Annotated in this window: 54 protein-coding genes and 1 riboswitch (1 of these 55 cut by a window edge); of the genes, 27 read left to right on the top strand and 27 right to left on the bottom strand. The window is 73.1% G+C overall.

What is annotated here, in order from left to right:
* Window positions 1-258: 258 nt before the first annotated feature.
* The 3 genes from AB0469_RS11845 to AB0469_RS11855 form a co-directional block, all read right to left on the bottom strand.
* Window positions 259-504 carry a chaplin gene (locus AB0469_RS11845; protein ID WP_042817771.1) on the bottom strand — a complete coding sequence of 82 codons (246 nt, stop codon included), beginning with the start codon at window positions 502-504 and terminating at the stop codon, window positions 259-261.
* Between the two features lie 149 nt (window positions 505-653).
* Window positions 654-1,307, bottom strand: a complete 654-nt coding sequence (locus tag AB0469_RS11850) for a response regulator transcription factor (RefSeq protein ID WP_366451187.1) — start codon at window positions 1,305-1,307, stop codon at window positions 654-656.
* The gene (locus AB0469_RS11855) at window positions 1,300-2,457 is read right to left on the bottom strand and encodes a GAF domain-containing sensor histidine kinase (protein WP_366451188.1); all 1,158 of its coding nucleotides are present in this window, start codon (window positions 2,455-2,457) and stop codon (window positions 1,300-1,302) included. The genes AB0469_RS11850 and AB0469_RS11855 overlap by 8 nt, the downstream gene beginning before the upstream one ends.
* A 474-nt stretch (window positions 2,458-2,931) precedes the next feature.
* Between AB0469_RS11855 and AB0469_RS11860 the strand changes: the two genes are divergently transcribed.
* Window positions 2,932-3,573 (top strand): transglycosylase SLT domain-containing protein, encoded by a 642-nt coding sequence (locus AB0469_RS11860; protein WP_366451189.1) that lies wholly within the window; start codon window positions 2,932-2,934, stop codon window positions 3,571-3,573.
* A gap of 116 nt (window positions 3,574-3,689) precedes the next feature.
* Here the strand turns inward: AB0469_RS11860 and AB0469_RS11865 are convergent, their stop codons facing one another.
* On the bottom strand, window positions 3,690-6,251 hold the full coding sequence (locus tag AB0469_RS11865; protein ID WP_366451190.1) for an FHA domain-containing protein: 2,562 nt from the start codon (window positions 6,249-6,251) through the stop codon (window positions 3,690-3,692).
* 383 nt (window positions 6,252-6,634) lie between these two features.
* On the opposite strand from AB0469_RS11865, the gene serB reads away from it, so the two are divergent.
* From serB to AB0469_RS11890, 5 genes are all read left to right on the top strand, one after another.
* Window positions 6,635-7,834 (top strand): phosphoserine phosphatase SerB, encoded by a 1,200-nt coding sequence (serB, locus tag AB0469_RS11870; RefSeq protein WP_366451191.1) that lies wholly within the window; start codon window positions 6,635-6,637, stop codon window positions 7,832-7,834.
* A gap of 219 nt (window positions 7,835-8,053) precedes the next feature.
* Window positions 8,054-8,869, top strand: a complete 816-nt coding sequence (locus AB0469_RS11875; RefSeq protein ID WP_366451192.1) for an SDR family oxidoreductase — start codon at window positions 8,054-8,056, stop codon at window positions 8,867-8,869.
* Window positions 8,869-10,170: an aminotransferase class I/II-fold pyridoxal phosphate-dependent enzyme gene (locus AB0469_RS11880; protein WP_366451193.1), complete on the top strand. Its 1,302-nt coding sequence runs from the start codon at window positions 8,869-8,871 to the stop codon at window positions 10,168-10,170. The genes AB0469_RS11875 and AB0469_RS11880 overlap by 1 nt, the downstream gene beginning before the upstream one ends.
* Window positions 10,167-11,114, top strand: coding sequence for a diiron oxygenase (locus tag AB0469_RS11885; RefSeq protein ID WP_366451194.1), 948 nt, complete (start codon window positions 10,167-10,169; stop codon window positions 11,112-11,114). The genes AB0469_RS11880 and AB0469_RS11885 overlap by 4 nt, the downstream gene beginning before the upstream one ends.
* On the top strand, window positions 11,107-11,928 hold the full coding sequence (locus tag AB0469_RS11890; RefSeq protein WP_366451195.1) for a tryptophan 2,3-dioxygenase family protein: 822 nt from the start codon (window positions 11,107-11,109) through the stop codon (window positions 11,926-11,928). The genes AB0469_RS11885 and AB0469_RS11890 overlap by 8 nt, the downstream gene beginning before the upstream one ends.
* A gap of 50 nt (window positions 11,929-11,978) precedes the next feature.
* Here AB0469_RS11890 and AB0469_RS11895 read toward each other — a convergent pair whose 3' ends face one another.
* From AB0469_RS11895 to AB0469_RS11910, 4 genes are all read right to left on the bottom strand, one after another.
* Complete coding sequence (locus tag AB0469_RS11895; protein WP_366451196.1) at window positions 11,979-12,500, bottom strand: histidine phosphatase family protein; 522 nt, start codon at window positions 12,498-12,500, stop codon at window positions 11,979-11,981.
* Between the two features lie 116 nt (window positions 12,501-12,616).
* The gene (locus AB0469_RS11900) at window positions 12,617-12,844 is read right to left on the bottom strand and encodes a hypothetical protein (protein ID WP_366451197.1); all 228 of its coding nucleotides are present in this window, start codon (window positions 12,842-12,844) and stop codon (window positions 12,617-12,619) included.
* Between the two features lie 169 nt (window positions 12,845-13,013).
* The gene (locus AB0469_RS11905; RefSeq protein ID WP_344154728.1) at window positions 13,014-13,133 is read right to left on the bottom strand and encodes an SGM_5486 family transporter-associated protein; all 120 of its coding nucleotides are present in this window, start codon (window positions 13,131-13,133) and stop codon (window positions 13,014-13,016) included.
* Between the two features lie 5 nt (window positions 13,134-13,138).
* A complete protein-coding gene (locus AB0469_RS11910) occupies window positions 13,139-14,428 on the bottom strand; it encodes an MFS transporter (protein ID WP_366451198.1) in 1,290 nt (429 codons plus the stop codon).
* A 101-nt stretch (window positions 14,429-14,529) separates the two neighbouring features.
* Between AB0469_RS11910 and AB0469_RS11915 the strand changes: the two genes are divergently transcribed.
* A complete protein-coding gene (locus AB0469_RS11915) occupies window positions 14,530-15,213 on the top strand; it encodes a FadR/GntR family transcriptional regulator (RefSeq protein WP_366451199.1) in 684 nt (227 codons plus the stop codon).
* A gap of 26 nt (window positions 15,214-15,239) precedes the next feature.
* Here AB0469_RS11915 and AB0469_RS11920 read toward each other — a convergent pair whose 3' ends face one another.
* From AB0469_RS11920 to fabG, 3 genes are all read right to left on the bottom strand, one after another.
* Complete coding sequence (locus AB0469_RS11920; protein ID WP_366451411.1) at window positions 15,240-15,533, bottom strand: hypothetical protein; 294 nt, start codon at window positions 15,531-15,533, stop codon at window positions 15,240-15,242.
* A gap of 360 nt (window positions 15,534-15,893) precedes the next feature.
* Window positions 15,894-16,664, bottom strand: a complete 771-nt coding sequence (fabI, locus tag AB0469_RS11925; RefSeq protein WP_366451200.1) for an enoyl-ACP reductase FabI — start codon at window positions 16,662-16,664, stop codon at window positions 15,894-15,896.
* Between the two features lie 5 nt (window positions 16,665-16,669).
* A complete protein-coding gene (gene fabG, locus AB0469_RS11930) occupies window positions 16,670-17,389 on the bottom strand; it encodes a 3-oxoacyl-[acyl-carrier-protein] reductase (RefSeq protein WP_366451201.1) in 720 nt (239 codons plus the stop codon).
* Window positions 17,390-17,574: 185 nt separating this feature from the next.
* Between fabG and AB0469_RS11935 the strand changes: the two genes are divergently transcribed.
* The 3 genes from AB0469_RS11935 to tyrS are packed head-to-tail and all read left to right on the top strand — an operon-like array spanning window position 17,575 to window position 21,804.
* Window positions 17,575-19,098 carry a TldD/PmbA family protein gene (locus tag AB0469_RS11935; protein WP_366451412.1) on the top strand — a complete coding sequence of 508 codons (1,524 nt, stop codon included), beginning with the start codon at window positions 17,575-17,577 and terminating at the stop codon, window positions 19,096-19,098.
* On the top strand, window positions 19,095-20,483 hold the full coding sequence (locus AB0469_RS11940; protein ID WP_366451202.1) for a metallopeptidase TldD-related protein: 1,389 nt from the start codon (window positions 19,095-19,097) through the stop codon (window positions 20,481-20,483). Before AB0469_RS11935 ends, AB0469_RS11940 begins: the two co-directional genes overlap by 4 nt.
* Before the next feature lie 52 nt (window positions 20,484-20,535).
* Window positions 20,536-21,804, top strand: a complete 1,269-nt coding sequence (gene tyrS / locus AB0469_RS11945; protein ID WP_366451203.1) for a tyrosine--tRNA ligase — start codon at window positions 20,536-20,538, stop codon at window positions 21,802-21,804.
* A gap of 86 nt (window positions 21,805-21,890) precedes the next feature.
* Here tyrS and AB0469_RS11950 read toward each other — a convergent pair whose 3' ends face one another.
* Window positions 21,891-22,169 (bottom strand): GlsB/YeaQ/YmgE family stress response membrane protein, encoded by a 279-nt coding sequence (locus AB0469_RS11950; protein ID WP_366451204.1) that lies wholly within the window; start codon window positions 22,167-22,169, stop codon window positions 21,891-21,893.
* A 137-nt stretch (window positions 22,170-22,306) separates the two neighbouring features.
* On the opposite strand from AB0469_RS11950, the gene AB0469_RS11955 reads away from it, so the two are divergent.
* Together AB0469_RS11955 and AB0469_RS11960 are read left to right on the top strand one after the other, a co-directional pair.
* Entirely contained in the window at window positions 22,307-22,639 is a 333-nt protein-coding gene (locus AB0469_RS11955) for a DUF3099 domain-containing protein (RefSeq protein WP_366451205.1), read from the top strand.
* 155 nt (window positions 22,640-22,794) lie between these two features.
* Window positions 22,795-23,043 carry a hypothetical protein gene (locus AB0469_RS11960; RefSeq protein ID WP_366451207.1) on the top strand — a complete coding sequence of 83 codons (249 nt, stop codon included), beginning with the start codon at window positions 22,795-22,797 and terminating at the stop codon, window positions 23,041-23,043.
* 53 nt (window positions 23,044-23,096) lie between these two features.
* Here the strand turns inward: AB0469_RS11960 and moaA are convergent, their stop codons facing one another.
* The 3 genes from moaA to AB0469_RS11975 all read right to left on the bottom strand — a co-directional run bounded on the left by moaA (window position 23,097) and on the right by AB0469_RS11975 (window position 26,225).
* Entirely contained in the window at window positions 23,097-24,086 is a 990-nt protein-coding gene (gene moaA / locus AB0469_RS11965) for a GTP 3',8-cyclase MoaA (protein WP_366451208.1), read from the bottom strand.
* 151 nt (window positions 24,087-24,237) lie between these two features.
* A complete protein-coding gene (locus AB0469_RS11970) occupies window positions 24,238-25,863 on the bottom strand; it encodes a cation acetate symporter (protein WP_366451209.1) in 1,626 nt (541 codons plus the stop codon).
* Window positions 25,860-26,225 carry a DUF485 domain-containing protein gene (locus AB0469_RS11975; protein WP_366451210.1) on the bottom strand — a complete coding sequence of 122 codons (366 nt, stop codon included), beginning with the start codon at window positions 26,223-26,225 and terminating at the stop codon, window positions 25,860-25,862. The genes AB0469_RS11970 and AB0469_RS11975 overlap by 4 nt, the downstream gene beginning before the upstream one ends.
* Window positions 26,226-26,494: 269 nt before the next feature.
* Between AB0469_RS11975 and AB0469_RS11980 the strand changes: the two genes are divergently transcribed.
* Entirely contained in the window at window positions 26,495-28,042 is a 1,548-nt protein-coding gene (locus AB0469_RS11980) for a S8 family serine peptidase (RefSeq protein WP_366451211.1), read from the top strand.
* 70 nt (window positions 28,043-28,112) lie between these two features.
* On the opposite strand, the gene AB0469_RS11985 is transcribed toward AB0469_RS11980, so the two are convergent.
* The 7 genes from AB0469_RS11985 to AB0469_RS12015 all read right to left on the bottom strand — a co-directional run bounded on the left by AB0469_RS11985 (window position 28,113) and on the right by AB0469_RS12015 (window position 35,165).
* Window positions 28,113-29,156, bottom strand: a complete 1,044-nt coding sequence (locus AB0469_RS11985) for a zinc-dependent alcohol dehydrogenase family protein (protein ID WP_366451212.1) — start codon at window positions 29,154-29,156, stop codon at window positions 28,113-28,115.
* Window positions 29,157-29,180: 24 nt separating this feature from the next.
* On the bottom strand, window positions 29,181-29,894 hold the full coding sequence (locus AB0469_RS11990) for a lysoplasmalogenase (RefSeq protein WP_366451213.1): 714 nt from the start codon (window positions 29,892-29,894) through the stop codon (window positions 29,181-29,183).
* On the bottom strand, window positions 29,891-30,766 hold the full coding sequence (locus tag AB0469_RS11995; protein WP_366451214.1) for a sterol desaturase family protein: 876 nt from the start codon (window positions 30,764-30,766) through the stop codon (window positions 29,891-29,893). The genes AB0469_RS11990 and AB0469_RS11995 overlap by 4 nt, the downstream gene beginning before the upstream one ends.
* Before the next feature lie 200 nt (window positions 30,767-30,966).
* Window positions 30,967-32,187, bottom strand: a complete 1,221-nt coding sequence (locus AB0469_RS12000) for an amidohydrolase family protein (protein ID WP_366451215.1) — start codon at window positions 32,185-32,187, stop codon at window positions 30,967-30,969.
* Entirely contained in the window at window positions 32,184-33,470 is a 1,287-nt protein-coding gene (locus AB0469_RS12005) for an amidohydrolase family protein (protein ID WP_366451216.1), read from the bottom strand. The genes AB0469_RS12000 and AB0469_RS12005 overlap by 4 nt, the downstream gene beginning before the upstream one ends.
* A gap of 11 nt (window positions 33,471-33,481) precedes the next feature.
* Window positions 33,482-34,366, bottom strand: coding sequence for an SDR family NAD(P)-dependent oxidoreductase (locus AB0469_RS12010; protein ID WP_366451217.1), 885 nt, complete (start codon window positions 34,364-34,366; stop codon window positions 33,482-33,484).
* 1 nt (window position 34,367) lies between these two features.
* Window positions 34,368-35,165 carry an acetoacetate decarboxylase family protein gene (locus AB0469_RS12015; RefSeq protein WP_366451218.1) on the bottom strand — a complete coding sequence of 266 codons (798 nt, stop codon included), beginning with the start codon at window positions 35,163-35,165 and terminating at the stop codon, window positions 34,368-34,370.
* A gap of 150 nt (window positions 35,166-35,315) precedes the next feature.
* Here AB0469_RS12015 and AB0469_RS12020 point away from each other — a divergent pair, with 150 nt between their 5' ends.
* The 5 genes from AB0469_RS12020 (at window position 35,316) to AB0469_RS12040 (ending at window position 38,988) form a co-directional block, all read left to right on the top strand.
* Window positions 35,316-35,954 (top strand): helix-turn-helix domain-containing protein, encoded by a 639-nt coding sequence (locus AB0469_RS12020; protein ID WP_366451219.1) that lies wholly within the window; start codon window positions 35,316-35,318, stop codon window positions 35,952-35,954.
* A gap of 92 nt (window positions 35,955-36,046) precedes the next feature.
* A complete protein-coding gene (locus AB0469_RS12025; RefSeq protein WP_366451220.1) occupies window positions 36,047-37,024 on the top strand; it encodes a DEDDh family exonuclease in 978 nt (325 codons plus the stop codon).
* A gap of 89 nt (window positions 37,025-37,113) precedes the next feature.
* On the top strand, window positions 37,114-37,347 hold the full coding sequence (locus tag AB0469_RS12030; protein ID WP_125595359.1) for a hypothetical protein: 234 nt from the start codon (window positions 37,114-37,116) through the stop codon (window positions 37,345-37,347).
* An 81-nt stretch (window positions 37,348-37,428) separates the two neighbouring features.
* Complete coding sequence (locus tag AB0469_RS12035) at window positions 37,429-38,223, top strand: SURF1 family protein (protein WP_366451221.1); 795 nt, start codon at window positions 37,429-37,431, stop codon at window positions 38,221-38,223.
* A 9-nt stretch (window positions 38,224-38,232) separates the two neighbouring features.
* Window positions 38,233-38,988 carry an SDR family oxidoreductase gene (locus tag AB0469_RS12040; RefSeq protein WP_366451222.1) on the top strand — a complete coding sequence of 252 codons (756 nt, stop codon included), beginning with the start codon at window positions 38,233-38,235 and terminating at the stop codon, window positions 38,986-38,988.
* A 57-nt stretch (window positions 38,989-39,045) separates the two neighbouring features.
* Here AB0469_RS12040 and AB0469_RS12045 read toward each other — a convergent pair whose 3' ends face one another.
* From AB0469_RS12045 to AB0469_RS12055, 3 genes are all read right to left on the bottom strand, one after another.
* Complete coding sequence (locus tag AB0469_RS12045) at window positions 39,046-39,825, bottom strand: enoyl-CoA hydratase/isomerase family protein (RefSeq protein ID WP_042818142.1); 780 nt, start codon at window positions 39,823-39,825, stop codon at window positions 39,046-39,048.
* A gap of 197 nt (window positions 39,826-40,022) precedes the next feature.
* Window positions 40,023-40,244 (bottom strand): helix-turn-helix domain-containing protein, encoded by a 222-nt coding sequence (locus AB0469_RS12050; RefSeq protein WP_007263382.1) that lies wholly within the window; start codon window positions 40,242-40,244, stop codon window positions 40,023-40,025.
* A 353-nt stretch (window positions 40,245-40,597) separates the two neighbouring features.
* Window positions 40,598-42,196, bottom strand: coding sequence for an ABC-F family ATP-binding cassette domain-containing protein (locus AB0469_RS12055; RefSeq protein WP_366451223.1), 1,599 nt, complete (start codon window positions 42,194-42,196; stop codon window positions 40,598-40,600).
* Window positions 42,197-42,416: 220 nt separating this feature from the next.
* Here AB0469_RS12055 and AB0469_RS12060 point away from each other — a divergent pair, with 220 nt between their 5' ends.
* Entirely contained in the window at window positions 42,417-43,307 is an 891-nt protein-coding gene (locus AB0469_RS12060) for a neutral zinc metallopeptidase (RefSeq protein WP_366451224.1), read from the top strand.
* Between the two features lie 69 nt (window positions 43,308-43,376).
* A complete protein-coding gene (locus AB0469_RS12065) occupies window positions 43,377-43,772 on the top strand; it encodes a VOC family protein (protein WP_042818149.1) in 396 nt (131 codons plus the stop codon).
* 191 nt (window positions 43,773-43,963) lie between these two features.
* On the opposite strand, the gene AB0469_RS12070 is transcribed toward AB0469_RS12065, so the two are convergent.
* Both AB0469_RS12070 and AB0469_RS12075 read right to left on the bottom strand, forming a co-directional pair.
* Window positions 43,964-45,286, bottom strand: coding sequence for a hypothetical protein (locus tag AB0469_RS12070; RefSeq protein ID WP_366451413.1), 1,323 nt, complete (start codon window positions 45,284-45,286; stop codon window positions 43,964-43,966).
* A 299-nt stretch (window positions 45,287-45,585) separates the two neighbouring features.
* A complete protein-coding gene (locus AB0469_RS12075; protein ID WP_366451225.1) occupies window positions 45,586-46,716 on the bottom strand; it encodes a hypothetical protein in 1,131 nt (376 codons plus the stop codon).
* Window positions 46,717-47,083: 367 nt separating this feature from the next.
* Between AB0469_RS12075 and AB0469_RS12080 the strand changes: the two genes are divergently transcribed.
* From AB0469_RS12080 to AB0469_RS12110, 7 genes are all read left to right on the top strand, one after another.
* Window positions 47,084-48,352 (top strand): inorganic phosphate transporter, encoded by a 1,269-nt coding sequence (locus AB0469_RS12080; RefSeq protein WP_366451226.1) that lies wholly within the window; start codon window positions 47,084-47,086, stop codon window positions 48,350-48,352.
* Window positions 48,353-48,380: 28 nt separating this feature from the next.
* Window positions 48,381-48,602 (top strand): hypothetical protein, encoded by a 222-nt coding sequence (locus AB0469_RS12085; RefSeq protein WP_079425611.1) that lies wholly within the window; start codon window positions 48,381-48,383, stop codon window positions 48,600-48,602.
* 179 nt (window positions 48,603-48,781) lie between these two features.
* A riboswitch (cobalamin riboswitch) is annotated at window positions 48,782-48,869 on the top strand.
* 58 nt (window positions 48,870-48,927) lie between these two features.
* Window positions 48,928-49,899, top strand: coding sequence for a cobalamin biosynthesis protein (locus AB0469_RS12090; RefSeq protein WP_366451227.1), 972 nt, complete (start codon window positions 48,928-48,930; stop codon window positions 49,897-49,899).
* On the top strand, window positions 49,896-51,416 hold the full coding sequence (locus AB0469_RS12095; RefSeq protein ID WP_366451228.1) for a cobyric acid synthase: 1,521 nt from the start codon (window positions 49,896-49,898) through the stop codon (window positions 51,414-51,416). The genes AB0469_RS12090 and AB0469_RS12095 overlap by 4 nt, the downstream gene beginning before the upstream one ends.
* A 295-nt stretch (window positions 51,417-51,711) precedes the next feature.
* Window positions 51,712-53,796, top strand: a complete 2,085-nt coding sequence (locus tag AB0469_RS12100; protein WP_366451229.1) for a putative cobaltochelatase — start codon at window positions 51,712-51,714, stop codon at window positions 53,794-53,796.
* Entirely contained in the window at window positions 53,796-54,395 is a 600-nt protein-coding gene (gene cobO, locus AB0469_RS12105; RefSeq protein WP_366451230.1) for a cob(I)yrinic acid a,c-diamide adenosyltransferase, read from the top strand. The genes AB0469_RS12100 and cobO overlap by 1 nt, the downstream gene beginning before the upstream one ends.
* Window positions 54,389-55,282 carry the 5' portion of a cobyrinate a,c-diamide synthase gene (locus AB0469_RS12110; RefSeq protein WP_366451231.1) on the top strand. Its footprint extends 567 nt past the window's final position, so the window shows 894 of its 1,461 coding nt (coding positions 1-894); it begins with the start codon at window positions 54,389-54,391; its stop codon lies off the right edge, out of view. Before cobO ends, AB0469_RS12110 begins: the two co-directional genes overlap by 7 nt.

Raw genomic sequence — 55,282 nt, forward strand, 5'->3', positions numbered from 1 at the left:
GGGCACCGGTGGCGGCATACGACCCCCCGGTGGAGAAGCGCGAGCCGTAGTGCCGGAGCCCCGGGCACCGGTGGCGGCATACGACCCCCCGGTGGAGAAGCGCGAGCCGTAGTGCCGGAGCCCCGGGCACCGGTGGCGGCATACGACCCCCCGGTGGAGGAGGGCGAGCGGTGGGCCGTCCCTTCCGGGCGTCCGGTACGGCCGCGGCCCCGCTTCCCGGGGAGAGGGGGGAGGCGGGGCCGCAGGTCGGGGGTGGGGTCAGCTGTTGACGCCCGTGTTGCCGAAGGCACCGTTGAGCAGGCCGATGACGTTGGCGGTGTTGCCGACCACGTTCACGGGGACGTGCACGGGGACCTGGACCAGGTTCCCGGAGACCACGCCGGGCGAGTTCAGGGCCTCGCCCTCCGCGGACGCACCGCCGTGCGCCGAGGAGACACCGGCGCCGACGGCGACGAGCCCGCCCGCGATCATGGTGACGGCTGCGGCCTTCTTGTAGTTCTTCACTTCTCGTCCTCCAGTACGTCTGCCGCGACCAGCCGCCGCGGCACGCCATGGAGAACGCTCCCCCCGCCGGCCGGATACGCCATGTGGGCTACATACACCCGACCGTATGAATCTCGGTTAAGCCCATGACCTGCCCGGGGTGCACCCGCTCAGCGGGTGATCCCGTGCCTGACCGCCCACAACGCGGCCTGCGTGCGGTCGGAGAGGTCCAGCTTCATCAGGATGTTCGAGACGTGCGTCTTGACGGTCTTCTCGGACAGGACCAGGGCCCGGGCGATCTCGCGGTTGGAACGGCCGTCGGCGATCAGGCCCAGCACCTCGCGTTCGCGGTCGGTCAGGGAGCCCGGGCGGGCGGCCGGGGCACCCTGGTCGTCCTGGGCCGCGAGCAGGGCCTCGGCGACCTCCGGCTGGAGGAGGACGTGCCCGGCGTGGACGGAGCGGATGGCGCCCGCCAGGGCGTCGGGGTCGATGTCCTTGTAGAGGTATCCGGCGGCCCCGGCCCGCAGGGCGGGGACCACGGTCCGCTGTTCCGTGAAGCTGGTGACGATGAGGACCCGGGCGGGGTTGCCGAGGTCGCGCAGGCGGCGCAGGGCCTCGATCCCGTCGGTGCCCGGCATGGTGACGTCCATCAGGATGACGTCGGGCCGCAGCTCCTCGGCGCGGGCGGTGCCCTCCGCCCCGTCGGCGGCCTCGCCCACGACCTCGATGTCCTCCTGTACCTCCAGGAAGGTGCGCAGGCCGCGCCGGACCACCTGGTGGTCGTCGACGAGCAGGACGCGGATGCGGCCGGGGGTGTCAGCCACCGGGGACCTCCATCTCGATCGTGGTGCCCGCTCCGGGCTCGGAGCGGACCTCCAGCCGGCCGCCGGCGCCGGCCGCCCGGTCCCGCATGGAGACCAGTCCCAGGTGGCGCCCGGCCTTGCGGACGGTGGGAGGGGAGAAGCCCCGGCCCCAGTCCCGTACGCGCAGGACGGCCCCGCCGTCGGGGGCCCGGGAGAGGGTGACCTCGACGCGGTCCGCCCCGGAGTGGCGCAGGGCGTTGTGGAGGGCTTCCTGGGCGACGCGCAGCAGTGCCTCCTCCTGGGACGCGGGCAGGGCCCGTACGCCGTCGCAGGTGAACGTGACGCGGGCGGTGTGGGCGCGGTCCAGGACGCGGACGTGGTTGCGCAGGGTCGCGACGAGCCCGTCCTCGTCGAGGGCGGCCGGGCGCAGCTCGGTCACGGCGGCGCGCAGCTCGTCGGCGGCCTCGGCGGCGAGGGCGGCTACCTGCTGGAGCTCGCCCTTGGCGCGGGCCGGGTCGCGGTCGACGAGGGCGGCGGCGGCCTGGGCGGTCAGGCGCAGGGAGAACAGCTTCTGGCTGACGGCGTCGTGCAGCTCGTGGGCGAGGCGGGAGCGCTCCTCGGCGATGGTGAGCTCGCGGCTGCGCTCGTAGAGGCGGGCGTTGGTGAGGGCGATGGCGGCGTGCTGGGCGAGGAGGGAGAGGAGTTCCTCGTCCTCGTCGGTGAAGCCCGGCTCCCGGCCGGGCCCTCCGCCGGGGGTCTTCCTCTTGTTGGCGAGGAAGAGGGCGCCGAGGGTCTCCTCGCCGTCGCGGACGGGCAGGCCGAGGAAGTCGGACATGTCCGGGTGGGCGGCGGGCCAGCCCTCGAAGCGGGGGTCCAGGCGGACGTCGGCCAGGCGCTGGGGGGCGTCCTGGTGGAGCATCGCGGCGAGGATGCCGTGCTGGCGGGGCAGGGGGCCGATGCGGCGCCACTGCTCCTCGGTGATGCCGTCGACGACGAACTGGGCGAAGCCGCCGTGGTCGTCGGGGACGCCCAGGGCCGCGTACTCGGCGTCGAGCAGCTCGCGGGCCGAGACGACGATCGTGCGCAGGACGTCCTGGACCTCCAGCCGGCGGCTCATGGCGAGCAGGGCGGTGCTGACGGCCGCGAGCCCGGTGCAGGGTCCGTTGTGCATGGGGTTCACCGTACCGGCGGCACTGACCTGCGGGATCGGGCTCCGGTCGTAGGCCTTGGGGCCGGGTCGCGTACGGCCCGGGGAGGGGTCCGGGCGCGGTGTGTCTGCCCTGGGGAGGAGGCGGGGGCGCCGCCGGGTCCTCCTGGAGGCGGACACCGGTCACACACGGCATTGCTGCTGCAACTCTCGGTGAGACCGTCACAGGTTCGATGTGAGGCCCGGCATAGGACGCACATCACTTACGAAGCCGCGTAGTGGAGACCTAAAGGCCGCGTCAGTGCTGTGCGGACTGGCCTCCGGGCCGAAAGTCCCGAGACCGCGCCGGGCCCTGATCCACTACCGGGGATCGTACGTCACACCTTTGCCACAGGATTTTGCCGCCGCTAAGAATGGCTGCCGTCGCAAGGCGCCGAGGGATCCCGGATCCGCCCGGCGCCTTCCTGCGGCCCCCGCTATTCGAAGAGGTTGCCCCGCATGTCTGCTTCCAGCACTCCCGGTCACAGTCGTCTGACGAAGGCGTACAAGCTGTCGATCGCCGGTGTCGCCACCCTCGGTGCCGCCGCGCTCGCCTTCTCCGTGGTCCCGGCCGGCAACGGCGCCCAGGAGACGCAGCAGACGGTGGCCGTCGCCCCGGTGGCGTGGACCCAGTCGATCCAGCAGAACCTCGGCGCCCAGCACGCCGTAGCGGACCAGAAGGCCAAGGACGCGGCGAAGGCCCAGGCCGCGGCGCAGGCGAAGAAGGACCGCGAGGCCAAGGAGGCGGCCAGCCGCTCCGCCGCCCGTACCCCGGTCTTCGCGAACAACCTCGACGGCTGGATCAAGGAAGCCCTCTTCATCATGAAGCGCGAGGGCATTCCCGGCACCTACGCCGGCATCCACCGCAACATCATGCGCGAGTCCAGCGGCAACCCCCGCGCGATCAACCTGTGGGACATCAACGCGAAGAACGGCATCCCCTCGAAGGGCCTGCTCCAGGTCATCCAGCCGACCTTCAACACGTACCACGTCAAGGGCACCAAGTTCGACCTGTACGACCCGGTCGCGAACATCGTCGCCGCGTGCAACTACGCCGCCGACCGCTACGGCTCGATGGACAACGTGAACAGCGCCTACTAGGCCCTGCGCACCCCCGCACCCCCCATGCGCCTCAGGGCGGCCCCCGGACGTTCCGGGTGCCGCCCTGAGGCGTCTCGTCGTGCCGGGCCGCGCGGGTCCGCGGCCGCGTGCGGCGGCTACTTGCGCATGACCTCGGGCTCGTGGCGGCGCAGCAGGCGCGCCACGGCGAAGCCGCAGATCACGGCCTGCAGGACCAGGACGATGACGTCCACGAACCACTGGCCGGTGGTGTGGTCCCACAGCGGGTCGGTGTTGGTGGGGTTCTGCGGGTCCCACGGCGCCATGAGCCTGCCCAGGTCCAGGGTGGTGCCGGCGGCGCCGACGGCCCAGCGGGAGGGCATCAGCCAGGCGAACTGCTCCAGGCCGACCTTGTCGTAGAGCTGGAACAGGATGCCGGTGAAGACGACCTGGACGATCGCGAACATCACGAGCAGCGGCATGGTCTTCTCGGCGGTCTTCACCAGCGAGGAGATCACCAGGCCGAACATCATCGCGGTGATGCCGAGCGCGGTGACCGAGACGCAGAGCTCGACGGCCGGGTTCATGAACAGGCCCTCGGCCGGCAGCTTGCGCGGGGTGAAGGCGATGGCGCAGATGATCGCGCCCTGGATGACCGTGATCACACTGAGGACGATCACCTTCGACATGAGGTACGCCGACCGGGACAGGCCGGTCGCGCGCTCCCGCTCGTAGATGACGCGTTCCTTGATCAGCTCACGGACCGAGTTGGCCGCGCCCGAGAAGCACATGCCGACCGCGAGGATCAGGGTGATCGTGCCCGCGTCGCCGTTGAAGCGGGACGGCGGGGTCGGCGGGGCCAGGCCGAACTTCGCGGGGATGACCGTGGACACGATGCCCAGGACCGCGGGCAGCAGCACCATCAGGGCGAGGAAGCCCTTGTCGGAGGCGATCACCGAGACGTAGCGGCGGATCAGCGTCCACAGCTGCGAGCCCCAGGCCTGCGGCTTCGGCGGGATCATCTGCGCCTGCGGCATCGCGACCTGCTGCGGGGCGACCGCGTCGAGCTCGGCGGCGTACATCTGGTAGTGCCGCGAGCCCTTCCAGCGGCCGGCCCAGTCGTAGTCGCGGTAGTTCTCGAAGGCGGAGAACACGTCGGCCCAGGTGGTGTAGCCGAAGAAGTTCAGCGCCTCGTCCGGCGGGCCGAAGTAGGCGACGGACCCGCCCGGGGCCATGACCAGCAGCTTGTCGCAGAGGGCCAGCTCGGCGACGGAGTGGGTGACGACGAGGACCGTGCGGCCGCCGTCGGCGAGCCTGCGCAGCAGCTGCATGACGTCGCGGTCCATGCCCGGGTCGAGGCCGGAGGTCGGCTCGTCCAGGAAGATCAGCGACGGCTTGGTCAGCAGCTCCAGGGCCACGGACACGCGCTTGCGCTGGCCGCCCGAGAGCGAGGTGATCTTCTTGTCCTTGTGGATGTCGAGCTTGAGCTCGCGCAGGACCTCGTCGATGCGGGCGGCGCGCTCGGCCTCGGCGGTGTCGCCCGGGAAGCGGAGCTTGGCCGCGTACTTCAGGGCGGTCGAGACCTTCAGCTCCTTGTGCAGGATGTCGTCCTGCGGGACCAGGCCGATGCGCTGGCGGAGCTCCGCGAACTGCTTGTACAGGTTGCGGTTGTCGTAGAGGACCTCGCCCTGGTCGGCGGGCCGGTAGCCGGTCAGCGCCTTCAGGAGCGTGGACTTGCCGGAGCCGGAGGGGCCGATGACGCCGATCAGCGACTTCTCCGGGACGCCGAAGGTGACGTCCTTGAGGATCTGCTTGCCGCCGTCGACCGTGACCGTGAGGTGGCGGGCCGAGAAGGAGACGTCACCGGTGTCGACGAACTCCTCGAGGCGGTCGCCGACGATCCGGAAGGTCGAGTGGCCGACACCGACGATGTCGGTGGGGCCGAGCAGCGCGCTGCCGGACTTCTGCAGGGGCTGGCCGTTGACGTAGGTGCCGTTGTGGCTGCCGAGGTCGTGGATCTCGAAGCGGCCGTTGGTGGAGCGGAACTCCGCGTGGTGGCGCGAGACCTGGAGGTCGGAGACGACGAGCTCGTTCTCCAGGGCACGGCCGATGCGCATGACGCGGCCGACGGCGATCTGGTGGAACGTCGTCGGGCTGCGGTGGTCGCTGCTGTAGCCGGGTGCCGCGGACTGCTGCGGCACGCCGCCCTGCTGCTGCGGCACGAACGGCTGCTGCGGCTGGTGCTGCTGCGGCTGCGGGGCCTGGTGCTGCTGGTGCTGCTGCGGCTGGTGGTGCTGCGGCTGCTGCGGGTGGGCCTGCTGCTGGTCCCAGGCGGGCTGCTGCGGCTGCTGCTGGGCCGGCGGCTGGAACGCCGGGGCCTGGTTGTGCGCGGCCGGGGCCTGGTAGGCCGGCTGCTGCTGGGCCGCCATGCCGGCGCTCGGATTCAGCCGCGGGCCGTCCGTCGCGTTGCCCAGGTGGACCGGCGTACCGGGCACGAGCTCCGTCTGCTGGACCCGCGCGCCGTGCACGTAGGTGCCGTTGGTGCTGCCGTGGTCCTCGATGGCCCAAACCCGGCCGTTCCAGCTGATGGTGGCGTGCCGCCAGGACACGCGGGCGTCATCGATCACCACGTCTCCCTGGGGATCGCGCCCCAGCGAGTACGACCTGGACGGATCGAGCGTCCAGGTCCTTCCGTTCAATTCCAGTACGAGTTCCGGCACTCCAGCCCCACTTAAGGTCCCCCGAGAATCCCCCTGGCGTCCAGGGAGAACGACGTCAGGGAGTCTAGGGATGGCGAACATCCGGGGGAACTATTTCAGGCCTGCGGCCACATGTGGAATCCGGGCCTTCCACAGGCCTCCGCGCATGCCCGTTGACGGGGTCGAAAGGCACCCGGAGAGTGCGATACAGGACTTCTCGCCGCACTCGGCCCGGTGACGGGTGTCGCCGCACGCACCGCACGTGCCGCACGCGCCGCCGGCCCCGGCGGGGCGCCGTATCCGGACGCGCCCGCGGACGCGGGGCGGCGGGAGGACGAGCGGGGCGTTCAAAAGGTGGGACGGAGAGCCGGGGCGGGGGGCCGGGCAGATACGGTGAGAACACCATGAGCGCTTCGCAGACCTCCGACGTCCCCACCCTCCTCGTCAAGATCTTCGGCAAGGACCGTCCCGGGATCACCGCCGGGCTAATGGACACCCTCGCCGCCTACTCCGTCGACGTCGTCGACATCGAGCAGGTCGTCACCCGTGGCCGCATCGTCCTGTGCGTCCTCGTCACCAAGCCCGCCGCCGGCTCCGAGGGCGAGCTGCGGGCCACCGTCCACAGCTGGGCCGAGTCGCTGAAGCTGTCGGCCGAGATCATCTCCGGTACCGGTGACAACCGCCCGCGCGGTGTCGGCCGGTCCCACGTCACCGTGCTCGGGAACCCGCTGACCGCGGAGTCCACGGCCACCATCGCCGCCCGGATCACCGCGACCGGCGGCAACATCGACCGTATCTTCCGGCTCGCCAAGTACCCGGTGACGGCGGTCGAGTTCGCCGTCTCGGGCGCCGAGACGGAGCCGCTGCGCACCGCCCTGGCGACCACCGCCGCCCAGATCGGCGTCGACGTGGCCGTGGTCTCGGCGGGGCTGCACCGCCGGGCGCAGCGGCTGGTGGTCATGGACGTGGACTCGACCCTGATCCAGGACGAGGTCATCGAGCTGTTCGCCGCGCACGCCGGCTGCGAGGCCGAGGTCGCCGAGGTGACCGAGCGGGCCATGCGCGGGGAGCTGGACTTCGAGCAGTCCCTGCACGCCCGGGTGGCGCTGCTGGCGGGGCTGGACGAGTCCGTCGTGGAGAAGGTCCGCGCCGAGGTGCGGCTGACCCCCGGCGCCCGGACCCTGGTACGGACTCTGAAGACCCTCGGCTACCAGGTCGGCGTGGTCTCGGGCGGGTTCACCCAGGTCACCGACGACCTGCGCGAGCAGCTGGGACTGGACTTCGCGCAGGCCAACACCCTGGAGATCGTCGACGGGAAGCTGACCGGCAAGGTCACCGGGGAGATCGTGGACCGGGCCGGCAAGGCCCGGCTGCTGCGCCGCTTCGCCTCGGAGGCCGGGGTGCCGCTGGCCCAGACGGTGGCGATCGGTGACGGCGCCAACGACCTGGACATGCTGAACGCGGCCGGTCTGGGCGTGGCCTTCAACGCGAAGCCGGTGGTCCGCGAGGCGGCCCACACCGCCGTGAACGTGCCGTTCCTGGACGCCGTGCTCTATCTGCTCGGCATCACCCGTGAGGAAGTGGAAGCGGCCGACCTGGCCTGAGCGGCCCCCCGTCCCCCCGCGCCCGGCCGGATCCCTCCGGCCGGGCGTTCGTCATGTCCGGCGGTCGCCGGCCGCGAGGGCCGTCCGCGCGAGGCGGAGTCGAGGCGGCGTTGATCCGGACTTGCTCCGTGTGTACTGCACTTGGGTCCCAAGCGCCGAACGCTCCACCGGTCCGCGACAGCGGTGGCCCGATCGGCTCCTTTGTTCAAGGGGACGTTGATGACTCGAAGTGTGCTCATCACCGGAGGCTCGGGCGGCATCGGCCGGGCCTGCGTGGAGAGATTCGCGCGGGAGGAGGACTGGACGGTCTGGTTCACCTACCGCAACGGCCGGGCGCGGGCCGAGGAACTGGTGCAGGAGCTGGCCCTCACCGGGCGCGCCAAGGTGGAGGCCTTCCCCTTCGCCCAGGGCGAGTGGGAGGACCACGAGCTGCTGCTCGACCGGCTGCCGGGCCCGGTGGACGTGCTGGTGAACAACGCCGCGGTGGGTTCGAGGACGATCGAGCACTACACCGGGGGCCCCGGGCACGCGAAGGCGTCGGCCTTCTTCCAGATCAACGCGGTGGGTCCGCTGTGGCTCATCGAGCAGCTGCTGCCCGGGATGCTGGAGCGGGGCTTCGGGAAGATCGTCAACGTGTCCAGCGTCGGCGGGGGGATCTTCCAGTTCCCCGGCTTCCACCCGGCCGACGGGATGAGCAAGGCGGCCCTGACCTATCTGACCCGCCACCTCGCCGCCGATCTGGCGCACTCGCCGGTGGACGTGTTCGCCCTCTGCCCGGGCGCCGTCGACACCGCCATGTTCCGGGCGAGCACCCTGGACGCGCTGTCGGCCGCGGAGCGGGCCGCCCTCTCCGCGCGGCTGCCCAAGGGCCGCATGATCACCTCCGAGGAGATCGCGGAGCAGGTGCGCTGGCTGGCGGGCGAGCACTCCACGCCGCTGCACGGCGCCGTCATCGACGCCTCGATGGGCCTCGGCGTGCACCCCGGCCTGCTCACCGGCACCGGCACCGGCGTGGACAGCGGGAGGGCGGCCTGATGGGATCCCGCCCCCTCTCCCGGCAGGCCGCCCGGCTCCTCTCCGACACCCCGGCCATCGCCGAGGCCCACTTCCGGGCGGAGGCCGAGCCGTACGACGGCCTCACCCGCCCCGACGGCTACCTGAACCTGGGCACCGCCGAGAACCGGCTGCTGTGGGACCTGCTCGAAGGCCGGCTGACCGAGCTCCCCGCGATGGACGAGTCCGTGGCCCGCTACGCCCCGCTGCACGGCACCGCCCTGCTGCGCGAGCGCGTCGCCGGCCTGCTCTCGGCGACCGTGGGCACGCCACTGGACCCCGAGGACCTGGTGGTGATCAGCGGCGCCACCGGGGCGCTGGACGCGATCGCCTCCGCCCTGTGCGACCCGGGCGAGGCCATCGTGGTGCCCGCCCCCTACTACGGGGCCTTCGACACCGATCTGGGCGGCCGCTCCGGCGCCCGGATCCTGCCCGCGCCGCTCGACCCCGCCGACGGGTTCCGGCTGACCGCCGCCGCGGTGGACCGGGCGCTGCGCGGGGCCCGGGAGCAGGGGATCACCGTGCGCGCCGTGGCGCTGTCCTCCCCCTCCAACCCGATCGGGGAGGTGCACGGGCCCGAGGTGCTGGCCGGTCTGCTGCGGGTGGTCCGCGAGCACGACGTGGACCTGGTCTCGGACGAGATCTACGCCCACGCCGTGTTCGGCGGGCAGCCCTTCACCAGTGCCGCCGACCCGGCCGTCAACCCGGACTGGGCCGACCGCACCCACGTGGTGTGGGGCTTCGCGAAGGACTTCGGGCTGCCCGGCCTGAAGACCGGGGTCCTGCACACCCGGGACGCCGGGGTGCGGGCGGCCGCCCGGGCGCTGGCGTACTTCGCGCCGGTCTCCACCGCCACCCAGCACACCCTGGCGGAGCTGCTGGCCGACCCGGAGTGGGTCTCCTCCTTCCTCGCGGCGGGCCGGCTCCGGCTGGGCTCCTCGTACGGGCACCTCACCGGGCTGCTGGACGCGTACGGGATCCCGTACGCCCCCGCGGGCGCCGGCTTCTCCGTCTGGCTGGACCTCGGGCACTGGCTGCCCGGCACCGGCTTCGCCGCGGAGGAGCTGCTGTGGCGGGAGCTCTTCGGGAAGGCGAAGGTCAGCATCCTGCCGGGCGGTGCCTTCCGCTCGCCCGAGCCGGGCTGGTTCCGGCTGTGCCACACCGTCCCGGCCCCGCTGGTCGCCGAGGCGGTCCGGCGGATCGCCGCCCACCTGGGCCTGACGGCGCAGGCGGGCCCGCACGACACCCCCTCCCCCGCCCCACGGAACGGAAACCGCCCATGAGCACGGCACCGGGTCCCCTCGACCGCTGGTACGAGAGCGCCGGGGTGCGCGGCGGAGTACGGCGGGTGTTCCACGCCGAGGCGGAACAGGGCCGGGTCTTCTTCCCCGACGCCCTGGTGCCGCACCTGGCGCACCCGGAGGTGAAGGCGCTGGCCCCGGAGCGGGTCCGCGAGGTCTCGGTCAGGCACCTGTACCAGTTCCTGCACTCGACGACCCACTTGGAGACCCGGGTGGTCAACGGGGCGGCCGAGCCCGTCGCCAACGGCATCTCGGGGCTGCACTTCCCGACCGCGCTGCGGATGGACGCCTTCAAGGTGTACTGCGACGAGGGCTACCACGCCCTGTACAGCCTGGACCTCGCCGACCAGGTGGCCGCCGTCACCGGCATCGCCGTCCCCGAGGTGGACTACGGAGGCTTCGTCACGGCGCTCCAGGACACCGGGCGGCGGCTGCTGCCCGAGGACCCGGTGCTGGCCGGGCAGCTCCAGGCGGTGGTGTTCGAGACGCTGATCACGGCCGTCCTCAACGAGGTGCCGCAGGACCCGACCGTGGTGAGCACGGTGCGGGAGCTGATGCGCGACCACGCCAAGGACGAGGGCCGCCACCACCGGTTCTTCTCCGCGTTCTTCCTGGAGCTGTGGGCCCGGCTCGACGGGCGGCGCCGCGTGCTGGCGGCCCGCGCCCTGCCCGCGATGATCCGCGCCGCGCTGGACTGGGACCTGGAGCCGGTGCGGGTGTCGCTGCGCCTGGCCGGTCTGGACGAGGAGCGCGTCGGGGCCGTCCTCGCGGACAGCTACGGCGGCAGCGCGGGCGTGGACCGCATCCAGACGATCTCCCGTTCCACCCTGCGGCTGTGCGCCCAGGTCGACGCCTTCGACCTGCCCGGCGTCACGGACGCGTTCGCCGCCCACGGACTGCGCGCCCCGGAGGACTCCGATGCCTGAGACCGCGACCGTCACCTACTCGAACTACCTCCGCCTGCCGGAGCTGCTGGCGCTCCAGGTGCCGCTGGCCGACGGAGTGGACGACGAGCTGTTGTTCATCACGGTCCACCAGGTGCAGGAACTGTGGTTCGGGCAGCTGCTGCGCGACCTGGCGGACGCCCGCGACCGGATGCTGGAGGGCGATCCGCGGGCCGCCCGGGCCCGGCTGGGGCGCAGCGTGTCCGTGACCCGGGCGCTGATCGCCGCGCTCCATCCGCTGCGGGCGATGCCGCCGCGCGAGTTCCACGCCTTCCGGGGCGTGCTGGGCAGCAGCAGCGGTCAGCAGTCGGCGCAGTACGTGGAGGTCGCGGGGCTGTGCGGGGCCGACTGGGTGCGCGGGGAGTACGGGCGGCGGGCCATCGCGGGGCTGGCTCCCGAGGAGCGGGAGCGGCTGCACGCCCGGCTGGCGGAGCCCACCCTGTGGGAGGCGTTCGTGGCGCTGCTGGCCAAGGCCGGGTTCGCGGTCGGGACGCGCGAGGAGCGCTGGGAGGCGTACGCGCGGCTGGGGGCGGGGCCGCTGGACGGCGACCCGGCGGAGTTCGCCGAGCTGGCCGAGCTGGCGGAGGCGCTGGTCGACCACGACGAGGTGTGGACGGAGTGGCGGGCCTGCCACGCGCTGCTGGTGGAGCGGCAGATAGGCGGGCGGCCGGGGACGGGCGGCAGCAGCGGGACGGCCCATCTGCGGGCGTCGGTGTACCGGCGGTTCTACCCGGAGCTGTGGGAGGCCCGGGACGCGGGCTTCGCGGAGCTGCCGGCCCGTTGCCCGATGGGCTGAGGACGTGCGCGGGCCCGGGGGGTGCGCCCCCCGGGCCGGGGCCGCGCCGCTCAGTGCTCCTTGGGGGTCCAGTAGTCCAGCAGGGTGCCCGCTCCGGGCTCGACGGACTTCCAGGGGCCGGTGAAGGAGACCACGGCCAGGGCTGCGGTCGGGAAGCCCGTGCGGTTCATCCGGGTCTGGGTGTCGCCCTCCGCGCGCCCGGAGAGGATCTCGGCCAGGGCGTGCATGCCGGGATTGTGGCCGATGACGAGGAGGTCGGCGACCTCGTCGGGGGTCTCGTTCAGCAGGGCGATGAGCTCGCCCGGGGAAGCGTCGTAGACCCGTTCCTCGTAGACGGTCCGGGGCCGGTACGGGAGTTCCTGGACGGCGAGCTTCCAGGTCTCCCGGGTGCGGACGGCGGTGGAGCAGAGGGCCAGGTCGAAGGTGATGCCGGTCTCGGCCAGCTTCCGGCCGGCCGCCGGTGCGTCCCTGCGGCCGCGGTCCGCCAGCGGGCGGTCGTGGTCGGCCACCTGGGGCCAGTCGGCCTTGGCGTGCCGGAGGAGGGCGATCCTGCGGGGTGTGTCGGCGCTCATGGGCCCAGCTTCGCACGAAACGGGCCACGGGGCGCAGGGTGTTGAGGGGGCCGTCCCCCGCTCGGGAGGGCGTGCTCCGGCGCGCGCGGATCGTCCGACGGCGCGCGCCGCGCGGGTCAGACGACGGCGCGGAGCAGCTGCTGGGTGACCTGGACCAGTCCGGAGGGCTGGCCGGTCGCCGCCTGGGCCTGGCCGGAGCCGGCGAGCAGCAGCAGGAGCAGGCCGAAGGCGAGGGCGGGCAGGGCCAGGGTCCACCAGTGCAGCCGGGCGCTGGTGTGGACGTACGCGCCGTGGCGGCGGCGGGACCGGGCGGGGAGGGACGGGGTGTGCGTGGTGGCCGGCATGGCCGCCTCCGGGTTCTTCGGCTGGGGACTGTCTCGCTGCTTCGAATCTATGGATCCGGTGCGGCGGTTCCCATCCGGGGCACACCCCAGCCGACCCTGATCCCGACCCCCTAGGGGATGGTGGGGTCAACCCCACCACCGGGGGCGGGCCGGGCCGGCGGGCGGTGCGTCAGGGGGAGGCGAGGGTGGCGATGACGGCCACGATCACGGTCACGAGGGCCATGGCTCCCAGCACGAGGCCGAGCTTCTTGTGGCTGTCCTGGGGGTTGGGTTCGAGTACGGGCGACATGGCGCTCAGTCTCGCATGCCGCATTCGTCCTCGATCGTGCGGTCCCGGCCGGCGAGGACGCCGAGGGCGATCTGCGGGACGAGGAGGCCGGCCATGAGGGCGAGGGGCAGGTCCCAGCCGCCGCTGTGCTGGTAGAGGGTGCCGATGACCAGCGGGCCGGGGATGGAGATCAGGTAGCCGGTGCTCTGGGCGAAGGCGGAGAGCCTGACGACGCCGGCCGGGGACTTGGCGCGCAGTCCGATCATCGTGATCACGAGGGGGAAGGCGCAGTTGGAGACGCCGAGCAGGAGGGCCCAGGCCCAGGCCCCGCCGGCGGGGGCGAGGTAGAGGCCGAGGTAGCCGGCGAGGCCGAAGAGGCCGAGGACGGCGGCGATGGGGCCCTGGTGGCGCATCCGTGCGGCGAGGCCGGGGATGACGAAGGCCAGGGGAACGCCCATGACCATGGTGACGGCGAGGAGCACGCCCGCCGTGGAGGCGGAGACCCCGGCGTCGCGGAAGATCTGCGGGAGCCAGCCCATGGTGACGTAGGCGCCGGTGGCCTGGAGGCCGAAGTAGCAGGCGAGCACCCAGGCGGTGCGGCTGCGCACGACCGAGGGGCCTGCGTCCTCGCGCGCCGCCGCGGCGGGCGCGGCTGCCTTCTCGCGGCGGCCGGCGGCGGCGACGGGCAGCCAGGGCAGTACGGCGGCGACGGCGAGGGCGGCCCAGACCAGCAGGCCGGTGCGCCAGCTGCCGCCGAGGGCGGAGGTCAGCGGGACGGTGGCGGCGGCCGCGAGGGAGGTGCCGGCGGCCAGGGCCATGGAGTAGAGGCCGGTCATGGTGCCGACGCGGTCCGGGAACCAGCGCTTGACGATGACCGGGAGCAGCACGTTGGTCAGGGCTATGCCGGCCAGGGACAGGGCGCTGGCCGCGAGGAAGGCGGCGGCGCTGTCCGCGAAGGGGCGGATCACCAGACCCGCGGCGACGGCGGCCATGCCGGCGCAGACCACGGCGGCCGGGCCGAAACGCCGGGAGAGCCGCGGCGCGGTGACGCCGAAGACGGCGAAGCAGAGCGCGGGGACCGAGGTGATCAGTCCGGCGACGGCGCCGCTCATGTGGAGGCCGGTGCGGGCCTCCTCGAAGAGGGCGCCGAGGCTGGTGATGGCGGGCCGCAGGTTGAGGGCGGCCAGCACGATGCCGACGACGAGCACGGGGCCGAGCCACCTCGGGTCGGCGGCGGCCGGGGCGGTGGCGGGGCGGCCCTGGGAGCCGCTCGGGGCCGCCGGGCGGCTCAGGGTCTGGAGGTCTTCGTCGCGCATCCCGCCATCATAGAATCATGGGATGATTGGTTGTCCAGTGTGCTGTCACACTTGAGCCCGTTCCGCCTCCCGTCCGGCAGTCCTCGAAAGGCCCCGACCGCATGCCGCTGACCTCGCCCCGGCGTTCCGCGCTCGTCGACCAGGTGATCGCCCAGCTCAGGAACCAGATCACCTCCGGCGAGTGGCCGGTCGGGAGCCGGATCCCCACCGAGCCCGAGCTGGTGGAGCTGCTGGGCGTCGCCCGCAACACCGTGCGGGAGGCCGTCCGGGCCCTGGCGCACAACGGGCTCCTGGACATCCGCCAGGGGTCGGGTACGTACGTGCTCGCCACGAGCGAGCTGGCCGGGGTGATGCACCGGCGCTTCGCGGGGGCCGACCCCCGGCACGTCGCGGAGCTGCGCTCGACGCTGGAGTCCTCGGCGGCCCGGCTGGCGGCGGAGCGGCGCACGGAGCGGGACCTCGTCCAGCTGGAATCACTCCTGGCGCGGCGCGAGGAGGCCTGGGCGAGCGGGGACGCGGAGCTGTTCGTGAGCACGGACGTCGCGCTGCACATGGCCGTGGTGACGGCCTCCCACAACGAGGTGCTGATCGGCCTCTACGCGGACCTGGGCGACCTGGTGGCGGAGTGGCTGCGCGCGGACGTGGGCACCGAGCTGCACCCGGCCGACCACCTGGACCACGCCCGCCTGATCGCGGCGATCCGGCGGGGGGACGGGGACACGGCGGCCTCGGAGGCGGCGGGCTACCCGTTCGCCTGCCGCGGCAAGAGCACCCGCCAGGCCTGATCCGAAAGACACGGCCCAGCCGCTCCTCAGGGGCGCTGGTGGCTGACCCAGGCCGTGCGGACCTCTTTCCAGCAGCGGCCGGTCAGCCGGGTGCGGCCGGCCGGGTCCAGGGGCACGAGCGCGCTGTCCCCGTCGATGTCCCACCAGCGCTCGCACTCCACGTGGAGCCGGAGCAGGTCGGTCTCGGGGTAGCCGTTGTGGCAGTACGCGATCACCTGTGAGCCGTCGATCTCGGTGTCGCAGTCGGAGCCGTAGAGCTCGCGCGCGGCGGGCTGCTCGGGCCGTACGGGTGGTTCGGCGGGGATCTCGGCGAGGTCCACGGCGGCCGGGGCCGCCGCCTCGGGCCCGGGGGCGGGCCCCGGTCCGCCGGGCTGCGCGAGGGCTCCCGGGATCAGGAGTCCGGTCAGGGCCACCGAGGTGACCAGCAGCGATACCGCTCGGCTCGGCCTCGCGCGCACTCCCGCACCTCCTCCCCGAACCCGCCGGGAAGATCCCGGCCAGGTCAGTTTGCAGGTATGCGTCCCGGTTTTCGACTTGGAAAGATCCGGTCGGACGGCGAACGTCCGATCGAGGACGCCCGCCCGGCCCGTGCCGCGGAACGGCGCAAACGGCGGTGGCCGCGCCTCCCTCCGGGGAGGCGCGGCCACCGCCGTACGGACGCGGGGGTCCGGCCCGGAAGGTCAGGCGCCCATCGCGTGCAGGCCGCCGTCCACGTGGACGATCTCGCCCGTGGTCTTCGGGAACCAGTCCGACAGCAGGGCCACGACGCCCTTGCCCGCCGGCTCCGGGTCGCTCATGTCCCACGCCAGCATGGAGCGCTGGTTCCAGGTGTCCGCCAGCTCACCGAAGCCCGGGATGGACTTGGCGGCCATCGAGCCGATCGGACCGGCCGAGACCAGGTTGCAGCGGATGTTCTCCTTGCCCAGGTCGCGGGCGAGGTAGCGGCTGGTGGCCTCCAGCGCGGCCTTGGCCGGGCCCATCCAGTCGTACTGCGGCCAGGCGAACTGCGCGTCGAAGGTGAGGCCGACGACGGCCGCGCCCTCCGCCGGGAACAGCGGCTTGCAGGCCATGGTCAGCGACTTCAGCGAGAACGCCGAGACGTGCATCGCGGTGGCGACCGACTCGAACGGGGTGTTCAGGAAGTTGCCGCCGAGCGCGTCCTGCGGGGCGAAGCCGATGGAGTGGACGACGCCGTCGAGGCCGCCGAGCTCCTCGCGGACGAGGCCCTCCAGGCGGGCCAGGTGCTCGTCGTTGGTGACGTCGAGCTCGATCACCTTGACCGGCTTGGGCAGCTTCTTGGCGATGCGCTCGGTCAGCGACGGGCGCGGCCAGGCGCTGAGGATGACCTCGGCGCCCTGCTCCTGGGCCAGCTTGGCGGCGTGGAAGGCGATGGAGGACTCCATCAGCACGCCGGTGATGAGGATCCGCTTGCCCTCGAGAATTCCGCTCATGGTGATCAGTGACCCATGCCCAATCCGCCGTCAACGGGAATGACGGCTCCGGTGATGTACGCGGCGTCGTCGGACGCCAGGAAGCTCACGGCGGCCGCGATCTCCTCGGGCTGCGCGTAGCGCGCCAGCGGCACCTGCGCCAGGATGCCCGCGCGCTGCTCGTCGCTGAGCACCTTCGTCATGTCGGTGTCCACGAAACCGGGGGCGACGACGTTGAAGGTGATGTTGCGGGAGCCGAGCTCGCGGGCGAGCGAGCGGGCGAAGCCCACCAGCGCCGCCTTCGAGGCGGCGTAGTTGGCCTGGCCGGCGCCGCCCAGCAGGCCGACGACCGAGGAGATCAGGACCACGCGGCCCTTCTTGGCCCGCAGCATGCCACGGTTGGCCCGCTTCACGACACGGAAGGTGCCCGTGAGGTTGGTGTCGACGACGGAGGCGAAGTCCTCCTCGGACATCCGCATCAGCAGCGTGTCCTTGGTGATGCCGGCGTTCGCCACCAGCACCTCGACGTTGCCGTGCTTGGCCTCGATCTCCTTGTAGGCCTGCTCCACCTGCTCGGAGTCGGTGATGTCGCAGCGCACGGCCAGCACGCCCAGGTCGGCGAGCTCCTGCGGCGGCTCTCCCGAGCGGTACGTGATAGCGACCTTGTCGCCGGCCTGGGCGAAGGCGCGGGCGATGGCGAGGCCGATGCCCCGGTTTCCTCCGGTGACGAGAACCGAGCGGCTCAACGGACCACCCTTTCGCTTAGCTGTCTGAGTAGCAAAAACCTATAGGCCCCGTACGACATCCGGAGAATCGGGCTCCGACAGGGCCTTGCGGCACGCTCTGTCGAATACCTACAGAAACCTGTGGTCACCTGAGACCCGATCGCGACATGATCGAGCAGACCGTCCCCGACCCCGGGAGGACCTCCGTGGCCCATTCCATCGACGCGGCCTTCACCGCTCTGCCCTTGCGGGCGCTCGCCGACGCGGCGCTCGCGCGGGCGCGCGCGCTCGGCGCCGACCATGCCGACTTCCGCCTGGAGCGGATCCGCAGCGCCTCCTGGCGGCTGCGGGACGCCAAACCCTCCGGCGGCTCCGACACCACCGACCTCGGCTACGCGGTGCGGGTGGTGCACGGCGGCAGCTGGGGCTTCGCGTCCGGCGTGGACCTGACCATGGACGGCGCGGCCAAGGTGGCCTCGCAGGCCGTGGCCATGGCGAAGCTGTCGGCCCAGGTCATCAAGGCCGCGGGATCCGACGAGCGGGTGGAGCTCGCCGACGAGCCGGTGCACGCCGACAAGACCTGGATCTCCGCCTACGACGTGGACCCCTTCCAGGTGCCGGACGCCGAGAAGTCGGCCCTGCTCGCCGAATGGAGCTCCCGGCTGCTGGCCGCCGAGGGCGTGGCGCACGTGGACGCCTCGCTGCTCGCCGTCCACGAGAACAAGTTCTACGCCGACACCGCGGGCACCACGACCACCCAGCAGCGGGTGCGCATCCACCCCCAGCTGACCGCGGTCGCCGTCAACGCCGCCACCGGCGAGTTCGACTCCATGCGCACCATCGCCCCGCCCGCCGGGCGCGGCTGGGAGTACCTGACCGGCACCGGCTGGGACTGGAACACCGAGCTGGAGCAGATCCCCGGCCTGCTGGCCGAGAAGATGCGCGCCCCCAGCGTCGAGGCGGGCCGCTACGACCTGGTCGTGGACCCGTCCAACCTGTGGCTCACCATCCACGAGTCCATCGGCCACGCCACCGAGCTCGACCGGGCGCTGGGCTACGAGGCGGCGTACGCGGGCACCTCGTTCGCCACCTTCGACCGGCTGGGCTCGCTCAAGTACGGCTCCTCGATCATGAACGTGACCGGCGACCGCACCGCCGAGCACGGCCTGGCCACCATCGGCTACGACGACGAGGGCGTCGAGGCCCAGAGCTGGGACCTGGTCAGGGACGGGGTGCTGGCCGGCTACCAGACCGACCGGCGGATCGCGAAGCTGACCGGCCTCGGCCGCTCCAACGGCTGCGCCTTCGCCGACTCCCCCGGGCACGTCCCGGTCCAGCGGATGGCGAACGTCTCGCTCCGGCCGGATCCGGGCGGGCTGTCCACCGAGGACCTGATCGGCGGGGTGGAGCGCGGGATCTACGTGGTCGGCGACCGCTCCTGGTCGATCGACATGCAGCGCTACAACTTCCAGTTCACCGGGCAGCGCTTCTTCCGGATCGAGAACGGCCGGCTGGCCGGGCAACTGCGCGACGTGGCCTACCAGGCCACCACCACCGACTTCTGGGGCTCGATGGAGAAGGTCGGCGGTCCGCAGACCTACGTCCTGGGCGGCGCCTTCAACTGCGGCAAGGCCCAGCCGGGCCAGGTCGCGGCGGTCTCGCACGGCTGCCCGTCGGCCCTCTTCCGCGACGTGAACATCCTGAACACCACGCAGGAGGCCGGCCGATGAGCCGTACGAAGCCCCACGAGATCGTCGAGCGGGCCCTGGAGCTGTCCACCGCCGACGGCTGTGTCGTCATCGCCGACGAGGAGTCCAGCGCCAACCTCCGCTGGGCCGGGAACGCGCTGACCACCAACGGCGTCACCCGGGGCCGGACCCTCACCGTCATCGCCACCGTCGACGGCGGGCAGGGAACGGCCTCGGGGGTCGTCTCCCGCTCCGCCGTCACCGCAGCCGACCTGGAGCCGCTCGTACGGGCCGCCGAGGCGGCCGCGCGGGCCGCGGGTCCCGCCGAGGACGCCCAGCCGCTGGTGACCGGGACCCCGGCCTCGCCGGACTTCGCGGACGCCCCGGACGAGACCTCCTCGGCGGTCTTCGCGGACTTCGCCCCGGCCCTCGGCGAGGCCTTCGCCCGGGCCCGGGCGGGCGGCCGGGAGCTCTACGGCTTCGCCCACCACGAGCTGGTCTCCACGTACGTCGGCACCTCGACGGGCCTGCGGCTGCGCCACGACCAGCCGAACGGCACGCTGGAGCTCAACGCCAAGTCGCCGGACCGGCTGCGCTCCGCCTGGGCCGGCCGCGCCACCCGCGACTTCAAGGACGTGGACCCGACCGTCCTGGACGCGGAGCTCGCCGTCCGCCTCGGCTGGGCCGAGCGCAAGGTCGAGCTGCCGGCCGGACGGTACGAGACCCTGCTGCCGCCGACGGCCGTGGCCGACCTGCTGATCTACCAGATGTGGTCGGCGGCGGCCCGGGACGCGGCGGAGGGCCGGACGGTCTTCTCCAAGCCCGGCGGCGGCACCCGGATCGGCGAGCGGCTCTCGCAGCTGCCCCTGACCCTGCGCAGCGACCCGAACGCACCGGGCCTGGAGTCGGCGCCGTTCGTGATCGCGCACAGCTCGGGCGACGACGCCTCGGTCTTCGACAACGGCCTGCCGGTCCCGGCGACCGAGTGGATCAGCGGCGGCGAGCTGGCCCGGCTGACCACGACCCGGCACAGCGCCGGACTGACCGGGCTGCCGCTCTCCCCGGCCTTCGGGAACCTGATCCTGGAGGGCGGCGGGGAGAAGTCCCTGGAGGAGATGGTGGCGGGCACCGAGCGGGGCCTGCTGCTGACCTGCCTCTGGTACATCCGCGAGGTCGACCCGGCGACGCTGCTGCTGACGGGCCTGACCCGGGACGGGGTCTACCTGGTGGAGAACGGGCAGGTCACGGGCGAGGTGAACAACTTCCGGTTCAACGAGTCCCCGGTGGACCTGCTGTCGCGGGCCTCCGAGGCGGGACGCACCGAGAAGACCCTGCCGCGCGAGTGGGGCGACTGGTTCACACGGGCCGCGATGCCCGCCGTCCGCATCCCGGACTTCAACATGAGTTCGGTCAGCAAGGGCGTCTGACGCACCTAGACTGAGCACGGCATTTCCACCATTCGCAAGGAGTCGAGAGACCGTGACGGACATCGTCGACGAACTGAAGTGGCGCGGGCTGTTCGCCCAGTCCACCGATGAAGAAGCGCTGCGCAAGGCCTTCGCGGACGGTCCTGTCACGTTCTATTGCGGCTTCGACCCGACGGCCGCCTCGCTGCACGTGGGGCACCTGGTCCAGGTGCTGACCGTGCGCCGGCTCCAGCAGGCGGGCCACCGCCCGCTGGCGCTGGTCGGCGGGGCGACCGGGCAGATCGGCGACCCGCGCCCGACGGCCGAGCGGACGCTGAACGACCCGGAGACCGTCGCGAACTGGGTGACGCGCCTGCGCACCCAGATCGAGCCGTTCCTGTCCTTCGAGGGCGAGAACGCCGCGGTCATGGTGAACAACCTGGACTGGACCGCGGGCATGTCCGCGATCGAGTTCCTGCGGGACATCGGCAAGCACTTCCGCGTCAACAAGATGCTGACGAAGGACTCGGTCGCCAAGCGCCTGGAGTCCGACCAGGGCATCAGCTACACCGAGTTCAGCTACCAGCTGCTCCAGGGCATGGACTTCCTGGAGCTGTACCGCCGCTACGGCTGCGTCCTCCAGCAGGGCGGCTCGGACCAGTGGGGCAACCTGACGGCCGGCCTCGACCTGATCCACCGCCTGGAGCCGCAGGCCCAGGTGCACGCGCTGGCCACCCCGCTGATGGTCAAGGCGGACGGCACCAAGTTCGGCAAGTCCGAGAGCGGGGCCGTCTGGCTCGACCCGGAGATGACCACCCCGTACGCGTTCTACCAGTTCTGGCTGAACGTGGACGACCGGGACATCTCCACCTACATGCGGATCCTTTCCTTCAGGTCCCGTGAGGAGCTGGAGGAGCTGGAGGCGCAGACCGCCGAGCGCCCGCAGGCGCGGGCCGCCCAGCGGGCGCTCGCGGAGGAGCTGACCACGCTGGTGCACGGCGCGGACCAGTGCGCCGCCGTGATCGCCGCCTCGAAGGCGCTCTTCGGCCAGGGCGAGCTGGCGGACCTGGACGCGGCCACGCTGGCCGCGGCCCTGTCCGAGCTGCCGCACGCGAAGGTGGCGGAGCTCGGCCTCGTGGTGGACCTGTTCGCGGAGACCGGCCTGGTCGCCAGCAAGTCCGCCGCGCGCCGGACCGTGAAGGAGGGCGGCGCCTACGTGAACAACGTGAAGGTCACCGCCGAGGACGCGGTCCCGGCCGAGTCGGACCTGCTGCACGGGCGCTGGCTCGTGCTGCGCCGCGGCAAGAAGAACCTGGCGGCGGTCGAGGTGACCGGCGCCTGACGGGCACCGCGGCGAGGGGCCGGTCCGGACGTCGTGTCCGGGCCGGCCCCTTCGTCGTGGGCCGCACCGTGTGGCGCGCGCCGCGGCTACACCGTGTGGCGCTTGCCGCCGCGCAGCGACAGGTAGACCATCTCCCCCAGCGCCACGATGGCGACGGCCCCGGCGATCTGGAGCAGGTGCCGGGTCCAGTCGATGCCGCGGGTGTCGTGGACACCGATCCACGTCGCCACGGCGTTGCCGAGGACGCCGCCGATGATGCCGAAGACCGTGGTCAGCCAGAGCGGCTGGTGCTGCTTGCCCGGCAGGACGGCCCGGGCTATGAGGCCCAGCACGAATCCGACGATGATCGCCCACAACCAAGACATGTCGAGCCCTCCTCGCGGCGCGGTGTACGCGTGTGGGGCCAGTGTCGGCCCGCAGGGCGGAGCGCGCATGTCGGGCGGTGCGCTCCGGGCGGCACCCCCTTCTCCCCGCCGGGTCGGGGGCGGCGTACCGTGGGGGCATGCAGCGGACGAAGCGGAACGGGGCCGAGGTCTTCCGGATCACCGGGGCCCGTATGGGACTCGCCGAGGACGTACGGGGGCGCCAGCGCCGGTACGTGATCTCGATGGGGATCAGGACCCTGTCGGTGGTCGCCACGGTGGTCCTGTGGAACGTGGAGCGCCATGTGGCCCTCGTGACGCTGGCGGCGGGCCTCCTGCTCCCCTACATCGCGGTGGTCATCGCGAATGCCGGGCGCGAGTCGACGCCCTCGCTGCCGTCGCACTTCGTACCCGCCCCTGTGCGCCCCGCACTGGAGGCGGAGAACCTCAGGAAAACCTCAGATCAATCATGAAGTTCCGGTGCACCCCACCCGGTCCTGCGTGACATACTGCCTACGCGCTCCGCATCCCCCGTCGGAGCGACGGACCGACGCCGGGCAGCTCCCCCCGTGGCTGCCCGGCGTCGCCCTTCCGTCGGACGCGTCCGGGCGGTGACTAGGGTTGAGTCGTGACTCCCCTTGAATCCCCCAGCGGTGAAACCGAAACCCCCACCTGTTCCGCCAAGGGCTGCCGTGACGCGGCGGTCTGGGTCCTCGCCTGGAACAACCCGAAGCTGCACGCGCCGGAGCGGCGCAAGACGTGGCTGGCGTGCGAGGAGCACCGCGAGCACCTGTCCCGGTTCCTGGACGTCCGCGGGTTCCTCAAGGACGTCGTGAAGCTGGACGAGTGGGTGCAGCCGGAGGGCTCGGAGCGCTGAACGCCGACGGCCCTCCCGGGAGCGGGAGGGCCGTCGGCGGCGTGAGGGGGCGGTCAGCCGCCGATCGCCGACATCGGGCGGTCGGGCTGGAGGAACGACGGGTCGTCGAGGCCGGAGCCGGCCTTCTTGCCCCACATCGCCACCTTCCAGAGGCGGGCGATCTCCTCGTCCGGGGCGCCCGAGCGCAGCGCGGAGCGCAGGTCGGACTCCTCGGTGGCGAACAGGCACGTGCGGACCTGCCCGTCGGCGGTGAGCCGGGTGCGGTCGCAGGCGCCGCAGAAGGGGCGGGTGACCGAGGCGATGACCCCGACGGTGGCCGGGCCGCCGTCGACCAGCCAGCGCTCGGCGGGGGCGGAGCCGCGCTCGTCGGCGCCCTCCTCGGTGAGGGTGAAGCGGGTGCGCAGGGACTGGAGGATGTCCCCGGCGGTGATCATGCCGTCGCGCTTCCAGCCGTGCTGGGCGTCGAGCGGCATCTGCTCGATGAAGCGGAGCTCGTAGGCGTTCTCCACGGCCCAGGCGAGCAGGTCGGGGGCTTCGTCGTCGTTGAGGCCGGGCATCAGGACGGCGTTGACCTTGACCGGGGTCAGGCCCGCCTCGCGGGCGGCGGCCATGCCCTCGATGACGTCATGGTGGCGGTCGCGGCGGGTGAGGGTCTTGAACACCTCGGGGCGCAGGGTGTCGAGGGAAACGTTCACCCTGTCCAGGCCGGCGGCCTTGAGGGCCTGCGCGGTGCGCTTGAGGCCGATGCCGTTGGTGGTCAGCGACATCTTGGGGCGGGGCTCCAGGGCGGCGCACCGCTCGACGATCCCGACCAGGCCGGGCCGCAGCAGGGGCTCGCCGCCGGTGAAGCGGACCTCGGTGATGCCCAGGTGCGTGACGGCGATGCGGATCAGCCGGACGATCTCGTCGTCGCCGAGCAGATCGGACTTCCCCAGCCACTGCAGGCCCTCTTCGGGCATGCAGTAGGTACAGCGCAGGTTGCACCGGTCGGTGAGTGAGACGCGCAGGTCAGTGGCCACGCGGCCGTACGTGTCGAGAAGCACTGTGGGCCCCCTCCCCTGTCCGGATCTAGAGGTTCTGTGGAATCGAGCCTACGCGACCTGTGTGTCCCCGAGGGGTGCCCGAATGAACGAGACGTAACACGGCCGCGTCGTACGGAAGTACGACGCGGCCACGTACGGTGTTCGGACGATCTCAGTGCGCCCCTGTTCCGGTGAGGGAGCGCACCTCCAGCTCGGCGAACTTCCCGGGGTCCGCCTCCTCCTTGGACAGGACGGTTCCCAGCCACCCGAGGAGGAAGCCGAGCGGGATGGAGATGATGCCCGGGTTCTCCAGCGGGAACCAGTAGAAGTCGGCGTCCTTGAACATCGAGGTGGGCTTGCCGGAGACGACCGGGGAGAAGAGCACCAGGCCGACCGCCGAGACGAGGCCTCCGTAGATGGACCACAGCGCGCCCCGTGTGGTGAAGCGCTTCCAGAAGAGGCTGTAGAGGATCGTCGGGAGGTTGGCGGAGGCGGCGACCGCGAAGGCGAGGGCGACCAGGCCGGCGACGTTCATGTCGCGGGCCAGGGCCCCGAGGAAGATCGCGACGGCGCCGATGACCACGGTGGAGAGGCGGGCGGCGCGCACCTCCTCCTTCTCGGTGGCCTGTCCCCGGCGGATGACGTTGACGTAGATGTCGTGCGCGAAGGACGAGGAGGAGGCCAGGGTCAGGCCCGCGACCACGGCGAGGATGGTGGCGAAGGCCACCGCGGAGATCACCGCGAGGAGGACCGCGCCGCCGGTGGAGTCGGGTCCGCCGCCGACGGCCTGGGCGAGCAGCGGGGCGGCGGTGTTGCCGGCCTTGTTGGACTTGATGATGGCGTCGCGGTCGAGCAGGGCGGCGGCGCCGAACCCGAGGGCGATGGTCATCAGGTAGAAGGCGCCGATGATGCCGATGGCCCAGTTCACGGACTTGCGGGCGGCCTTGGCGGTGGGCACCGTGTAGAAGCGGATCAGGATGTGCGGCAGGCCGGCGGTGCCCAGGACCAGGGCGAGGCCGAGGGAGAGGAAGTCCAGCTTGGTGAGCGGGTCCTTGCCGTACTTGAGTCCGGGCTCCAGGAACTTCGTCCCCTGGCCGCTGTGCTCGGCGGCCTGGCCGAGCAGGGCGGAGACGTTGAAGTCGAACTTCAGCAGCACCAGGAAGGTGATCAGCATGGCGCCCGCGATCAGCAGGACGGCCTTGACCATCTGGACCCAGGTGGTGCCCTTCATGCCGCCGATGGTCACGTAGACGATCATCAGGACGCCGACCAGGGCGACCACGGCGATCTTGCCTCCGTCGGCGGTGATGCCCAGGAGCAGGGAGACGAGCACGCCGGCGCCGGCCATCTGGGCCAGCAGGTAGAAGATCGAGACCACGATGGTGGAGGTGCCGGCGGCGGTGCGGACGGGCCGCTGGCGCATCCGGTAGGCGAGCACGTCGCCCATCGTGTAGCGGCCGGAGTTGCGCAGCGGCTCGGCGACCAGCAGCAGGGCCACGAGCCAGGCGACGAGGAAGCCGATGGAGTAGAGGAAGCCGTCGTAGCCGAAGAGGGCGATGGCTCCGGCGATGCCGAGGAAGGACGCGGCGGACATGTAGTCGCCGGAGATGGCGAGGCCGTTCTGGAAGCCGGTGAACTGGCGGCCGCCCGCGTAGAAGTCGGCGGCGTCCTTGGTCTGGCGGCCGGCCCAGACGGTGATGACGAGGGTGGCGACGACGAACAGCCCGAACAGGGTGATGATCAGCGGGCGGTGCTCGGTGGCGCCGGCGGCGGTCGTCAGGTGCGGGACGGCGTTCATGCTCCGCCCTCCAGCCGGTCCTTGATGGCCCGCGCCTTGGGGTCGAGGCGGGCGGCGGCGTGCCGCGAGTACAGCCAGGCGATCAGGAAGGTCGTCGCGAACTGGGCGAGTCCGAGCAGGAGGGCGACGTTGACGTTGCCGAAGAGCTTGGTCCCCATGAAGCCGCCCGCGTAGTTGGACAGCAGGACGTAGAGCAGGTACCAGGCGATGAAGGCCACGGTGAGCGGGAAGGCGAAGGAGCGGTAGGAGCTGCGCAGTTCGGCGAATTCGGGGCTCTGCTGGACGCGCGCGAACTCTTCGGCCGACACCTGTGCCGGGGCGGGTCCCGCGCCGCCCGGCGGCGGCGCTGCTTGCGTGGTCACGGGGGGTTCTCCTTGTGACGCGGGTGCGGTGGGGACGGTCAAAACAACCTCCGTGTGGGGGGCGGTGGTGCTGAGCCCCCGGTCAACGGCACGGCCGCCGTGCCGGGACGGTTCAACACCCGCCGTTTCTGCGGCGGTTCTGCTTTTCAAACGGCTGATTCGTCGAACTGATGGCGCAAAGGGGAACGTCGACGCTAGGTTCGCGTGTCATGAACGCGTCCGGCGCGACCGCGTGCGGGCTGCTCATTCACGGATGATGTGGAGAACCCATGGCTCATCTGGGATCCGGCCGTCGGCGGGCCCTCGCCGTTCCGGTCGGCCTGGCGCTCACGGCCTCACTCGCCTTCCTGCCCTCGGTGTCTGCCTCGGCCGCACCGCTGGGCGACACGGCGGGTCCTGCGACGGCCGCGAAGGCCGCCGCCACCGGCCCCGCGCTGTCGTACGTGGCGAACCTGACCGCGTACGGGACGGCCCGGCAGGCCAAGAAGGCCATCGAGCAGGCCGGCGGGACGGTGGTGACGTCCTATGAACAGATCGGCGTCGTCGTCGCACATTCCCAGAACCCGGACTTCGCCAAGCAGCTGCGGGCCCAGCGGAACCTGTTCGTGTCCGTGGGAGCCACCCGTACGGCCCCCCTCCAGACCGTGCAGACCACCGAGGAGGGCACGACCCAGAGGCTGAGCGACGCCGACGCCGCGCGGGCCGCCGCACAGGCCGAGCCGGGCCAGGAGCCCCTGGAAGCCAACCAGTGGGACCTGCGGGCGATCAGGGCCGACCAGGCCCAGAAGGTCAACGCGGGCAGCCGGGACGTCACCGTCGGCGTCATCGACACGGGTGTGGACGACACCCACCCCGACCTCGCCCCGAACTTCTCCAAGGGCCAGTCCGCCAACTGCGTCGGCGGCGTCGCGGACACCACCGACGGCGCCTGGCGCCCGTACCCCGACGGCAGCGACCACGGCACGCACGTGGCGGGCACCATCGCCGCCGCGCGCAACGGGGTCGGCGTGAGCGGGGTCGCGCCCGGCGTCAAGGTCGCCGCGATCAAGGTGAGCGAGCCCGGGACCAGCCTCTTCTACACCGAGGCGGTCGTCTGCGGGTTCGTGTTCGCCGCCGAGAAGGGGATCGCGGTCACCAACAACAGCTATTACGTCGACCCCTGGTACTTCAACTGCAAGACGGACGACGACCAGAAGGCGCTCGTCGAGGCCCTCACCCGGGCCGCCAGGTACGCCGAGCGCAGGGGCGTGCTGAACGTGGCCGCCGCCGGCAACGAGAACTGGGACCTGGCCGCCGACTCGATCACCGACGACACCAGCCCGGACGACGCCACGCCGTCGCCGCGCACGATAGACCCGAAGGTCTGCCTGGACCTGCCCACGCAGCTGCCGGGCGTGGTCACGGTCAGCGCGACCGGCGACCGGGGCTTCCGCTCGTACTACTCCAGCTACGGCCTCGGGGTCGTCGACGTGGCCGCCCCCGGCGGCGACAAGTGGCAGGTCCCGGCCACCCCCGACGCCAACGGCCGCGTGCTGTCCACCCTGCCGGGCGGCGGCTACGGCTACAAGCAGGGCACCTCGATGGCCACCCCGCACGTCGCGGGCGTCGCGGCCCTGCTCAAGAGCGCGCACCCGGGGGCCACGCCGTCCCAGCTCCAGGCGATGCTCAAGGCCCAGGCGACGAAGACCGCCTGCCCCGACAAGATCTACGACGGCACCGGCAACCTGATCGACGCCACCACCTGCAAGGCCAAGTGGGGCCAGACCGGCTTCTACGGCGCGGGCGTGGTCGACGCCCTCAAGGCCGTCAAGCCGTAGCGGCACCGGCTGCGGGGAGGGGCCGGGCGGGGATCGCCCGCCCGGCCCCTCACGCGTCCGCCCCGTGCCGTCAGGGCTTGATCAGGACCTTGAGGGCGCTGCGGTCGTCCATCGCGCGGTAGCCGTCGGGGACCTCGTCCAGGGACACGGCCCGGTCGAAGACGGGCGCCGGGTCGATGGCGCCGCTCAGCACGTCCTCCAGCAGCTCCGGGATGTACGCGCGCACCGGCGCCACACCGCCGCGCAGGGTGATGTTGCGGTCGAACATCACACCGAGGTCCAGGCCGGTGCCGCTGCCGTGCGGGACGCCGACGTAGCCGATGGCGCCGCCGTCGCGGGTGATGTTCACGGCCGTGCGCATGGACTGCTCGGTGCCCACCGCCTCGATCACCGCGTGCGCGCCCTGGCCGCCGGTCAGCTCGCGGACGGCAGCCTCGGCGGCCTCGCCGCGCTCGGCGACCACGTCGGTGGCCCCGAAGAGCTTCGCGATGTCGGTGCGGGCGCTGTGGCGGCCCAGGGCGATGATCCGCTCGGCGCCGAGGCGCTTGGCCGCGAGCACCCCGCACAGGCCGACCGCGCCGTCGCCGACGACCGCCACGGTGGACCCCTTGCGGACCCCCGCGCCCAGGGCGGCGTGGTGGCCGGTGCCCATGACGTCGGAAAGGGCCAGGAGACCGGTCAGCAGGTGGTCGTCGGAGGCGGCCGCGGCGGGCAGCTTCACCAGGGTGCCGTCGGCGTGCGGGACCCGTACGGCCTCGCCCTGGCCGCCGTCGAAACCGACCGAGCCCCAGAAGCCGCCGTGCACGCAGGAGGTGTACAGGCCCTCGGAGCAGTAGTCGCAGGTGCCGTCGGACCACATGAACGGGGCCACGACCAGGTCGCCGGCCTTCAGGCCGGAGACGGCGGAGCCGGTCTCCTCGACGACTCCGAGGAACTCGTGTCCGATCCGCTGGCCCGGCTGGCGCTGGGCCTCGCCGCGGTAGGCCCACAGGTCGCTGCCGCAGATGCAGGCGCGCAGCACGCGGACGACGGCGTCCTCGGGGCGCTGGATCGCAGCGTCGGGCACCTCCTCCACGCGGATGTCGTGCGGGGCGTGGATGACGGTGGCGCGCATGGTGGTGCAGCCCTCCGGGGTAGTTCAGTCTTGTATGACTTCCCTACCGTACGCCTGCTTCCGGCCGAGTGCGCCCGAGGCCAGCAGGTACTGGGCCGCCAGGTACGTCGCCATGATCCAGAAGTCCGGGCGCGGGAGCTGCGGCCACGCGGCCACCCCGGTCGCGATGAGGGTGTCGGAGAGCAGGAACAGCGCCCCGCCCACCCCCGCGACCCGGCCGAGGGCGCTGGAGCGGTAGGCCATGGAGGCCAGCAGCAGGCTGTAGCCGGCGACGGGGATCCGCAGCCCCGCCGGCAGGTCCCCCCACAGCAGCGCGACGGTCCCGACGAGCGCCACGGCGTACGCGCCCCCGAGCACGGGGCTCGTCCGGCCCCGCCCGAAGAGGACCAGGTAGCAGACGTGGCCGGCGGCGAAGGAGCCCATGCCGACGAGGAAGGCCGGCTCGGCGTCGAAGAGCAGGGCGAGGTCCCCGCCCCAGCCGAACAGCAGGGCGGCGACGAGCAGGCGGGGGGCGCCGGGGGCACCTCCCGTGCCCGAAGGGCTACGGGGGAGCGTGAGCACGTACGCCACCAGCAGCGGCATCAGCAGCGGCTTGGCGACCACGTGCCCGGGGTGCCAGCCGGCGAGCAGCGCCCCGAGGTCGACGGCCGAGGCCGCGGCGAAGGCGCCGAGCAGGATCCGGCCGGCGCGCCCGGTGCTGTCCGGCAGGGGGCGGGTACGGGACTGGACGGCGTTCACGCGGCGGGCTCCGGGGCCTTCTCGGACCGCGGGGCGGCGGCCGGGGCGGGCTGCCAGCCGGGACCGCGGAACACCCGCCCGGCGCGCTCGCGCCAGCTGCGGGCGGCGCGGACGTCGCGGGCGATGGCGGCGTACTCGTGGGTGGCGACGCGCAGGGGGTTGAAGGTGTCGATGTTCTTGGTGAGCCCGTAGACGGGCCGGTCGGTCTCCCCCACCCAGGACCCGAACATCCGGTCCCAGACGATCAGGATGCCGCCGAAGTTGCGGTCCAGGTAGCCGCCTTGGGAGGCGTGGTGGACGCGGTGGTGGGAGGGGGTGTTGAAGACGTACTCGTAGGGGCGCGGCAGCTTCCCGATGCGCTCGGTGTGGACCCAGAACTGGTAGAGCAGGTTGATGCCGTAGCAGAACGGGACCGCGGCCGGGTGCACTCCGAGGGCGACCATCGGCAGGTAGAACCACCAGGTGGTCGCGCTGGTCCAGGGCTGGCGCAGGGCGGTGGTGAGGTTGAAGTTCCGGCTGCTGTGGTGGACCACGTGGCAGGCCCACAGGATCCGGATGACGTGGTGGAGCCGGTGCTGCCAGTAGTAGAGGAAGTCCTGGACGAGCAGCATCAGCAGGGCGGTCCACCACAGGAACGGCACCCGCAGCGGGGTCAGTTCGTAGACGGCGGTGAAGACCGCGACGACCGGGATCTTCCAGAGCAGGTCGAAGCCGATGCTGCCGAGCCCCATCGTGACGCTGGTGACCGCGTCCTTGGCGTCGTAGCCGGCGGCGTCCTCGTCGGGATGGAGCCGGTAGCTGACCACCTCGATGACGGTGAGCAGCACGAAGGCGGGTATGGACCACAGCACGACATCGGGCAGATTGGGCATGGGCGCACCTTAGGGCGGGTTCCGGGGTGCCGCTAGGGGTTGTTACCGATCAGTATCCGACGGGGTTACCCCGGGTACAAGGGGGAGGGCGCATGACAGGGGCGGAAACCGCCGCACTCCGGGCGGCGGGCGGCCCGTGATCCCGCCCGGGCGGATCGAGCGGCCGGACCCCCGCTGATCCGCCCCGGCGGAACCCCCCGTCACCAGACCCGGACCGAGCCCCCTCGGGCGAAGGCCGGGCTGGTGGCGGCCGGTGGGACCTCCGACAGGGGTTCGGCCGTCTCCGAGACCAGCGGGCCGCACTTCGCCGCGACCGCGTCCAGCAGGGTCAGGTCGAAGCCGTACACCCGGGCGGCGTTGCCGCCGACCATGGCCGCGACCTCCTCCCTCGGCAGGCCCGCGTACGCGATGCGCAGGCCCTCGCGGGAGTACGGGGTGGTGCCCTCGTCGTGGGGGTAGTCGCTGCCCCACATGATCTTGTCGAGGCCGATCCGCTCCCGCAGCGGGACCTCGTGGGGGCGCATGAAGCTCGCGCCCACGAAGCAGTTGTCCCGCCACACCTCGCTCGGCCCCTTGCCCATCGATTCGGCGAGCCCCGCCCCGAACTTGGACTCCGCCGTGGACGAGGCCGCCACCAGGCGGCCGTGGTAGTAGTCCAGCATCTGCAGGACGCCGGGGATCCAGCCCGAGCCCTGCTCCGTCAGGACCAGCTTCAGGCCCGGGTGGCGGCGGAAGGCGCCGCCGAAGACCAGGTGCCACAGGGCGCGGTGCGAGAACCAGGTGGTCTCCACCATGAAGACGGCGCGGGCGGCGGGCTCGTCGCCCAGCGGCGGTGACGCCGAGCCGCCGTGGTGGTTGACCGGGACGTCCAGTTCGTCGCAGACCGCCCAGATCGGGTCGTACGCCTGCGAGTACAGCTCGGGGACGGTCGAGCCGGGCGGGACGCCTGGCAGCAGGATGCCGCCCGTCAGCCCGGCCTCCCGGGTGCGCCGGATCTCCTTCACCGCCGCGTCCACGTCGTTGAGGAGGATCTGCGCCACCCCGGCCCGCCGGCCCGGGGCGTCCGCGCAGAAGTCGGCCAGCCAGCGGTTGTGGGCCTGGAGCCCGGCCCAGCGCAGCTCGTACTCGGCCGCCGACGGGGGCTGGGCCATCAGGGAGGCCTTGGGGAAGAACGGCGGGACGGTGTTCGGGAAGACGACCTCCGCGACGATGCCGTCCGCCTCCAGCTCCGCCAGCCGGCGCGCCGAGTTCCAGTTGCGGTCGGCGGTGTCCGCGAGCAGGTCCTCGTACGGGTTGACGTACGTGGCGGCCCAGGCGTCGAACGCGTCGTGGTGGCGCTCGGCCAGGTACGGCCTGTAGTCCAGCAGGTCGGCGCCCGCGTGGCAGTCCGCCGAGATGACCGTGTAGCGGTCCTCGGTCATGACGAGACCCCCAGCACCGGGAAGTCCCCGCCGGTGAGCCAGTGCCGGCCGGTCTCGCGGGAGCGGGCCCAGGAGGCCTCCACCGCCGCCTGGTTCGCGCTCTGGCCCAGCTCGGCCGGGGTGGGGCCGATCCGGCGGGCGAGCGGGGCGAGTTCCGCCGTGTCGAAGCCGAAGACCTCGGCCGCCGCCAGGCCCAGCATGCGCCGGGTCTCGGCGACGGGGATGTCGTGGAAGGTCCTCGCCAGCCAGTTGCGGGTGTCGGGCCAGGTGCCCTCGGGGTGCGGGAAGTCCGAGCCCCACAGGATGTTGTCCACGCCGATCTCGTAGCGCTGGGCCAGTTCGCGCCGCTTGGTGTTGGTGGCGCAGACGAAGACCTGGCGGTCGAGGTACTCGCTCGGCGGGCGCTTCAGCTCGGCGAAGGGCGAGAGCTTCTTGCCGCCGTGCGCGCCGAGGTAGAGGCGGTCCATGAACCACAGCTGGTTCGGCAGCCACCAGCAGCCCGACTCGGCGACGCCGAACTTCAGGCCGGGGTGGCGTTCGAAGGCCCCGGACCACAGCAGGAACCACAGCGGGCGGGCGGGCCACCAGGTGACCTCGGAGACGTAGATGCCGAGGTGGTCGCCGTACTCGTGGCGCGGGGCGGCACCCGAATGGGTGACGACGGGCATCCCGGTCTCGGCCGCGGCCGCCCAGACGGGGTCGTAGCGGCGGTCGTGGTACGGGGCCTTGTCCACCCACATGGAGGGGATCATCAGGGCGCCGAGGCCGGACTCCTTGGCCCGGTGGATCTCGGCGACCACCTGGTCCGGTGCGGCGGTGACGGGCAGCAGCGCGACGCCGCAGTGCCGCTCGGGGTTGCGGGAGACGAACTCGGCGAGCCAGCGGTTGTGGGCCCGGGCGCCCGCCATGCCGAGCTCGGGGTCCTGGTCGCCGGAGAGGCCGAGGCCCACGCCGAACGGGGCGGCGGTCCGGCTGTCCACGGCGTCGGCGTCGGGGAAGACGACCTCGGCGGCGACCCCGTCGCCGTCGAGCTCCTTCAGGCGCCGGGCGGAGTCCCAGCCGCCCTTCAGCCCTTCCTCGTGGTCGTGGAACCACTTCTCGGCGAAGGCCTCGTTGCGGATGCCGAGGCGGGTGGCCTCCTCCCGGCGGGCGTCGCGCTGGCCGAGGAACTCGTCGAAGGCGCGGTGGAACCGCGGGTCGAGGTAGGGGCGGTACTGCTCGGTGGGCAGTCCGGCGTGGCAGTCGGAGGAGATGATCAGGTACGGGTCTTCGTACGCGTTCACGCTGTTTCTCCTCAGTCGAGGATGAAGCTCTCCAGGTAGGCGGGGTTGGCACGGTCGAGCATCGACTGCGACCGGGCCCGGATCTGCCGGTCGCTGTGCTCGCTGGCCGGGAGCATCCAGAAGCGGTCGGCGCGGATGCCGTCGACGACGTGCCCGGCGACCTCCTCGACCGGGGTGAAGCGCACCTCGTGCCCGGCCGCGCGCATGGCGGACTCGTACTGGTCCAGGGTCCGGTACGGAGACCGGCGCGGGCGCTCCTTCGCGTAGCGCTCGGGGCGGTTGCGGTGCGACTCCCACAGCCCGGTGCGCAGCATGTGCGGTCCGGGGAAGAGGACGGAGGCGCCGACGGCCGCGCCCTCCGCCTTGAGGTGGGCGTAGAGGGACTCGGTCATGGTGACCACGGCGGCCTTGGTGACGGCGTACACGGAGGCGGTGGGCAGCGGGGCGATGCCGCCGTCGCCGGAGGAGGTGTTGACGACGTGCCCGGGGGCGCCGCCCGCGATCATGCGGGGGACGAAGGCCTGGATGCCGTGGAAGACGCCCCAGACGTTGACGGAGAAGGCCCACTTCCAGTCGTTGGGCTCGTGCTCCCACATCCGGCCCTCGGCGCCCGAGCCGACGCCCGCGTTGTTGCACAGCACGTGGACCGCGCCGAAGGCCTCGTAGGCGGCGTCGGCGAGGGCGGCGACGGAGTCGCGGTCGCTGACGTCGACGGTCCGGGCGAGCACCTCGGCGCCCTCCGCCCGCAGGCCCTCGGCGGCCTTGCGCAGGGCGCCCTCCTCGACGTCGGCGAGGACCACCCCGAGCCCCTCGGCGGCGAAGCGGCGGGCCATGGCCAGGCCGATCCCGCTCGCGGCGCCGGTGACGACCGCCACCTGTCCGGGTTCGAGCCGCATCTCAGGCACTCCCCTCGGGCGGGCCGTCGAAGGCCTGCTGGGGATCGTCGTAGCGCTGGTGGAGGTAGGGGATCAGCGCCTGCGCGCTGACCCGTTCGACCGCCCGGCCCTTCTGGTCGGTGGTCTTCTCCCCGATGGTGAGCTCCACGAGGCGGCGTACGGGGAGGTCGGCGACCGGGTCGAACATCGACTCGCGCAGGACCACGTCACCGGTGAGGTGCTCCAGCCTGCGGACCTTCTCGTTGCGCGTGCAGTGCACGAGGACCGGGTCGTCCTCGAAGCCGGAGCCGTCGACCGCCGGGAGGAACTTGAAGTAGAAGTCGGTCTTCTGCGCCGGCCCGGGCACCGGCAGCTCGCGGTCCACCGCCCCGCGGACCTCCACGAAGGCGATGCCGTGCCGGGCGAGGGAGGCCCGCACGACCAGTCCCTCGCGTTCGACGGTGACCTCGCCCAGCTTCTTCGGCTCGCCGAAGACCTCGCGGCCGCCGGTCAGGGCGCGCTCGTGGGTCATCGGCATGACCAGCGGGTACCAGCCCTCGACCCCGCCGTGCCGGGCGGCGACGGCCACCGAGCCGGCGCCGAGCGGGTAGCCGGGCAGGTCGACCTTGCTGATGTTGGCCCGTACGAGCGGCCGTTCGCCGGGCTTGAGCGGTGGGGGCAGGACGGCCGCCACCACGTCCGGGTCGGTCTCCCAGACGGCCAAGACTCCGGTGGACCAGATGTCGGGGAGGTTCGAGCTCTTCTCGCGCGACGCGGCGGTCTCCGCCTCGGTGCGCGCTCCGTACCGTACGCGTGCCATGTTCCGCACCACCCTTCTGGGGTCCCCCCGGACGGAGTCCGGGGGGAGGGGTTCTGTAACACAGTTACACCGCCGCCGATGAAGGGTAAAGAGGGCCGCACACAAGAAAACTGACGATACGTCGGATCACCGGACCCGGGGAGGACGCCGATGGCGAGGAGCCCGCTCACCCGCGAGGCGGTACTGGAGGCCGCCGCTGCGCTGGTCAGACGGCGCGGCCCGGACGCCCTCACCATGCGCGGGCTGGCCGCCGAGCTCGGGACGGCCGTCACCTCGATCTACTGGCACGTGGGCAACCGCGAGCAGCTCCTCGACGCGCTCGTCGAGCGGACCGTCCGGGACATGGGCGCCATCCGGCCCTCGGGCAGCACCCCCGCCGAGCGCATCGTGTCCGTGGCCCGCAGCATGCGCCGCGAGCTGCGGGAGCGGCCGCACCTGATCGGCATGGTCCACGAACGCGGCCTGACCGACCGGATGTTCCTGCCGGCCCAGCGCGCGCTGGTCGCCGAGGTGCGGGCGGCGGGGTTGCGCGGGGCCCGTGCCGCCGACGCCGTGCGCGCCGTCCAGTTCCAGGTGGTGGGCTTCGTCCTGGTGGAACGCAACCGCGAGCGCTCCCCCGTCCAGTCCCCCGGCGAGGGCGAGCTGTGGGACCAGGACCCTCCCCCCGACTCCGCCGCCGACGACCCGGAGCTGGCCCGCGCCCTGGCCCGCCCGGCGGACCCGGAGCGGCTGTTCCTGCTGTCGGTACGGGCCCTGACGGAATCCCTGCTCCGGGCGCCCGGACCCTGACCGGGTCCGCGGGCCGGGGGTGGCGCACCTCACGTCCCGCCCGGGAGCCGCCGACGGCGGGCCACGACTGTCAGTGTCTGCCCGTATCCTCTATGACCATGCTCGACGACCGTACGACCGCAGACACGACGTGGCCGACCGCGTACCCCCAGGGGTACGCGGTCGTCGACGTGGAGACGACCGGGCTCGCTCGCGACGACCGGATAGTCTCCGCGGCCGTCTACCGGCTCGACGCGCAGGGCAACGTCGAGGACCACTGGTACAGCCTCGTCAACCCGCGCCGGGACCCCGGCCCGGTCTGGATCCACGGCCTCACCAGCGAGATGCTGGCGGACGCGCCCCTCTTCGAGGACATCGCCGGGGAGTTCGCCGAGCGGCTCGCGGACCGCGTCCTCGTCGCGCACAACGCCATCTTCGACTGGCAGATGATCGCCCGGGAGTACGCGCGGGCCTCGTCGGCCGCGCCGGTGCGGCAACGGCTCTGCACCATCGCCCTGTCGAAGGAACTGGACCTCCCGCTGCCCAACCACAAGCTGGAGTCCCTCGCCGCGCACTACGGCGTGGTCCAGCAGCGCGCCCACCACGCGCTCGACGACGCCCGGGTGCTCGCGGAGGCCTTCCGCCCGTCGCTGCACGCGGCCGCGCGGGACGGCGTGCGCCTCCCGCTGCTGGAGTGCCGCCCGCTGACGGAGTGGTCGGACACCCCCGCCACGCCCCGGATCGGCTACCAGGCCTCCTACGGGGGCAGCTGGCGCGCCTCGCGGAAGCTGCCGCCCTCCCCGTACCCCAACCCGGGGCGGTTCGAGGACGGCAAGCCGCTGAAGCAGGGCATGCGGGTCGCCTTCTCCGGTGACACCTCGGTGGACCGGGAGCTGCTGGAGGACCGGGCCGTGGAGGCCGGGCTGCACATCGCGACGAGCGTGTCGCGGCTCACCAGCCTGCTGGTGACCAACGACCCCGACTCGGCGACCTCCAAGACGGTCAAGGCCAAGTCCTTCGGCACCCCGGTGGTGGACGAGGCGGCCTTCACACAGCTGCTGCGGGACGTGGCACCCGCCGGGGAGCAGTAGCGGCGGGCGTTGCTCCGGGCGGGTGCAGGCGCGGCGACTCACCCCCGTGGATCTTGTTCGGGCCCGCCGGCCCGCGAAGCATGCGGCGCATGGCACGTTGTGAGGTCTGCGGAAACGACTACGGCATGTCCTTCGAGGTGCACGCGCAGGGCGCGGTGCACGTCTTCGACTGCTTCTCCTGCGCCATCCACCGGATGGCGCCCATCTGCGAGCACTGCCGGGTCCAGATCATCGGGCAGGGCGTGGAGGTCGAGGGGCAGTGGTACTGCGGCGGGCACTGCGCCCGCGCTGAGGGGAAGGTGGGCATCGTCGACCGCGTCTGACCGTCCCCCCTCCCTCCTCCCCGGACCCCGGAAGGCCACCCGGCTGCCGGGGTCCCCCGCCCTGCGGGTACCGTCGTGGGCGTGTACCGCTTTGTGCTGACCCGGCAGTGGGTGTGCCTCACCCTCATCGCCCTCGTCCTCATCCCCGTGATGATCAAGCTGGGGTTCTGGCAGTTCCACCGCCATGAGCACCGGGTCGCCCAGAACGAGCTGATCGCGAAGAACCTCTCCGCGAAGCCCGTGCCGGTGACCGAGGTCACCTCGCCCGGCCACACCGTCCCGCGGTCCGACTACTGGCGCGCCGTCACGGCCACCGGTACGTACGACTCCGCGCACGAGGTCGTGGTCCGGATGCGCACCTCGAACGACGACAAGGTCGGCTTCCAGGTCGTGACCCCGCTGGTGCTGGGCGACGGACGGGTGGTGCTGGTCAACCGGGGCTGGGTGCCCGGCGGGGACGACCCGACCGCCTACCCGCCGGTGCCGGCCGCACCCTCGGGCGAGGTCACGGTCGCCGGACGGCTCAAGGCCGACGAGACCAGCGGGGACAGCGGGATCAAGGACCGCAAGGGCCTGCCCGACCGCCAGGTGATGCTGGTCAACAGCGAGCAGCAGGCCGCCGCCCTGGGCAAGCAGGTCCTCGGCGGCTACCTGGAGCTCACCTCCCCGCTGCCGCAGGGCGGCGGCCCCGAGGCGGTGGCGGAGCCCGACCACGACTCGATCGGCCCGCACATGGCGTACGCCGTGCAGTGGTGGCTGTTCGCGGCGGCCGTGCCGGTGGGATGGGCGGTGCTGGTCCGCCGGGAGCGGCGCGACCGCGAGGCGGCCGCGGCGGCCTCGGCCGGGGCCGTGTCGCCGGAGCCCGCTTCGGCGTAGGTTGGCCGTATGGATCTTGGACTGAAGGACCGTGTCTACATCGTCACCGGCGCCACCCGCGGCCTGGGCTTCGCCTCCGCCCGGGAACTGGCCGCCGAGGGCGCGAAGGTACTGCTGACCGGGCGGGACGGGGAACGGGCGGCGGCCGCGGCCGCCGGACTGGGGCCGGACGCGGTGGGCCTGGCGGCGGACAACTCCGACCCCGGGTCCGCGGGGCGGCTGGTGGCCGAGGCCAAGGCGCGCTTCGGGCGGCTCGACGGCATCCTCATCAGCGTCGGCGGACCGGCGCCGGGCGTCGCGGCCGACAACACCGACGAGCAGTGGGCGGCGGCGTTCGAGTCGGTCTTCCTGGGCGCGGTACGGCTGGCGCGGGCGGCGGCCGCGGAGCTGGGCGAGGGCGGGGTCATCGGCTTCGTCCTGTCGGGCTCGGTGCACGAGCCGATCCCCGGCCTGACCATCTCGAACGGCCTGCGGCCGGGGCTGGCGGGCTTCGCGAAGTCCCTCTCGGTGGACCTGGGGCCGCGCGGGATCCGGGTGATCGGGCTGCTGCCGGCCCGGATCGACACCGACCGGGTGCGGGAGCTGGACGCGCTGTCCGGCGACGCGGCGGCCGCGCGCTCGCTGCACGAGTCCCGGATCCCGCTGCGGCGCTACGGCACGCCGGAGGAGTTCGGCCGCACGGCGGCGTTCTTCCTCTCGCCGGCGGCCTCCTACCTCACGGGTGTGATGCTCCCGGTGGACGGCGGCTCCCGCCACGGCTTCTGAACAGCCGGCTGCGGACGCCGGCCGGGCCGCGCAGGGCCCCGCCGGCGTCCGGAGAGGTCAGTCCGACAGGCCCGCGAGGTCGCGCAGGCGGCGGGCCTGGGCTGCGCGTTCGGCGGCGCGCTGGTCGTCGTACGGGCGGGAGCCGGCCGTGCGCAGCAGGGCCTTGGTCTCGATGACGGCGTCGCGCGGCGGCGCCAGCAGGGCGGTGGTGAGGTCCTGGACGGCGGCGTCGAGCTCGTCGGCCGGGACGACCAGGTTCGCCAGGCCCACCCGCTCGGCCTCCTCGGCGTGCACGAAGCGGCCCGTCGCGCAGATCTCGAGCGCGCGGGCGTAGCCGACCAGGGCGGTCAGCGGCTGGGTGCCGGCCAGGTCGGGGACCAGGCCCAGGCTGGTCTCGCGCATGGCGAACTGCACGTCGTCCGCGACGACCCGCAGGTCGCACGCGAGCGCGAGCTGGAAGCCGGCGCCGATGGCGTGCCCCTGCACGGCGGCGATGGAGACGATGTCATTGCGGCGCCACCAGGTGAAGGCCTCCTGGTACTCGGCGATCGTGGAGTCGAGCAGTTCGTCGGAACCGCGCGCCAGATCGAGGAAGGACGGCTCGCCCTCGAAACCCTCGGGGGTGAACGCCTGCCGGTCGAGCCCCGCGGAGAAGGACTTGCCCTCGCCGCGCAGCACGACGACCCGGACCGTGCCGGGCAGCGACCGTCCGGCCTCCGCCAACGCCCGCCAGAGCGCGGGGGATTGAGCGTTTCGCTTGGCCGGATTGGTCAGCGTCACCGTGGCGACCGTGTCGTCGATGGTGAGCCGTACGCCATCCTTGTCGAGCAGAGCCATCTGGTGCCTCCGGTGTGCAGTCATGGCCGGACGTCCGGCCTAAGTGACTGCACAGTAACCACCCAGCCGACCTGGGGGCCGACCGGGGGTCACCGAAGGAACCATGTACGGAACAGCAGCGGTACAGCGTGGGACAACATGGAACGGAACGGAGCTGTCGGACGGTCCTCGGCACCGCCCCGGCCTGTGGGCCAGGGTCAGGCCGCGGCCGCCTTCTTGCCGCGCGTCGCGCCACCGCGACCACGCAGCGTGACTCCGGACTCGCTGAGCATCCGGTGGACGAATCCGTAGGACCGGCCGGTCTCTTCGGCCAGCGCCCGGATACTCGCACCGGAGTCGTACTTCTTCTTCAGGTCTGCCGCGAGCTTGTCGCGCGCGGCGCCGGTCACCCGGCTGCCCTTCTTCAGAGTCTCGGCCACCCGTGCCTCCTCATGGGAAGTGCGCTCTGTGCTTCTCATGATCACCCCTCCCCGGCTTCCTGGCCACCCATTCAGCAAGGTCGGTCGGACGGCATTTCTCAGCCCGTGGACACCCGAGCAGAACGGAATCTCCTCTTCCGCTGCATGACCTCCGTCACATTCCTCCGTCACCGAGAGGAATCACCAGGTCAGGGGCAGGTCGCCGGAAGCAGTCGACCCCGGACGCGCATCCGTGAGGAGGCGGCCGGGGTCGCTGTACAGAGGGCGACGGTACGAGACCGTCTCACTCAGATGATGGATCACGTCTGCGCCGAATGATCCATACGGGATTGGATCAACCCGGCGGCGGGGGCTCAGGCGAGGGCGACCAGGTCCCGGTAGTCCGGGCCCCACAGGTCCTCGACCCCGTCCGGGAGCAGGATGATCCGCTCCGGCTCCAGGGCCTCCACGGCGCCCTCGTCGTGGGTGACGAGGATGACCGCGCCCTTGTACGTGCGCAGCGCGCCGAGGATCTCCTCGCGGCTGGCCGGGTCGAGGTTGTTGGTGGGCTCGTCGAGGAGCAGCACGTTCGCCGAGGAGACCACCAGGGTGGCCAGGGCCAGACGGGTCTTCTCGCCGCCGGAGAGCACGCCCGCCGGCTTGTCGACGTCGTCGCCGGAGAACAGGAAGGAGCCGAGCGTCTTGCGCACGTCGACCAGGTCCAGGTCGGGGGCGGAGGAGCGCATGTTCTCCAGGACCGTGCGGTCCGGGTCGAGCGTCTCGTGCTCCTGGGCGTAGTAGCCGAGCTTGAGGCCGTGGCCGGGGGTGACCTGGCCCGTGTCGGGCTGCTCGGCGCCCGCGAGCAGGCGCAGCAGGGTGGTCTTGCCCGCGCCGTTGAGGCCGAGGATGACCACGCGGGAGCCCTTGTCGATGGCGAGGTCGACGTCGGTGAAGATCTCCAGGGAACCGTACGACTTCGACAGGCCCTCGGCGGTCAGCGGGGTCTTGCCGCAGGGCGCCGGGTCCGGGAAGCGGAGCTTGGCGACCTTGTCGGAGACGCGGACCGCCTCCAGGCCGGAGAGCAGGCGCTCGGCGCGCTTGGCCATGTTCTGGGCGGCGACGGTCTTGGTCGCCTTGGCGCGCATCTTGTCGGCCTGCGAGTTGAGGGCGGCGGCCTTCTTCTCGGCGTTCTGGCGCTCGCGCTTGCGGCGCTTCTCGTCGGCCTCGCGCTGCTGCTGGTAGAGCTTCCAGCCCATGTTGTAGATGTCGATGACCGAGCGGTTGGCGTCGAGGTAGAAGACCTTGTTGACCACGGTCTCGACCAGGTCGACGTCGTGGGAGATCACGACGAAGCCGCCGCGGTAGTTCTTCAGGTAGTCGCGCAGCCAGATGATCGAGTCGGCGTCGAGGTGGTTCGTGGGCTCGTCGAGGAGCAGGGTGTCGGCGTCCGAGAAGAGGATGCGGGCGAGCTCGACGCGGCGGCGCTGACCGCCGGAGAGGGTGTGCAGCGGCTGGCCGAGGACCCGGTCGGGGAGGCTGAGGGCGGCCGAGATGGTCGCGGCCTCGGACTCGGCGGCGTACCCGCCCTTGGTGAGGAACTCGGTCTCCTGGCGCTCGTACTGGCGCAGGGCCTTCTCGCGGGTGGCGCCGGAGCCGTTGGCGATGCGCTCCTCGTTCATCCGCATCTTCTTGATCAGGACGTCGAGGCCGCGGGCGGAGAGGATCCGGTCGCGGGCCAGGACGTCGAGGTCGCCGGTGCGCGGGTCCTGCGGGAGGTAGCCGACCTCGCCGGAGCGGGCGATGCTGCCGGCGGCGGGCTGGCCCTCGCCGGCCAGGCACTTGGTGAGGGTGGTCTTGCCCGCTCCGTTGCGGCCGACCAGGCCGATGCGGTCGCCCTTGGCGATGCGGAAGGAAGCGGACTCGATGAGGACGCGGGCGCCGGCGCGCAGCTCGATGCCGGTGGCGGTGATCACGGAAATACTCCAGGGCGGTATGGACGGCGGAAGGCGGGGCGGGACGCGCGTTCTTCGACGCCGCTAATCCGCGAGGAGATTTGCCATGAAGCCATTCTAACGGGGGTGCGCAACCACTTTTCGGGGCCCGCCCCTCACCCGTCCGGCCGAAGGGCCGCCCCGGACGGGCCGGGCACGTATCAGGATGAAGGGGTTGGCCACGCGTGGAGGGCGGTGGGGCATGCAGTTCGACGACGACGCCGATCTGGACACGTCCGAGGTCAAGGACGTCCGCAGCAGCCGCATCCCGGGCGGCCGGGCCACGGTCGGCGGCGGGGTCGTCGGACTGATCGCCCTGGTCCTGGGCCTGCTCTTCGGCGTGGGGCCGGACCAGCTGGGGCTGTCCGACGGGAGCCCGGAGCCGGTCTCGACGGCCTCCTCGGCCGCCCAGGTCCAGCAGTCCTGCAAGAAGGGCAGCGACGCCAACGCCCGGGAGGACTGCCGGCTCGTCGCCGTGGTGAACAGCACACAGGACTTCTGGAGGCAGGAGTTCAGGCGGCGCGGCGGGACGTACGGCCCCGCGTCGACGGTCTTCTTCACCGGCCGGGTGAACACCGCCTGCGGGGCGGCCACCAAGGCGGTCGGGCCCTTCTACTGCCCGGCGGACCGGCAGGTCTACCTCGACCTCGGGTTCTTCGAGGAGCTGCGGACCACCTTCGGGGCGCACGGCGGCCCCTTCGCCCAGGCGTACGTCATCGCCCACGAGTACGGGCACCACGTCCAGAACCTGACGGGCACGCTGGCCCGGGCCCAGAACGGGCAGACGGGCGCGAACAGCAACGCGGTGAAGGTCGAGCTCCAGGCCGACTGCTACGCCGGGGTGTGGGCGCGCAACGCGACGCGGACCCCGGACGAGTCCACGGGGCGGCCGCTGATCACGAACCTCACCGACCAGGACATCCGCGACGGGCTGGACGCGGCGGCGGCGGTGGGGGACGACCGGATCCAGGAGAAGTTCCAGGGCCGGGTCACCCCGGAGTCCTGGACCCACGGTTCGGCGCAGCAGCGCCAGCAGTGGTTCCACCAGGGCTACCGCACGGGCGACATGGCCCGGTGCGACACCTTCCGCTGAGTGTCAGTGGCGCCTGCCATGCTGTGACGTGGATCACTTGGGCCACCGTTACGAGAGGGAGTGACCGTCATGGCAGGCGTTCCGTCCATCTACCCCGCGCTGCTCTACCGCGACGCGAAGGCGGCGATCCAGCAGCTCACCGAGGCGTTCGGGTTCACCCAGGTCGCGGTCTACGAGGGCGACGACGGCGCGGTGATGCACGCGGAGCTGGCGTACGGCAACGGCGCGGTGATGCTGGGCAGCAAGGGGCGCGGCGGGGTGTACGACAAGGTCATGGAGACGGCCGGTCCGTCGGGGGTCTACATCGTGGTCGACGACGTGGACGCCCACCACCGGCGGGCGGCCGAGCACGGCGTGGAGATCCTCATGGAGCCCACCGACCAGGACTACGGCTCGCGGGACTACATGGCCCGGGACGCCGAGGGCAACGTCTGGAGCTTCGGCACGTACGCCCCGCAGCTCTGACCGGCCGGCCGCGCCCCGCACCCCTCAGGGGTGCGGGGAACTGCGCGACCGGCCCCGACGGACCCGCACGTACCGACCGGCCCCCGCTCCCCCGGGGGTGCCGGCCACTGCGCGACCGGCCCCCCACCCGCAGGCTGCCCGCGGGCCGGGCCGCCCACGGCGCACGGCACCGGTGACCGCCCGGCCAGGGCTCACGCGCCGCCGGTGTGGACCTGGAAGGCGGCCCGCCGGACCGCCTTGGCCAGGGCCGGGTCGGGATGGGCGGCGGCCAGCGCGACCAGGACCTGCACGGTGCGCGGGTGGCCGACGGCCCGGACCTCGTCGAGCAGCCGGGGCACGGTGGTGCGTACGGCGGAGTCGAGGTGGCGGGCGAGCAGCTCGGCCTCGCCGTGGTCGGCGATGGCGGCGGCCGTGTCCACCCAGAGCCAGGTGGACTCCTCGGGCGTGAGGACGTCCTGGGCCTCGTCCGGGTCCACCCCGTCGTGCTCGGCGAGCCAGAGCAGGGCGTAGGGCCGCAGGGCGGGCTCGCGGACGGCGGCGCGCACCTCGGGCTCGGCGGGGGCGCCGACCACGCGCAGCGCCTCGAAGGCGAGGCCCCGCAGCAGGGCGTCCTCGCCCCGGGCGGCGTGCAGCAGCTCGCTGACGGCGTGGCCGACGGGCCGGGCGGCGAGCCAGGCCCGGTACTCGGCGCGGGCCGGCCCGGGGGTCAGCCGGGCGCAGCCGTGCAGCATGGCGGCCGCGGACTGCTCGATGTTCCCGGCCGGGCTCTGGGCGGCGACGCAGATCTGCTCCAGCTTGACCCAGACGGCCCAGCTGCCGAGCGGGGTCAGGGCGGCCTGCGCGGGGCCGAGGGTGACGGCGTCCACGGCGGCGAGCCCGCCGAGCGCCCAGCGCAGCAGCCGGGCGAGCGGGAGGGCGCGGGGTTCCGCGGAGGCCGGGCCCTGGGCGGGCTCCGCCCCGTAGGGGACCTCGCAGCGCTCGTCGCGCAGTTCGGTGACCCGCTGTCCCAGCAGGTCCAGCAGGTCCGGGACGGTCACGGGACCGGCGGACAGCTGGAGCAGGGAGAGCAGCTGGGGCATCGCCTCGACGACCTCGGCGACGGCCGAGGGGGCGATGTCGGCGGGGGCCGGGTGGACGAGGGACCAGGCGTCGAAGAGGGCGACCCAGCCGCGCAGCACGGCGGTGTCGTCCCGGTCCCAGGCCCGCAGCCGCCAGCCGGGCCTGGCCTGGCCGCCGTGCACCTCGACGAGGCCGGAGAGCCGGGCGCGGTCCCAGCCGACCCTGATCTGGCCGTGCGTCAGGCCCAGTTCCGCGGCGGCCCGTTCGACGTCGACGGCGGGCAGGGCGCCGGAGGGGGCGGGGCGGCCGCCGTCGCCGGCACCGAGGTTCACTTCGGCCCAGCGGGCCAGCCGTACCGCGTCGGCCAGCGAGGCCCGGGCGCGGTTCGCCAGGTCCGCCGTGGCGGGGGTGCCCGCCGGGGGCCGGGTGGCCGGCCGGGTTCGCCGGTCGGTCACCGCCTTGCGCGCCGTGGCGACGGAGCGCGGGGAGACGAGTCGGAGTCTGGAGTCGCGAGCCAACTGCTCATCAGGCTTTCGGGACGTCACGGAAGCAGTCTCGCCCGTCACTGGCCGAAAGCCCAAACGGAACGGGTCATTTCCACAGGTCATGGGGTGGAGGAACCGGGACAGACCACCCACCCCGTCCCGTCCGCCACACCGCCTTCACTCCAGCGCCACAAGACGCCTCCCGTAACCCCTTGTTTGTGGAGCCGCGCCCGCCCCTCGCGGGGTGGGGAGCGGGGTCGCCCGTGCGGTCACATGAGCGGCACGAGGAAGCGCCGCAGCGCCTCCTCGTAGCCGGCCGGGTCGGCGTTCCACATCGCCCCGTGCGCGGCGCCCGGGACGGTGTGCAGGGTGACGAGGTCGGGCCGGGCGGCGGCGAGCCGGCGCGAGGGCGCCCAGGGGGCGAGGGTGTCGTCGGGCCCGTGGACGAGCAGCACGGGGACGCGGACGGCGCCGGGGTCCGCGAACGGCCCCCGGTGGTCCACGCGCAGCCCCGCGCGGCTCTCGGCGGCCCGTACGGCGAACGGGACCAGCGGGGCCGGGGTGCGGCGGGCCACGATCAGGTTGCGCAGGGTGGTGTGCCAGTCGAGGACGGGCGAGTCGAGCACCAGGCCCGCGATCCGGCCGGACAGGGCCGAGCGCTCGGCGGCGTGCACGGCCATGGCGGCACCGGTGGACCAGCCGTGCAGGACGATGCGCCGGGCGCCGTAGCGCAGGGCGTAGCGGATCGCGGCGTCCACGTCCCGCCACTCGGACTCGCCGAGGTGGCCCAGGCCGTCCGGGGAGGCGGGGGCGCCGAGGTCGCCCCGGTAGGCGAGGGAGAGGACCGGGAGCCGGAGGCGGTGCAGGAAGGGCATGACCACCATCGGGTGCTCCCGGCCGGCGCCGAGCCCGTGGACGGTGATCACCCAGGTCTGCCGGACCTGGGGCACGAACCAGGCGGGGAGCGGGCCGAGCTCCCCGGGGACGTCCACGTCGGCGTGGTCCAGGCCGAGGGCCGTGCGGGGGTTCCCCGAGTACACCTGCGGCGTGAGGGTGACGCGGGTGCCGGGCTCCAGGGAGCCGTGGCTGACCCGCAGCAGGCGGCGCACGACGGTGGCCGGGTCGTGCGGGACGCCGTCGAGGACCGGGCCGACGGCGGCGTGCACCCCGGGCGCGGCCAGGCCGTGGACGCCGGGGCGCAGGGAGGCCAGGGAGCGGGTGAGCACGATCCGGTCGCCTTCGGCCGAGTGGACGACCAGGCGGGGGCTGCCGGCCGGCGGGCGGCCGGGTTCGGACCGCAGGGCGGCGTCGGCGGCGTACCGGCCGGCCAGGACGGCGGCCGCTCCGGCACCGATCAGGGTCGAGGTGACGGCCGCGGCCGTCGCAGTGGCGGTACGCACCGCTCCAGTGTCGAGGCGCGGGGGCGCAAGGGCCACCGGAGGGCTCCGGCGGCGCCCGGACGGCGCCCAAGCGGAACCCGAGCGGGGGCCGGTCGGCGGACGACCGGGAGAGGGGCGGGGCAAGCGGAGTGATCTACCTCTCTTTCCCTGTCGCCGAGGGGGCCCGAACGGGTCCGCGCACCCGCTCGGAACGTCCCGTTCACCCGGCTCTGACGTGCATGAATGGCGATAACTACGAAAGAATCGGGACGAAGGGTCCGATGGGGTGCCGCCCTGCGACACCACTCCGCCGAAGTCAGTTCATCTTCCGTTCACCCAGGTTGCCTACGTTCGCCGAGCCACTGACGCCAAACAGAAGCCTGGGTAAATGGAGCACATAACGCTTCTCCTCGGGATCGTGATCATCACCGCTCTCGTGTTCGACTTCACGAACGGTTTCCACGACACAGCCAACGCGATGGCCACCACCATCTCGACCGGCGCCCTCAAGCCCAAGACGGCGGTGGCCATGTCCGCCGTGCTCAACCTCGTCGGCGCGTTCATGTCCGTGGAGGTCGCCAAGACGATCTCCAAGGGTCTCGTCAACGAAGAGGGCATCCAGCCCGAAGTGATCTTCGCCGCCCTCGTCGGCGCGATCCTCTGGAACCTGGTCACCTGGCTGGTCGGACTCCCCTCCAGCTCCTCGCACGCCCTGATGGGCGGCCTGATCGGTGCCGCGGTCGCCTCCGCCGGCCTCGGCGCGGTCAACGGCGACGTCGTCGTCACCAAGGTGCTCATCCCGGCCGTGGCCGCCCCGATCGTGGCCGGTGTGGCAGCGATGCTGGCCGCCAAGGTCACGTACAAGCTGAACGGCAAGGTCGGCCCCAAGACCTCCGCCAAGGGCTACAAGGCGGGCCAGATCGCTTCCGCCGGCCTCGTCTCCCTCGCGCACGGCACCAACGACGCGCAGAAGACGATGGGCATCATCACCCTGGCCCTGGTCGCCGGCGGCGCCCTCGCCCCCGGCTCGAACCCCCCGGTCTGGGTCATCGTCTCCGCCGGCACGGCGATCGCGATGGGCACCTACCTGGGCGGCTGGCGCATCATCCGCACCCTGGGCAGCGGCCTGACCGACCTGCACCCGCAGCAGGGCTTCGCCGCCCAGACCTCGGCCGCGAGCGTCATCCTGGCGTCCTCCAACCTCGGCTTCTCCCTCTCCACCACCCACGCCTGCTCCGGCGCGGTGATGGGCGCGGGTCTGGGCCGCAAGGGCGGTGTGGTCCGCTGGTCCACCGCCACCCGCATGTTCGTCGCGTGGGGCCTGACCCTGCCGGCCGCCGCCCTCGTCTCCGCGGGCGCCGAGCTGGTCATGCGCACCGGTGACGTCGGCGTCGTCGCCGTCGCCGTCTTCCTGGTCGCCTCCTGCGTCGCCATCTGGCTGATCTCCCGCCGCCAGGTCGTCGACCACACCAACGTCAACGGGGCCTCCGCCGACGAGGCCGAGCAGCCCGGCGTGGTCACCACCGCCATCGCCGCCGTCGCCGTCCCCCCGGTCGCCGGCACCACCGCCGCCGTGACCGACGAGGACCTCAAGGCCACCATCCCGGCCGCCACGGCGAACCCGCAGACCCCGACGGCTCCGGCCGCCGCGGTCTGATCCCGAGAACGACAGAGGAAACGGCAGTATGAAGATCGACTGGGCAGCACTCGGCTCCGTCTTCGGGGTCAGCCTCTCCGCGACCGTCGCCCTCGTGGCCCTCTTCAGCCTGGGCCTGGTGGGCCTCTCCAAGCACGAGGCAGCCACCGAGCAGGGCGGCACCGCCGCCCTGGCCCGCAGCGGCGCCTACGCCTGCTTCGCGCTCTGCGCGGCGGCCGTGGCCTACGGGATCTACCTGATCGTCAGCTGAGACCCGGTCTCGGCGACACCGCGTGCGAAGGCTCCCCCCGGGAATCCCCGGGGGGAGTTTTCGCGTACCCGCGGCCCCTGGGCGCCCACCGGCCGTCCCCCGCCCCATCGCAGGTCAACGGTAAGTTGACGGGCGTTCGCGGGGCGTGGTGGACTGCCCGAGCCAATACGGCGGCATGGAGAGGAAGTCCGGTGCGAATCCGGCGCGGTCCCGCCACTGTCACCGGGGAACGCACGCGCCGCGTGCCCACCCGGGAGCCAGGAACTCTCGCCGCCGGACACGTCGAACCAGGGCGCGGACCCTGAGTGAGGACATACCTGCCACCATGCGTGCCGACCGCGTCTTCGCGTACGGCGTCACGGCGGGCCTGATCGGCGACCGGATCCTCGGGGATCCCCGCCGGGGGCACCCCGTGGCCGCCTTCGGACGAGCCGCCGCCGCCGTGGAGCGCGCCCTGTGGCGCGACGACCGCGCCCGGGGCGTCCTGCACACCCTCGTATGCGCCGGCGCGGCCACGGCCGTCGGAGCGCTGGGCGCACGCGCCGTGCGCGCCCGGCCCGCGGCCGCCCGCATCGCCCTGACCGCCGCGGCCACCTGGGCCGTCGTCGGCGGCACCACCCTCGGCCGGGAGGCCCGCGCCATCGGCGGGGCGCTCGCCGCCGGGGACACCGAGGTGGCCCGCGAACGCCTCCCCCATCTGTGCGGGCGCGACCCGCAGGCCCTGGACGGCCAGGGAATGGCCCGGGCCGTCGTGGAGTCGGTCGCGGAGAACACCTCCGACGCGGTCGTCGGGGCCCTGGTGTGGGGGGCCGTCGCCGGGGTGCCCGGACTGCTCGCCTTCCGCGCCGTGAACACCCTGGACGCGATGGTGGGGCACAAGTCGCCCCGCCACCTGCGCTACGGCTGGGCCTCCGCCCGGCTGGACGACCTCGCCGGCTGGCCGGGAGCCCGGCTGACGGCGCTCGCCGCCGTGGCCGCCGGCCCCGACCGGCGCGGAGCCCTGCGGGCCTGGCGCGCCGACGCCGCCGCCCACCCCAGCCCCAACGCCGGCCCGGTCGAGGCCTCCTTCGCCGGGGCGCTCGGCGTCCGGCTGGGCGGGACCCTGTCCTACGCGGGACGGGTCGAGCACCGGGCCGTGCTCAACGGGGAGCGGGGGCGGCCCGTGGAGGTCGCGGACATCGAGCGGGCCGTACGGCTGTCGCGGCGGGTGACCTGGCTGGCGCTGGGCGCGTGCGCGGCCGTCCGGTGCGCCGCGGCGAAGGCCGCCGCGGCGAGGACGGGGAGGGGTCGGGCATGAGCGGCACCAGGCGCGGCGGCGGGCTGCTGGTCGCGGGGACGACCTCCGACGCGGGCAAGAGCGTCGTCACGGCGGGCATCTGCCGCTGGCTGGCCCGCCAGGGCGTGAAGGTGGCCCCGTTCAAGGCGCAGAACATGTCGCTGAACTCGTTCGTGACCCGCGAGGGCGCCGAGATCGGCCGGGCCCAGGCGATGCAGGCCCAGGCCGCCCGGGTGGAGCCGACCGCGCTGATGAACCCGGTCCTGCTCAAGCCCGGCAGCGACCGCAGCAGCCAGGTGGTGCTGCTCGGCAGGCCGGTGGGCGAGATGAGCGCCCGCGGCTACCACGGCGGCCGCCAGGAGCAGCTCCTCGGGATCGTCACGGACTGCCTGGAGCAGCTGCGGGGCACGTATGACGCCGTGATCTGCGAGGGGGCGGGCAGTCCGGCCGAGATCAACCTGCGCCGGACCGACATCGTGAACATGGGCATCGCGCGGGCCGCGCGGTTCCCGGTGGTGGTCGTCGGCGACATCGACCGGGGCGGGGTCTTCGCCTCGTTCTTCGGGACGACGGCGCTGCTGTCGCCCGAGGACCAGTCGCTGATCGCCGGCTACATGGTCAACAAGTTCCGCGGCGACGTGTCCCTGCTGGAGCCCGGCATGGAGATGCTCCGGGGCCTGACGGGGCGGGCGACGTACGGCGTGCTGCCGTTCCGGCACGGGCTGGGCATCGACGAGGAGGACGGGCTGCGGGTCTCCCTGCGGGGAGCGGTGCGCGAGTCCGTCGTGGCCCCGCCGGTCGGCGAGGACGTGCTGCGGGTCGCGGTGTGCGCCGTGCCGCTGATGTCGAACTTCACCGACGTCGACGCGCTCGCGGCGGAGCCGGGCGTGGTCGTGCGGTTCGTGGACCGGGCCGAGGAGCTGGCCGACGCGGACCTGGTCGTCGTACCGGGCACGCGCGGCACGGTGAAGGCGCTGGAGTGGCTGCGCGAGCGGGGGCTGGCCGACGCGCTGGCCCGGCGCGCCGCGGAGGGACGCCCGGTGCTGGGCATCTGCGGCGGCTTCCAGGCCCTCGGCGAGCACATCGAGGACGAGGTCGAGTCGAAGGCGGGCTCGGTGGCGGGGCTGGGGCTGCTGCCGGTGCGCGTGCGCTTCGCCGTCGAGAAGACGCTGGCCCGGCCGGTGGGCACCGCCCTGGGCGAGGAGGTCTCGGGCTACGAGATCCACCACGGGGTGGCCGAGGTCCTGGGCGGCGAGCCGTTCCTGGACGGGTGCCGGGTGGGGTCCGTGTGGGGCACGCACTGGCACGGCTCGCTGGAGTCGGACGGCTTCCGCCGGGCGTTCCTCCGGGAGGTCGCGGCGGCTGCCGGGCGGCGCTTCGTCCCGTCGCCGGACACGTCCTTCGCCGCCCTGCGGGAGGAGCAGCTGGACCTGCTGGGCGACCTGATCGAGGAACACGCCGATACGCGTGCGCTGCTGGGGCTGATCGAGGGGGGCGCCCCCACGGGCCTCCCCTTCCTCCCCCCGGGCGCCCCGTGAGGGGGGCGGCCCTGCGGGGCTGTTCCCCTACCCGCCCCTTCCCCGCCCACCGGGGCTCCGCCCCGGACCCGGTGCGCTCGAACACCGCGCGGGCCGGAATTTCGCCGCGCGGAATCCAGCCCCGCCAGGGGGTGCCTCCCAGCGGTGGCCGGGGGAGATCGAGGCGCGGGGGTCCGGGGGCGGAGCCCCCTGGAGCGGCTCCGCGCAGCGGCACCCCCGGCCCCGGCCACCGCACCACGGCCCCCGACCACCCGCGCACGCGGACCCGCACCCGCACTGGAGGAGTGAGCACCCCATGAGCACCCCCTACCCGTTCACCGCAGTCGTCGGCCAGGCCGACCTGCGGCTGGCGCTCCTGCTCAACGCCGTGAGCCCCGCGGTCGGCGGTGTGCTCGTGCGCGGTGAGAAGGGGACCGCCAAGTCCACCGCCGTACGCGCGCTCTCCGCCCTGCTCCCCCACGTGGACGTCGTCCCCGGCTGCCGGTTCTCCTGCGCGCCCGCCGCACCGGACCCGGCCTGTCCGGACGGCCCGCACGAGCCCGGCCCCGGCGCCGAGCGCCCCGCCCGGATGGTCGAACTGCCCGTCGGTGCCTCCGAGGACCGCCTCGTCGGCGCCCTCGACATCGAGCGGGCCCTCGCCGAGGGCGTGAAGGCCTTCGAGCCCGGCCTGCTGGCCGACGCACACCGCGGGATCCTGTACGTCGACGAGGTCAACCTGCTCCACGACCACCTCATCGACCTCCTGCTCGACGCGGCCGCGATGGGCGCCTCGTACGTGGAGCGCGAGGGCGTGTCCGTGCGCCACGCCGCCCGCTTCCTGCTCGTCGGCACCATGAACCCCGAGGAGGGCGAGCTGCGGCCGCAGCTCCTCGACCGGTTCGGGCTGACCGTGGAGGTCGCCGCCTCGCGGGAGCCCGAGCAGCGCGTCGAGGTGGTGCGCCGCCGGCTCGCGTACGAGGACGATCCGGCGGGCTTCGCGGCCCGCTGGGCCGGGGACGAGAGCGAGGTCCGCGCCCGGGTCGTGGCCGCGCGGGCGCTGCTCCCGCAGGTGGCGCTCGGGGACACCGCGCTGCTCCAGATCGCCGCCACCTGCGCCGGTTTCGAGGTCGACGGCATGCGGGCCGACATCGTGATGGCCCGTACGGCGACCGCCCTGGCGGCCTGGGCCGGGCGGACCTCCGTCCGCAAGGAGGACGTCCGTCAGGCGGCGCTGCTGGCGCTGCCGCACCGGCGTCGGCGCAACCCCTTCGACGCGCCCGGGCTGGACGAGGACAAGCTCGACGAGATCCTCGACGGTTTCCCCGACGACGAGCCGGAGCCCGAGCCCGAGCCGGAGGGCCCGGACGACAACGGCGGCGGCCCCGACGGGGACGGTGGCGGGGTGCCCCCGCAGGGCGGCGGCCCCGAGACCGGCCACGCCCCCGAGGAGGCCCCGGAGCAGGGGGGCGACTCCCCCGAGCCGCAGCCCTCCGCGCCCCGGGGCGGGTCCGGCGGGGCCGAACAGGCCGCCGTGGGGGCCGGCGAGCCGTTCCGCACCAAGATGCTGAGCGTGCCCGGCCTCGGCGAGGGCGCGGCCGGCCGGCGCTCGCGGGCCCGTACCGCGCACGGCCGGACCACCGGCGCCCAGCGCCCCCGGGGACAGCTGACGAAGCTGCACCTGGCGGCGACCGTGCACGCCGCCGCCCCGCACCAGAAGGCGCGCGGGCGCTCCGGGCCGGGGCTCGTCGTGCGCAAGGACGACCTGCGGCAGGCGACCCGCGAGGGCCGCGAGGGCAACCTCGTGCTGTTCTGCGTCGACGCCTCCGGCTCGATGGCCGCCCGGCAGCGCATGGGCGCCGTCAAGGGCGCGGTGCTCTCCCTGCTCCTCGACGCCTACCAGCGCCGGGACAAGGTCGGCCTGATCACCTTCCGCGGCGCGGGCGCCGAGCTGGCGCTGCCCCCCACCTCCTCGGTGGACGCGGCCGCGGCCCGCCTGGAGAAGCTGCCGACGGGCGGCCGCACGCCCCTGGGCCCGGGCCTGCTCAAGGCCCGCGAGGTGCTGCGCGTGGAGCGGCTGCGGGACCCCTCCCGGCGCCCGCTGCTCGTGGTCGTCACCGACGGGCGGGCCACCTCGGCCGGGGACGTCGGCGGCGACCCCCGCGAACTGTCCGGGCGCAGCGCCCGGCTGCTGGCCGCCGAGGGCGTCACGTCGGTGGTCGTGGACTGCGAGTCCGGGCCGGTGCGGCTGGGGCTCGCGGGGGCGCTGGCCGCCGATCTGGGCGCGCCCGCCGTGACCCTCGACGGGCTGCGGGCCGACTCGCTGGCCGGGCTCGTCAAGAACGTACGTACCGCAGTGACCCGCACTGCGTCACTCGACAGCGTCTCCAGGAGGGCCGCCTAATGCCGCAGGGACAGCCGACCGTCGTTCCCGACGACGGTCTCACGACGCGCCAGCGCCGCAACCGCCCGCTCGTCTTCGTCCACACCGGACCGGGCAAGGGCAAGTCGACGGCCGCCTTCGGGCTGGCGCTGCGGGCCTGGAACCAGGGCTGGCCGATCGGGGTGTTCCAGTTCGTCAAGTCGGCGAAGTGGAAGGTCGGCGAGGAGAACGCGCTGAAGGTGCTGGGCGCCTCCGGTGAGGGCGGCTCCGTCGTCTGGCACAAGATGGGCGAGGGCTGGTCCTGGGTCCAGCGCGACGCGCAGCTCGACAACGAGCAGGCGGCGAAGGAGGGCTGGGAGCAGGTCAAGCGCGACCTGGCCGCCGAGACGCACCGGCTGTACGTGCTGGACGAGTTCGCGTACCCGATGCACTGGGGCTGGATCGACGTGGACGAGGTGATCGAGGTCCTCCGCAACCGGCCCGGCACCCAGCACGTGGTCATCACCGGCCGCAACGCCCCCGAGAAGCTGCTGGAGTTCGCGGACCTGGTCACCGAGATGACCAAGGTCAAGCACCCCATGGACGCCGGCCAGAAGGGCCAGAAGGGCATCGAGTGGTGACCTCGTCCAGTGTGCCGCGGCTGGTCATCGCCGCGCCGTCCTCCGGCAGCGGCAAGACCACCGTGGCGACGGGCCTGATGGCGGCCTTCGCGGAGCGCGGCCTCGCCGTGTCCCCGCACAAGGCCGGGCCCGACTACATCGACCCCGGCTACCACGCGCTGGCCACGGGCCGGCCGGGGCGCAACCTCGACGCGTTCATGTGCGGGCCGGAGCTGGTGGCCCCGCTGTTCGCGCACGGCGCCGCCGGGTGCGACCTCGCGGTGGTCGAGGGCGTGATGGGGCTCTACGACGGGGCCGCCGGGCGCGGCGAGCTGGCGTCGACGGCGCAGGTGGCGAAGCTGCTGCGGGCGCCGGTGGTACTGGTGGTGGACGCCTCCTCGCAGTCCCGTTCGGTGGCGGCGCTGGTCCACGGCTTCGCCTCGTTCGACCCCCGGGTGCGCCTGGGCGGGGTGATCCTGAACAAGGTGGGCTCCGACCGGCACGAGGCCATGCTGAGGGAAGCCCTGGAGGAGGCCGGGATGCCGGTCCTCGGCGTCCTGAGGCGGGCCCCGCAGGTCGCGACCCCCTCCCGGCACCTGGGCCTGGTCCCGGTGGCGGAGCGGCGGGCCGACGCGGTCGCGGCGGTGGCCGCCCTGGCGGAGCAGGTCCGTGCGGGCTGTGACCTGGAGGCCCTGCTCGCCCTGGCGCGCACCGCCCCGCCGCTGGCGTGCGAGCCGTGGTCGCCCCTTCGGGCCTCGCCGGCGTTCGAGGCGCTGGGGACACCCCCGGAGGCAGCCGGGGGAGGGTCCGGGGGCGGAGCCCCCGGTTTCGGGAAGGGGCGGGGTGGGGGACCTCTCATCGCCGTAGCCGGAGGCCCGGCGTTCACCTTCTCCTACGCCGAGCACGCC

It is taken from the genome of Streptomyces sp. NPDC093801, assembly GCF_040701585.1.
Taxonomy (GTDB): Bacteria; Actinomycetota; Actinomycetes; order Streptomycetales; family Streptomycetaceae; genus Streptomyces.

Coding starts and splice junctions, on each gene's coding strand:
- AB0469_RS11950 (WP_366451204.1), bottom strand. CDS start 22,169: ATGTCTTGGTTGTGGGCGATCATCGTCGGATTCGTGCTGGGCCTCATA.
- AB0469_RS12095 (WP_366451228.1), top strand. CDS start 49,896: ATGAGCGGCACCAGGCGCGGCGGCGGGCTGCTGGTCGCGGGGACGACC.
- AB0469_RS12015 (WP_366451218.1), bottom strand. CDS start 35,165: ATGGCACGCGTACGGTACGGAGCGCGCACCGAGGCGGAGACCGCCGCG.
- AB0469_RS12000 (WP_366451215.1), bottom strand. CDS start 32,187: ATGACCGAGGACCGCTACACGGTCATCTCGGCGGACTGCCACGCGGGC.
- AB0469_RS11910 (WP_366451198.1), bottom strand. CDS start 14,428: ATGCGCGACGAAGACCTCCAGACCCTGAGCCGCCCGGCGGCCCCGAGC.
- AB0469_RS11900 (WP_366451197.1), bottom strand. CDS start 12,844: ATGCCGGCCACCACGCACACCCCGTCCCTCCCCGCCCGGTCCCGCCGC.
- AB0469_RS12090 (WP_366451227.1), top strand. CDS start 48,928: ATGCGTGCCGACCGCGTCTTCGCGTACGGCGTCACGGCGGGCCTGATC.
- AB0469_RS12065 (WP_042818149.1), top strand. CDS start 43,377: ATGGCAGGCGTTCCGTCCATCTACCCCGCGCTGCTCTACCGCGACGCG.
- AB0469_RS11885 (WP_366451194.1), top strand. CDS start 10,167: ATGAGCACGGCACCGGGTCCCCTCGACCGCTGGTACGAGAGCGCCGGG.
- AB0469_RS11985 (WP_366451212.1), bottom strand. CDS start 29,156: ATGCGCGCCACCGTCATCCACGCCCCGCACGACATCCGCGTGGAGGAG.
- AB0469_RS12040 (WP_366451222.1), top strand. CDS start 38,233: ATGGATCTTGGACTGAAGGACCGTGTCTACATCGTCACCGGCGCCACC.
- AB0469_RS12030 (WP_125595359.1), top strand. CDS start 37,114: ATGGCACGTTGTGAGGTCTGCGGAAACGACTACGGCATGTCCTTCGAG.
- AB0469_RS11855 (WP_366451188.1), bottom strand. CDS start 2,457: ATGCACAACGGACCCTGCACCGGGCTCGCGGCCGTCAGCACCGCCCTG.
- AB0469_RS11890 (WP_366451195.1), top strand. CDS start 11,107: ATGCCTGAGACCGCGACCGTCACCTACTCGAACTACCTCCGCCTGCCG.
- AB0469_RS12045 (WP_042818142.1), bottom strand. CDS start 39,825: ATGGCTCTGCTCGACAAGGATGGCGTACGGCTCACCATCGACGACACG.
- AB0469_RS11995 (WP_366451214.1), bottom strand. CDS start 30,766: ATGCCCAATCTGCCCGATGTCGTGCTGTGGTCCATACCCGCCTTCGTG.
- AB0469_RS11970 (WP_366451209.1), bottom strand. CDS start 25,863: ATGAACGCCGTCCCGCACCTGACGACCGCCGCCGGCGCCACCGAGCAC.
- AB0469_RS11980 (WP_366451211.1), top strand. CDS start 26,495: ATGGCTCATCTGGGATCCGGCCGTCGGCGGGCCCTCGCCGTTCCGGTC.
- AB0469_RS11860 (WP_366451189.1), top strand. CDS start 2,932: ATGTCTGCTTCCAGCACTCCCGGTCACAGTCGTCTGACGAAGGCGTAC.
- AB0469_RS12060 (WP_366451224.1), top strand. CDS start 42,417: ATGCAGTTCGACGACGACGCCGATCTGGACACGTCCGAGGTCAAGGAC.
- fabI (WP_366451200.1), bottom strand. CDS start 16,664: ATGAGCGGAATTCTCGAGGGCAAGCGGATCCTCATCACCGGCGTGCTG.
- AB0469_RS12100 (WP_366451229.1), top strand. CDS start 51,712: ATGAGCACCCCCTACCCGTTCACCGCAGTCGTCGGCCAGGCCGACCTG.
- cobO (WP_366451230.1), top strand. CDS start 53,796: ATGCCGCAGGGACAGCCGACCGTCGTTCCCGACGACGGTCTCACGACG.
- AB0469_RS11905 (WP_344154728.1), bottom strand. CDS start 13,133: ATGTCGCCCGTACTCGAACCCAACCCCCAGGACAGCCACAAGAAGCTC.
- AB0469_RS11895 (WP_366451196.1), bottom strand. CDS start 12,500: ATGAGCGCCGACACACCCCGCAGGATCGCCCTCCTCCGGCACGCCAAG.
- AB0469_RS11875 (WP_366451192.1), top strand. CDS start 8,054: ATGACTCGAAGTGTGCTCATCACCGGAGGCTCGGGCGGCATCGGCCGG.
- AB0469_RS12080 (WP_366451226.1), top strand. CDS start 47,084: ATGGAGCACATAACGCTTCTCCTCGGGATCGTGATCATCACCGCTCTC.
- AB0469_RS11955 (WP_366451205.1), top strand. CDS start 22,307: ATGCAGCGGACGAAGCGGAACGGGGCCGAGGTCTTCCGGATCACCGGG.
- AB0469_RS11880 (WP_366451193.1), top strand. CDS start 8,869: ATGGGATCCCGCCCCCTCTCCCGGCAGGCCGCCCGGCTCCTCTCCGAC.
- AB0469_RS11940 (WP_366451202.1), top strand. CDS start 19,095: ATGAGCCGTACGAAGCCCCACGAGATCGTCGAGCGGGCCCTGGAGCTG.
- AB0469_RS12020 (WP_366451219.1), top strand. CDS start 35,316: ATGGCGAGGAGCCCGCTCACCCGCGAGGCGGTACTGGAGGCCGCCGCT.
- AB0469_RS12010 (WP_366451217.1), bottom strand. CDS start 34,366: ATGCGGCTCGAACCCGGACAGGTGGCGGTCGTCACCGGCGCCGCGAGC.
- AB0469_RS12085 (WP_079425611.1), top strand. CDS start 48,381: ATGAAGATCGACTGGGCAGCACTCGGCTCCGTCTTCGGGGTCAGCCTC.
- AB0469_RS12025 (WP_366451220.1), top strand. CDS start 36,047: ATGACCATGCTCGACGACCGTACGACCGCAGACACGACGTGGCCGACC.
- AB0469_RS11915 (WP_366451199.1), top strand. CDS start 14,530: ATGCCGCTGACCTCGCCCCGGCGTTCCGCGCTCGTCGACCAGGTGATC.
- serB (WP_366451191.1), top strand. CDS start 6,635: ATGAGCGCTTCGCAGACCTCCGACGTCCCCACCCTCCTCGTCAAGATC.